The following is a 56726-nucleotide window of genomic DNA, read 5'->3' as shown; positions in this document are numbered from 1 at the left end:
GGAACGCGCCGAGCGCCATCAGGGTGGTGGTGACGGGCGCTCCGGTGAGTTCGGCGAGGACCTTCAGCTCGGCGGTGGCGTGCGCCTTGATGACGCCGCCGCCGACGTAGAGGACGGGCCGCCTGGCGGAGGTGATCAGCTTGGCCGCCTCGCGGATCTGCTTGGCGTGCGGCTTGGTCACCGGGCGGTAGCCGGGCAGGTCCATGGTGGGCGGCCAGGAGAAGGTGGTCTTCGCCTGGAGGGCGTCCTTGGAGATGTCGACCAGGACCGGGCCCGGGCGGCCGGTGGAAGCGATGTGGAACGCCTGCGCGATGATCCGCGGGATGTCCTCGGCCTTGGTGACCAGGAAGTTGTGCTTGGTGATCGGCATGGTGATGCCGACGATGTCCGCTTCCTGGAAGGCGTCGGTGCCGATCGCCTTGGAGGCGACCTGGCCGGTGATCGCGACCAGCGGGACGGAGTCCATGTGCGCATCGGCGATGGGCGTGACCAGGTTGGTGGCACCGGGACCGGACGTCGCCATGCAGACGCCGACCTTGCCGGTGGCCTGCGCGTAGCCGGTGGCAGCGTGGCCGGCGCCCTGCTCGTGGCGGACCAGCACATGACGGACCCGGGTGGAGTCCATCAGGGGGTCGTACGCCGGAAGGATCGCACCGCCGGGAATGCCGAATACCGTGTCCGCGCCGACCTCCTCGAGGGAGCGGATGAGGGACTGCGCACCCGTGACGTGCTCGACGGGGGCGGACTGCTGTCCTCCGGATCGGGGCCGCGGCTGCGGATGGGCCCCGGTGGCCTGCTCGGTCATCGGCATTCTCTTCTCGATGCTGAGGGTTTTTGCGAGGTTTGTACGGAGTTCAAGCGCTGCACGAGCGGCACTCGTGCAACAAAAAACCCCTCGTGCCGCAAGGCAAGCGAGGGGAGCGCGCCGGTGAGGTCGCTGGGCATTCCGGATCGTCCTCCGGTGGGTCCCAGCTCAGCCGACGCGCTGTCCAAGTACGAGAATTCGGGTGCGCATGGCACTGACCCTCCCCCCGGCACGTACCACGTGTCAAGTGGGTGGGACGGGCGTCTCATTATGTGAGCGACGGGCACTGCCACCTCCCAAGACGGCGGGCACACTCCCTGTGTACACCCGCCGCGCCCTTCTGCGCGGCTCGTTCACCCACGGGGCGCGCCGCTCGGTGTCGAGGCCACGACCGTGCTGAGCCCGTCGGACCTGCGCGCGGCCGCTCCCTCGGCCCCGACACGCGCCTGCGGCTCGCGCACGCCGCCCGCGAACGCCGGTTCGGCCGGTGCGTGGGGCACCGGATAGTGCCCGGATCCGAGCGCCCGGCGCAGCCGGTACTCGTCCAGCGGCCCCGCGAACGCCATGCCCTGCCCGTGCGTACAGCCCATCGCCCGGAGTGCCACGACCTGCTCCGGCAGGTCCACGCCCTCGGCCACGGACTGCAGCCCGAGATCGCCGGCGATCCGCAGCAGACCGCTGGTGATCTTGTGCAGCCGCGGGGACTCCACGACCCCCTCGACCAGACTGCGGTCGAGTTTCAGCACGTCCACCGGGAGCCTTCTGAGCGCCGTGATGGCGGCATGGCCACTGCCGAAGCCGTCCAGTGCGATCCGCACCCCGAGCCGGCTGAGCGCGGTCAGCCTGCGCTCCAGCTCGTCCAGGGAGATGCGCGGATCGGTGTCGGTCAGCTCCAGCACCAGCGCGCCGGGCGGCAGGCCGTGCCGGGTCAGCAGCCCCTCCACCGTCCCGACCGGCATCGAGCGGTCCAGCAGCCGCCGGGCGCTCATCCGGACGGCCACCGGTACGACGAGCCCGGTCGCGGCCCGCTCGGCGGCCTGCTCGACGGCCTGCTGCAGCACCCAGCGGTCCAGCTCGGCGGTCTTGTCGCCGTCCTCGGCCACCCGCAGGAACTCGGCCGGGGTGAACAGCACCCCCTGCGAGGAGCGCTAGCGCGCCTGCGTCGAGACGGCAGTGATCCGCCCGCTCTCCAGGCACACCACCGGCTGGTGCAACAGCGTGAACTCGCCGTCGTGCAACGCGGCACGCAGCCGGGTGGCCAGCTCCGCCTTCCGCACGACGTCCTGCTGCATCTGCGGCTTGTACAGCTCGACCCGGCCCTTGCCGGCCGCTTTCGCGCGGTACATCGCGAGGTCGGCGTTGCGCAGCAGCTCGCCCGCGCCGAGGCCCGGTTCGGCGAAGGCGACGCCGATGGAGGCGTTGACCCGCACGTCCTGGCCGTCGATCGCGTACGGCTGGGAGAGGGTCACCCTGAGACGGTCGGCGAGTTCCAGGATGTTCCGCTCCCGGGCGGCGCGGTCACGGGTGCCGTCGCCGACGATCAGGGCGGCGAACTCGTCGCCGCCCAGCCGGGACGCGGTGTCCCCGTGCCGGACCGCGTCCTGGAGCCGGCGGGCGGCCTGGACGAGCAGCTCGTCCCCGGCCTGGTGCCCGATCGTGTCGTTGACGGCCTTGAAGCCGTCCAGGTCGATGAAGAGCACCGCCGTGTTGCGCAGGGCGGTGCCCCGGTCGGTGGCCCGGCGGCCGGACAGGGCCTGCTGCACGCGCCGGGTGAACAGCGCGCGGTTGGGCAGGTCGGTCAGCGGGTCGTGCTCGGCGTTGTGCTGCAACTGCGCCTGCAGCCGTACTCTTTCGGTCACGTCCCGGCTGTTGAAGATCAGTCCGCCGTGGTGGCGGTTGACCGTCGACTCCACATTGAGCCAGCCGCCGTCGCCGGACCGGAAGCGGCACTCGATGCGGGTGGTGGGCTCCTCCAGCGGGCTCGCGGCGAGGAAGCGGCGCACCTCGTGCACCACGCAGCCCAGGTCCTCCGGGTGGATGAGACCGGCCAGCTCGCTGCCCACCAGTTCCTCCGCGGGCCGGCCGTAGACACCGGCGGCGGCCGGGGAGACGTACCGCAGGATGCCGTTGGGCGCGGCGATCATGATGACGTCGCTGGAGCCCTGCACCAGGGAACGGAAGTGGTTCTCCTTCTGGGCCAGCTCCTGGGTGAGGGTGATGTTGTCCAGCAGCATGATGCCCTGCCGGATGACGAGCGCGAGCACGACGGCGCCCGCGGTGATCAGCACGACGTGGTCGGGTCGGCGGCCGTTGAGGACGTTGTACAGGATGCCCAGGGTGCACACGGCGGCGGCCAGGTACGGGGTGAGGGCGGCGATGGAGCCGGTCAGCGGGCGGCCGGCCGGATACCGGCTGTGTTCACCTCCCGGGGCGGGCACGGGCACGGCGTGGTGGACCGTGCCGCGCTGTCCGGGCACGTGCTCGTGGATCACACGTGTGTGCCCGTCCGGTACGTGCGCCTCCTGCGCGCCCTTGCGGCCGGGCGCGGCCCAGGGGGCGTAGGCGAGCAGCAGCGAACCGGCGAACCAGCCGGCGTCCAGCAGCTGTCCGGAGCGGTAACTGCTGTGCAGCAGCGGCGAGGTGAACAGCGCGTCGCACATCACGGTCACCGCGAGCGCGCCGATCGCCGTGTTCACGGCGGTGCGGTTGCCCGGGGTGCGGCGGAAGTGCAGCGCGAGCACCATGCTGACGAGCGCGATGTCGAGCAGCGGGTACGCCAGTGACAGCGCGGTGTGCGCCACGCTCGGTCCGTCGAACCGGGCCGCCTGGGCGAGCGCGAGGCTCCACGACAGCGTGAGCAGCGAGCCGCCGATCAGCCAGGCGTCCAGCGCCAGACAGATCCAGCCGGCCTTGGTCACGGGCCGTTTGGCGAGCACCAGCAGGCCCACGATGGCGGGCGGCGCGAAGCACAGGAAGAACAGGTCGGCGTAGCTGGGGCTGGGCACGGGCTGCCCGAGGACGACCTCGTACCACCCCCACACCGCGTTGCCGAGGGCCGCCATGGCCGAGGAGAGCGAGAACAGCAGCCAGGCCGAACGGAAGCGGACGCGCGGACTGCGGGCGTACAGGAAGCACGAGACGGCGGCGGCGCCGGCCGCCGCGCTCAGCCCGAAGTCGCCCATGATCAGTGCGACTTCGTCCGCGCCCCAGTCGAACGCGGCCCCGACGGCGTAGGCCGCGCAGACCAGGGCCAGGACGAGCTGCTGCATCGCGCGCGTGCCCTCGCCGGCGGCCGACCGGCGCGGCGGCGCCTGCTGCGGGCGGGGGGCACGCACCGCTGCGTCCAGGGCGGTCGTCACGGAGGGCGGCGCACTCACCGGGGCCTCCCGGTCTGCGCCGCTCCCGCGTCCCGACGGTCCCGCTGCGCTGGGTGCGCATGCCTCCGGCGCCCGTTGTGCCTGCGCTGGTGATGGCTGTGGTGGCTGGTGTGGTGGCCGCGTCTGCGCGTGGCCGTGCGCCAGGGTCGCCGTCGGCGGCTCCGCCGCGTCGGATCGTTCGTCCATAGGCCGTGCATCGCCCGTCGCCCCCCTCACGAATCTGAAATGTCCATCCCCGGCGCCGAACGGTCTGCGGCGCAGCCCCTGTCGGGACGATACACCAGGATCGTCACTCAGGGACATAGCTTCTCTACGCTCCGTGACGACCAGCGAGGATGCCGGTACGCGTCGCGTCCGAGGGGTTGCGGAGGGTGCCGGGAGCGGTGCTACGACCCCGTCGTCAGGATCACGTTCCGCAGGGGCTCGTGGTTCACGAACCGGGTCAGCTGGTCGGCGAGCAGCCGCTTCGCGCGGGGCAGGAAGGCCGAGGAGGGCCCGCCCACATGCGGGCTGATGAGCACGCCGGGGGCCTGCCAGAGCGGGTGCCCGGGCGGCAGCGGCTCGGGATCGGTGACGTCCAGGGCGGCGGTGATACGGCCGCTCTCCAGTTCCGCGAGCAGCGCCTTGGTGTCGACGACGGGGCCCCGCGCGACGTTCACGAGCAGCGCCCCGTCCTTCATCTTCGCCAGGAATTCGGCGTCGACCAGCCCTCGTGTCTCCTCGGTCAAGGGCGTGGAGAGGATCACGACATCGGCGTGTGGGAGCAGTTTCGGCAATTCGGTGAGCGGGTGCACCGGACCGCGCGCCGTGGTGCGCGGGGAGCGCGCCACGCGCGCCACCCGCGCGAGCTCGAAGGGCGCGAGCCGGTCCTCGATGGCGGTGCCGATGGCGCCGTATCCGACGATGAGGACGGATTTGTCCGCGAGCGAGGGACGGAACCCGGTCTCCCAGCGCTCCTGTTGCTGGGCACGGACGAAGCCGGGGATGCCGCGCAGGGAGGCGAGGGTCAGGGTGAGCGCGAGCTCGGCGGTGCTCGCCTCGTGCACGCCGCGCGCGTTGCACAGCCGCACGCCCGGCCGGATGACCGACAACCGCGCGGTGACGTCGTCGACGCCGGCCGTCAGCGTCTGGATGACCTGCACGCCGGTCAGCAGCTCCAGCGGGCGCACCTTGACCGACCACCGCTTCATGTACGGCACCACGTACAGGATGCAGTCCGCCGGGTCGCCGGGAAAGGGCTGGTCACCGTCCTCGCCCCCGTCCCAGAACAGGTACCGGGGCCCCTCGGGAAGCCCCTCGATCTCCTCCGGCGCCATGGGAAGCCACACGTCAGCAGTCATGGCAGGAGGCTATGTCAGGTACGCGTGCGTGCAGAGGTTAGGTTGGGGGCCTGGCAGAGGGAGGTTCGCGAGCAGGTGGAGCGCAGGACGATCGGCGCGGGGGCGCTCGGGGTGGGGGCCGTCGGACTCGGGTGCATGCCGATGAGCTGGGCGTACAGCGGGTCGCGGCAGCGGGGCGACGAGTCGCTCAGAACCGTGCACCGGGCGCTGGACCTGGGCTCGAACCTCCTCGACACAGCCGACATGTACGGCCCGTTCACCAATGAGCTGCTGCTGGGCCGGGTGCTCAAGGAGCGGCGCGCGGACGCCTTCGTGTCCACGAAGGTGGGGCTCCTGGTGGGCGAGCAGCACATTGTGGCCAACGGCCGTCCCGGGTACGTGAGGCGGGCCTGCGACGCCTCGCTGCGGCGGCTGCAGACGGACGTGATCGACCTCTACCAGCTGCACCGTGCCGACCCCGAGGTCCCCGTCGAGGAGACCTGGGGGGCGATGGCGGACCTCGTGCGGGCGGGCAAGGTGAGGGCGCTGGGCCTGTGCGCGGTGGGGGCGCGCGGTGGCCGCCGCTCGGGGGCCGGGCTGTACGACGGGACGCTGCGCCAGCTGCAGCGGGTGCAGCAGGTGTTCCCGGTGGCCGCGGTGGAGGCGGAGCTGTCGGTGTGGTCGCCGGAGGCGCTGCAGGCGCTGCTGCCGTGGTGCGAAGCCCGGGGTGTGGGTTTCCTCGCGGCGATGCCGCTGGGCAACGGCTACCTGACCGGCACGCTGAGGCCGGGCGAGGGCTTCGAACCGGACGACCTGCGCGCTCGGCATCCCCGTTTCACGGCGGAGATGATGGCGGCCAACCAGCCGATCGTCGCGGGCCTGCGCCGCATCGCCCGCCGCCACGGCGAGCACGTCACCCCGGCCCAGGTCGCCCTGGCCTGGGTCCTGGCCCAGGGCCGCCATGTGATCGCCCTCCCGGGCACGAAACAGGAATGCTGGGCCACGCAGAACGCGGCGTCCGCCGACCTGCACCTGACCGAGCAGGACCTGTCGGAGATGTCCGGCCTGCCGGCGGCACGGGGGTCGTGGGACTGAGGGTCTGAGCGCCTGCGGGAAGCTGGGCGGTGTATGAGAGACAGCACCTGCTGTGGGACCACCGCCTCGAAGGGACCATGATCGTGCAACGTCGAGCTGTGCCGGCCGTGTTGGCCGTGACCGCCCTCCTGCTGACGGCCGGCTGCTCCTCCGACGGAGGGGGCTCACCGGGCGGCGCCGGACGGACGACACCGACGGGTACGGCATCGGGCACGCTCCCCTCCGGCCGAGCCACCGAGTCGGCCCCGCCGGCCAAGGGCTCGGTGAAGGTGCTGCGCACCGTGGCCGAGGGCCTGAAGACACCGTGGGGGCTGGCCCCGTTGCCCGACGGCGGTCTGCTGGTCTCCTCCCGCGACGACGGGACGCTCACCCGCATCGACGAGAAGACGGGCCGCAGGACCGAGCTGGGCAAGGTCTCCGGTGTCTCCCCGGCCGGCGAGGGCGGCCTGCTCGGCATCGCCCTGTCCCCCGACTACGCCTCGGACCACATGATCTACGCCTACTTCACCTCCGCCTCGGACAACCGCATCGTCCGCATGCTGTACGACGAGCGAAAGCCGGCCGGTGAGCAACTGGGCGCCCCGGACACGGTGTTCAAGGGCATTCCCAAGGGATTCATCCACAACGGCGGGCGGATCGCCTTCGGCCCGGACGGCATGCTGTACGCCGGCACCGGTGAGAGCGGCGAGCGGGGTCTGGCCCAGGACGAGAAGTCCCTGGGCGGCAAGATCCTGCGCCTGACCCCGGAGGGCGAACCGGCTCCGGGCAACCCCTTCCCCGACTCGCCGGTGTACTCGTACGGCCACCGCAACGTCCAGGGCCTGGCCTGGGACGACAAACAGCGCCTGTTCGCCTCGGAGTTCGGCCAGGACACCTGGGACGAGCTGAACGCGATCAAGCCGGGCGGGAACTACGGCTGGCCGAAGGCCGAGGGCAGGTCCTCCGATGCCGCCTTCCAGAACCCGATCGCCCAGTGGCACACCGACGACGCCTCCCCCAGCGGCATCGCGTATGTGAAGGGCGTGATCTGGATGGCCGCACTGAAGGGCCAGCGTCTGTGGCGCATCCCGCTGCGGGGCACGGAGGCCTCGGCGGCACCGCAGGCGTTCCTCACCGGGACGTACGGCCGGCTGCGGACGGTGGTCGCGGCGGGCGGCGACAAGGTGTGGCTGGTGACGAGCAACACGGACGGCCGCGGGCGGCCGAGGAAGGGGGACGACCGAGTGCTGGGGGTGGAGGTGGGCTAGCGCTCGGCACTCGCTGCACCGCTCACGCCTCTTCTTCAGGTCCTCCTTCCGGCCTCCCCTCCGGCTCCGCCGCGGCCGGCGGCGGTTCCGGGAGTCGTATGACGGCCTTCCCGGACGACAGGTCGATGGGTCCTCGGCCGGGATCGTTGTCGCCGACGTCCTCGCGGGTCAGCTCCAGCCGGTTCTGTTCGTCCCGGGTGTGTTTGCGGCCGGGTGCGAACAGTTCCTCGAAGGCGTTGAACACGGCTTCTCCCCCCGTTTTTCTCCCGCCACGGCTTTCTCCAGCGTAGGTCTCAGCCCGTCGGTCCGGCAGCGAGCGTCTCGGCCGGGAACAGGCCCAGCCGATGCGCCACCGCGGCCGCCTCCCCCCGGCCCGAGACGCCGAGCTTGCTCAGGATGTTGGAGACGTGGACGCTCGCGGTCTTCGGGGAGATGAACAGTTCCTCGGCGATCTGACGGTTGGTGCGGCCGGCCGAGACCAGGCGAAGGACGTCCCGCTCCCGGCTGGTGAGTCCGAGGGCCTCGGCCGGGTCGGCGGGGCCGAGGGCCTGCCGTGGGGCGCGGGTCAGGACGAGGCGGGCGCGCTGGGCGAGCCGGGTGACGGCGTCGGCGAGGGACCGGGCGTCGAGGTGGGCGGCGACCGCCCCGGCCAGCCGGAGCAGTTCGGCCGCGCGGTCGCGTTCGTCGTCGCCGCCGTCGGCCAGGAGGGCTCCGGCGAGGCGGTGGCGAACCCGGGCGAGTTCGTAGGGACGGTCCAGGCACTCGAAGGCGGTGACCACCGGGGACCAGTCGTCGGGGGTGTCGGCGCCCTGGGCGCGGCGGATTTCGGCGCGGGTCCACTGCTCGTAGGCCTGCCAGAGCGGGGCGTCGGTGGTGAGTGTGCGTACGGCCTCGCGGAGGCGGTCGAGGATCTCGGCACGGCGCGGCTGGGCGGCGGGCAGGGCGCGGGCCTCGGCCTCCACGGTGGCGGCGGCCCGCAGCAGCGGCCAGCCGTGGCGGTGGGTTCCGGGCGGGAAACCGTCGTCCAGGGCGCGGAGCAGTTCGGCTCGGGCGTCGTCGATGCGGCCCTCCTCGGCGGCGATGTCGAGGGCGACCTGGGCCAGGGGCAGGGAGTGCTGGGGTATGGAGTCGTGGGCACCGAAGTGGGCGCGGGCGGCGGCGAGGTGCCGGCCGGCCTCGGGCAAGTCGCCGCGGGCCAGGGCGAGGTGGGCCAGGCGCAGGGCGCCCGCGCCGGGGGGGTTGGCGCTGCGGCGGACCTCAGTCGCGTGGGTGGCGGCTTCGGCGGCCTCCGTCCAATGGCCGAGCGCATGGAGGGACGCGGACAGGTTGCCCTGCATATAGGCCTCGGAGTCCGACAGCCCGTGGGCGCGGGCGAAGGCGATGCCCTCGCGCAGGAGGGCGGCTGCCTCCCGGTCCCGGCCGATGCCCTGCAGCTTGGAGGGCAGGTTCACATAGGCACGGCCCGCGACGTCGTGCACGCCCTCCGCGAGGGTGTCCCGCAGTACCTGCCGCATCTCCGCCAGGCCGGCCTCGGGATCGCCCGCATCCGCCTTGAGGCCGCCGAGGGTGAGGCGGGCGTGCAGTTCGATGTCGCGGGAGCCGACCATGCGCGCGTACTCCACGGCCCGCTCGGCGGCGGCGAAGGCTTCGGGGCCGGGCCGGTGCAGCATGGACCAGTTGGCGGCGAGGGCCAGCACCTCGGCGTGCACCTCGGACGGAGGCAGGCCGCGTACCAGGTCCTGGGCGGTGGCCAGTTCCTGCCATCCGTCACCGCGGGCCTGGGACTGGACGAGCCGGGAGCGCTGCACCCAGAACCAGGCGGAGCGCAGGGGGTCCGGCTCCTCCTCCAGGAGGCGCAGCGCCCGTTTGGTGATCTTCAGGGCGCGTTCGCGTTCGCCGCCGAAGCGGCCGGCGACGGCGGCCTCGGCCATCAGGTCGAGATAGCGCAGCGGCGTGGTGGCGGGGTCGCAGCCGCACGGAGGGTAGACCTCGGTGTAGTCGACCGGGCGCAGGGCGGAGCGCACCTCCTCGGGGACGCCGTCCCACAGCTCCATCGCCCGTTCGAGGAGCCTGAGCTGCTCGGTGTAGGCGTGCCTGCGGCGGGCCACGACGGAGGCGTCCAGGACGGCGGGCAGGGCCTTGGCGGCGTCATGGGCGTGGTACCAGTAGCTGGCCAGGCGCATCACGCGCGCGTCGGCCGGAACGAGCGTGGGGTCGGCCTCCAGGGCTTCGGCGTAGCGGCGGTTGAGCCGGGAGCGTTCGCCGGGCAGCAGATCGTCGGCGACGGCCTCGCGGACCAGGGAGTGGCGGAAGCGGTAGCCGTCGCCGGCCCGCGTGACGGCGAGGATGTTGGCGCCGACGGCGGCTCGCAGCGCCTCGATGAGATCGTCCTCGCCGAGCTGGGCGACGGCGGCGATCAGCCGGTACTCCACGGTGGAGCCGCCCTCGGCGACGACCCGGGCGACCCGCTGGGCGCTGTCGGGCAGCGTCTCGACCCGGACCAGGAGCAGGTCGCGCAGGGAGTCGGTGAGCCCGGCGCGGCAGCCGTCGCAGCCGGCGACGGCGAGTTCCTCGACGAAGAAGGCGTTGCCGTCGGAGCGTTCGAAGATCTCGTCCACCTGGGCGGGGGCGGGTTCGGCGGCGAGGATGCCGGCGATCTGGCGGCCGACCTCCTCACGGGTGAAGCGGCCGAGTTCGATGCGGCGGACGGTGCGCAGCCGGTCGAGTTCGGCGAGCAGGGGGCGCAGCGGGTGGCGGCGGTGGATGTCGTCGGAGCGGTAGCTGGCGAGGACCAGGAGCCGGCCGGCGCGCAGGGTGCGGAAGAGGTAGGCGAGGAGGTGGCGGGTGGAGGCGTCGGCCCAGTGCAGGTCTTCCAGGACGAGCACGACGGTGTGCTCGGCGGCGATCCGTTCGAGCAGCCGGGCGGTGAGTTCGAACAGGCGGGCCATGCCCTGCTCGTCGTGGCGGCCGGCGCCGGCCTCGCCGAGGTCGGGCAGGAGGCGGGCCAGTTCCTCCTCCTGGCCGCGCGCTGCGGCGGTGAACTCCTCCGGCAGGGTGTCGCGCAGGGCGCGCAGCGCGGTGGAGAAGGGTGCGAACGGCAGCCCGTCGGCGCCGATCTCCACACAGCCGCCGACGGCGACGACCGCGTGCCGGCCGGCGGCCGTGGCGAACTCCTCGACGAGGCGGGTCTTTCCGACCCCGGCCTCGCCGCCGAGCAGCAGCGCCTGTGGCTCGCCGGCGCGGGCACGGGCGAGCGCGTCGTTCAGGGTGTCCAGCTCTTCGGTGCGGCCGACGAACACGGGACTGACGGACCTGGTTTCCACGGGCCCGAGCATCGCATGAGGGCCGGACGGCACGGCACCCGTTTTCCACAGTTCCGGTGCGATCGTCGTACCGGTGGCCGGGCGGGTCGTAGGAACGGACGGGAGGGTCGTACGACTGGGGTGGGCAGTCGTACGACCCTCGTCCGTACGGTCCGGGAGGCGGCCGACCCCCGTGCGGCCACCCTCCGTCCCGGCCCGGTCCGTCGGTCCGGTGTTCACGCGGTGCGCGGAATCCGGTGCCGGCGGGGCCGGTCGGTATGGGACTCGGTGGCGGCGCCGGCGTGGCCGGCCGAGCCCTCGTGGCGGGCGGCGCGGTGCAGCCGGGCGGCCTCGCGGGCCAGGCGCTCCTGCGCGGCCTCGCGGATCAGCTGGGCGGAGCGCATCCTGTGGTACTCGAACTCGATCACGGCGTGTCCTTCGAGGAGAGTCGGTGTCGTGCGTCGCGTTCTGCGATGTCTCCACCTTCGTCTCCCAGGGGGGTGCGCCACATCGGGAGAGTTCCGCATCTTCGGGCGGCGTACGGGCCCGCACGCGCGCGTAAGGGGCCTCAGGGAGTCCTAAGGTGCGGGTGGACTCCCTAAGGCCCCCTGGGACCTGCGCCTTTCTCAGCCGGTCGAGGGCAGGGCGAGCAGGGCGTCGGAGTACTTGAGGACCGCCAGCAGCAGGCCGATGACGCCGAGCGAGACACCCGCCCAGGCGACCGACCTGATCCACGGCGCCTGCGGCCGGCCGGCGGCGCCGAAGGCGGGCCGGGCGAGCACGACCACGCCGGTGAGCAGCGCGGCCAGCGCGAACAGGCCGGCCCACAGGGCGGTGCTGTGCCAGGCGTTGCCGTAGACCGCCTTGATCTGGGTGGCGACGCTCGCGGTGGAGGATGTCCGCAGCTGGCCGATGAGCTGCTCGCGGGCGCCGGCGACGGTGCCGATCCAGCCGCCGCTGAGCGAGACGAGGCCCAGCGCGGCGGAGACGACGGCTCCGGCGCCCTGGCCGACCCCGGAGGGCGCCTTGTCCCCGGCGAGCTCTTCCTCCGCTCCGGAGGCCTCTTCCTCGACGGTCCCCTCGCCGGTGTCCCCGGCGGTGTTCTCCCCGACGGCCTCCGTCCGGGCTGCCTCCTCGCCGGTGGTGCCGGCCGAAGCCCTCGTCCGCCCCGTCTCCCTCGTCTCGTCGTCGTGGTGCGCCTCGGTGCCGGCCGGGGTGCCGGCCTCGGCGCCTTCCTCTGTCTTGGTAGCCATGCCCGGCACCGTACGGACGCTGTCTGAGAGGTCCCTTAATGATCGTTGTGCGCCGTACGCGCGCGTGCCGCACGCCACTCGGGGGCCAGCACCGACCAGATCTCGGTGCTGGTGCGCACGCCCCGGTGCGGATAGTTCTCACGGAGCACGCCCTCGCGGGTCATGCCGAGCCGCCGGGCCACGTTGATGCTCGCCTCGTTGGCGGAGGACACATGCCACTCCACTCGGTGCATGCCGCGTTCCTCGACGGCCCAGTCCAGCAGCACCCGCATGCTCCGCGTGACCAGTCCGCGCCCGGCCGCCGCCGGCTCCAGCCAGCAGCCGGCCTCGCACACCCCGCTCGGGGTGTCCCACACGCGGAACAGCACACCGCCGACCAGCCTGCCGTCCAGCCAGATGCCGTGCAGGCTGCCCGCGTCGACGGCACGCTTGTCGGCGTACGACTTCACCCAGGAACGGGCGCCCTCCACGTCGGACACCACGTCCGGCAGCCCGATGTGCCGGCCGATGAACTCCCGTCCCCGGTCGACGTTGGCGAGGACCTCCTCGGCGTGCCAGACCTCCAGGGGCCGCAGCTCGGCCCCGTCGTCACCCAGGGATATCGCGTACATCGCGCTGCTCGTCCTTCCGCAGTTCCTCGACCGAGATCTTGCCGAGCCTCTCATGCGCGGCGCGGCACTCGGGCGGTTCGATGCTGAGGCGGGGCAACAGGCGCTCCAGCCAGGCGGGCAGCCACCAGTTGGCGGTGCCGAGCAGATGCATCAGCGCGGGGACGAGCAGGGTGCGCAGCACGAAGGCGTCCAGGGCGACGGCGGAGGCCAGCGCGATGCCGAACATCGCGATCACGCGGTCGCCGCTGAGCACGAAGGCGAGGAAGACCGAGATCATGATGATCGCGGCCGAGTTGATGACCCGGCTGGTCTCGGCGAGGCCCACGCGGACGGCGCGCCGGTTGTCGCCGGTCTCCAGCCACTCCTCGTACATCCGGCTGACCAGGAAGACCTGGTAGTCCATGGAGAGTCCGAAGAGAACGGAGACCATGATCACGGGGAGGAACGGCTCGATGGGCCCGGCCCGGCCGAGACCGAGCAGTTCGCTGCCCCAGCCCCACTGGAAGACCACGACGACGACACCGAACGCAGCGGCCACGGCGGCGACGTTCATCACGGCGGCCTTCAGCGGAACGCCGAGCGACCGGAACGCCACGAGCAGCAGCAGACAGCCGAGCCCGATCACCGCGCCGATGAACAGCGGCAGTTTGCCGATGATCACATCCGCGAAGTCGTCGTAGCCGGCGGTGACCCCGCCGACCTGGATGTCGAGGGAGGTGCCGGTCTCCGCTCGGGGCAGCACCCGGGTGCGCAGCCGGTCCACGAGGTCGCTGGTGTCCTGCGACTGCGGTGCGGACTCGGGGACCACGGTGAGGTAGGCGGTGGTGCCGCCGGCGGCGTAGGTGACCGGGGTGACGGAGGCGACGCCCCGGGTGGCGCGCAGGGTGGTGTCCAGGGTGTCCAGGGCCAGCTTGTCGTCGGCGCCGTCGACCCGGGTGACCAGGGTGAGCGGTCCGTTCACGCCGGGTCCGAAGCCGTCGGCGAGCAGGTCGTAGGCCTTGCGGGTGGTGGAGGTGCGGGGGTCGTTGCCCTGGTCGGAGGTGCCGAGGTGGAGGGAGAGGGTCGGCACGGCGAGCAGCGCGACGACGGCGACGGCAAGGGAACCGAGCAGCTTGGGGCGGCGTTCGACGAGCGCCGACCAGCGGGCGGCGAGTCCGGTGGGCAGCTCCGGGCGCGGCCCGCGCCGGGCGAGCCGGCCCCGCTCGCGGCGGCTGAGGGCCCGGGGGCCGATGTACGCCAGCAGGGCGGGCAGCAGGGTGACCGAGGCCGCGACGGTGAGCACCACCGTCAACGAGGCGGCCACGGCGACCCCGTTGAGGAAACTCAGCCGCAGGGTCAGCATCCCCAGCAGGGCTATGCACACCGTCGCACCCGCGAAGACGACCGCGCGCCCCGTGGTGGCCACGGCGTTCACGGCGGCCTCGGTGACGCTCAGGCCGCGTTTCAGGCCGCGCCGGTGCCGGGTCACGATGAACAGCGCGTAGTCGATCCCGACGCCGAGGCCGATCAGCATGCCGAGCATGGGAGCGAAGTCGGCGACGGTCATGGCGTGTCCGAGCAGCCCGATACCGGAGTAGGCGGTGCCGACACCGACCAGCGCGGTGGCGATGGGCAGCGCCGAGGCGGCGAGCGAACCGAAGGCGAGGAACAGCACGACGGCCGCGACGAGCACGCCGACCAGCTCGGCGGTGTGCTCGCGCGGGGACGCGGTGAGCCCGATCGCGCTGCCGCCCAGCTCCACCCGGAGTCCGTCGCCCTGGGCGGCCTTGGCGGTGCGCACCACGGCCCGCGCCTGGGACGCGCCGATGTGGTCGGCCGGCTGGGTGAAGGTGACGGTGGCGTAGGCGGTGTGGCCGTCGGCGCTGATCCGGTGCGCGCCCCGGCTGCCGTACGGGCCGGTCACCGAGGCGACCGCGGGCAGCGCGGCGATCCGGCCCAGGGTGCGGGTCATCGTCCGCTTGACGTCGGCGGCGCGGACGGTGCCGGTGGCGGTGTGCCAGACAACGGTGTCGCTGTCCCCGCCCAGGCCGGGGAAACCGTCCTGGAGCAGCTGCGCCGCGCGGCCGGACTCGGTGCCGGGGACCTCGTAGTCGTTCGAGTACGCCGAACCGGCCACGGCGGCGGCCGCGGTGACCCCGCCGAAGGCGAGGAGCCACAGCAGCACGGCGATCAGCCGGTGCCGGACACACCAACGGGCGAGGTCTGCCACGGACGTGCTCCCAGATGATGACGTGTGGATCTTTGACCGGGAACGATCGTCCATGAGGTGAACAGCCCGCAAAGAACGCATGAGAAAGCGCATGACACTCTTGCAGGCGAAAGTGATCGTTTGCCGCGATCATGGCCTTATTCACAAGAGTGCGAGGCACATCACAGGACATGCGTACGGCCCCGGAGGCCATGCCTCCGGGGCCGTACCGTGCGCGCAGCCGGGGCTCAGCCCTCGCTCACGCCCAGCTTCTGAAGGATCAGTTCCTTGACGCGGGCCGCGTCGGCCTGACCCCGGGTCGCCTTCATGACCGCGCCGACCAGGGCGCCGGCCGCGGCCACCTTGCCGCCACGGATCTTGTCCGCGACGCCCGGGTTGCCGGCGATGGCCTCCTCGACGGCGGCGGTCAGCGCGCCCTCGTCGGAGACGACCTTCAGACCGCGCTTGTCGACGACCTCGTCCGGGGTGCCCTCGCCGGCCAGGACGCCCTCGATGACCTGGCGGGCCAGCTTGTCGTTCAGGTCCCCCTTCGCGACCAGCTCGGTGACCCGGGCCACCTGCTGCGGAGTGATCGCCAGCTCGTCCAGCGCCTTGCCGGACTCGTTGGCGCTGCGCGCCAGCTCGCCCATCCACCACTTGCGGGCGGAGGCGGCGTCGGCGCCGGCGTCGATCGTGGCGACGATCAGGTCCAGCGCACCGGCGTTGAGGATCGCCTGCATGTCGGTGGCGGAGATGCCCCACTCGGCGAGCAGCCGGGTGCGACGGGCCAGCGGCAGTTCGGGCAGGGCCGCGCGGATCTCCTCGACCCACTCGCGCGAGGGCGCGACCGGCACCAGGTCGGGCTCCGGGAAGTACCGGTAGTCCTCGGCCTCTTCCTTCACCCGGCCCGAGGTCGTGGACCCCGTGTCCTCGTGGAAGTGGCGGGTCTCCTGGACGATCGTGCCGCCGCCGGAGAGGACGGCCGCGTGGCGCATCACCTCGAAGCGGACCGCACGCTCCACCGAACGCAGCGAGTTGACGTTCTTCGTCTCGCTCCGCGTGCCGAACTTGTCGGCGCCCTTGGGCATCAGCGACAGGTTGACGTCGCAGCGCATCTGGCCCATCTCCATGCGGGCCTCGGACACGCCGAGGGCACGGATGAGTTCGCGCAGCTCACGGACGTACGCCTTCGCCACCTCGGGGGCGCGCTCGCCGGCGCCGACGATCGGCTTGGTGACGATCTCGATCAGCGGGATGCCCGCGCGGTTGTAGTCCAGCAGGGAGTGGGACGCGCCGTGGATACGGCCGGTGGCGCCGCCGACGTGCGTCGACTTGCCGGTGTCCTCCTCCATGTGGGCGCGCTCGATCTCCACGCGGAAGGTTTCGCCGTCCTCCAGCTGCACGTCGAGGTAGCCGTTGAAGGCGATCGGCTCGTCGTACTGGGAGGTCTGGAAGTTCTTCGGCATGTCCGGATAGAAGTAGTTCTTCCGGGCGAAGCGGCACCACTCGGCGATCTCGCAGTTCAGTGCGAGACCGATCTTGACGGCGGACTCGACGCCGGTCGCGTTGACGACCGGGAGCGCGCCGGGCAGGCCGAGGCAGACGGGGCAGGTCTGGGTGTTCGGCTCGGCGCCGAGCGCCGTCGAACAGCCGCAGAACATCTTGGTCTTGGTGCCGAGTTCGACATGGACCTCAAGGCCCATGACGGGGTCGTACGACGCCAGCGCGTCCTCGTACGACACCAGGTCGGTCGTGGTGGTCACGGTGAAAACTTCCCTCTCAGCCCAGCAGGACGTCGTCGTCGCCCAGCCGCTTCAGCTCGCGGTAGAGGATCGCGAGGCCGGTCACGATCGCCACGGCGGAGACCGTGGCGTCGATCAGCCGCAGCGTGTCGTGCTCGGCGCGGGCCTTCTTGATCTGCTTGGCGACACCGAACGCGCCGAACGCGGTGGTGGCCATCGACAGGTACGTACCGGACTTGGACTTCTTGAAGTCCTTGGCCTTGGACAGCTTGCTCACAGCGACGGAGCCTCCTCCAGCAGCGGGTGTCCCCACTTTTCCACGAAGGCGGCCTCGACGGCGGCGCCCACCTTGTACAGGCGGTCGTCCTGCATCGCCGGGGCGATGATCTGCAGGCCCACCGGGAGGTTGTCCTCCGGGGCGAGACCGCAGGGCAGGGACATGGCCGCGTTGCCCGCCAGGTTGGTCGGGATGGTGCACAGGTCCGCGAGGTACATCGCCATCGGGTCGTCGACGCGCTCGCCGATCGCGAAGGCGGTGGTCGGCGTGGTCGGCGAGACGATGACGTCGACCTGCTCGAAGGCCTTCTCGAAGTCGCGCGTGATGAGCGTGCGGACCTTCTGCGCGGAGCCGTAGTACGCGTCGTAGTAGCCGCTCGACAGGGCGTACGTGCCGAGCATGATGCGCCGCTTGACCTCGGGGCCGAAGCCGGCCTCGCGAGTCAGGGAGGTGACCTCCTCGGCCGAGTGGCCGCCGTCGTCGCCGGTCCGCAGGCCGTAGCGCAGGCCGTCGAAGCGGGCGAGGTTGGAGGAGCACTCGGACGGCGCGATCAGGTAGTACGCCGACAGGGCGAGGTCGAAGGACGGGCAGTCCAGCTCGACGATCTCGGCGCCCAGCTCCTTCAGCAGCTCGACGGACTCGTCGAAGCGCTGGATGACACCGGCCTGGTAGCCCTCGCCGCGGAACTGCTTGACCACGCCGACGCGCATGCCCTGCACGCTGCCGTTGCGGGCGGCCTCGACGACCGGCGGGACCGGGGCGTCGATGGACGTCGAGTCCAGCGGGTCGTGCCCGGCGATGACCTCGTGCAGGAGGGCCGCGTCGAGGACCGTACGGGCGCAGGGTCCGCCCTGGTCGAGGCTGCTGCTGAACGCCACCATGCCGAAGCGGGAGACCCCGCCGTACGTCGGCTTCACGCCGACCGTGCCGGTGACGGCGGCCGGCTGGCGGATGGAACCGCCGGTGTCGGTGCCGATGGCGAGCGGGGCCTGGAAGGAGGCGAGCGCGGCGGAGGAACCGCCACCGGAGCCACCGGGGATCTTGGTGAGGTCCCAGGGGTTGCCGGTCGGCCCGTAGGCGCTGTTCTCGGTGCTGGACCCCATGGCGAACTCGTCCATGTTGGTCTTGCCGAGGATGACGACGCCGGCGGCCTTCAGCTTCTTGGTGACCGTCGCGTCGTACGGCGGGATCCAGCCCTCGAGGATCTTCGAGCCGACGGTCGTGGGCACGCCCTCGGTGGTGAAGATGTCCTTGAGCGCGAGCGGGACGCCGGCCAGCGGGCCGAGCTTCTCGCCGCGGGCCCGCTTCTCGTCCACGGCGCGGGCCTGGGCGAGGGCGCCCTCACGGTCGACGTACAGGAAGGCGTGCACCTTCTCGTCGACGGCCTCGATGCGGGCGAGGTGGGCCTCGGTGACCTCGACGGCCGTCAGCTCGCCGGAGGCGATCTTCTCGGCGGTCTGTGCGGCCGTGAGCTTGATGATGTTGCTGTCCGTCATGGTGGTCACTCCTCCCCCAGGATCTGCGGCACCTTGAAACGCTGCTGCTCCTGGGCCGGGGCGCCGGAGAGCGCCTGCTCGGGGGTGAGCGAGGGACGGACCTCGTCCGGCCGCATGACGTTCGTCAGCGGGAGCGGGTGCGAGGTCGGCGGTACGTCTTGGTCGGCGACCTCGCTGACGCGGGCGACCGCGCCGATGATGTCGTCCAGCTGTCCCGCGAAGTGGTCGAGTTCTTCGGGCTTCAGCTCCAGACGCGCCAGCCGGGCGAGGTGGGCGACCTCCTCGCGCGTGATGCCAGGCATGCAGCGATCCTCTGGGGTGAGTGTGTGTGGTTTGGAGCCAATCCTATGGGGCGGGGCCCCGTGCCCGTGAAACGGTTGACCGGGGCCCGTGCTCACTGGTGCCTTCGCTCCCAGGCCTCGCTCCTGAGGAAGTGGTTGTCGTACCGCTCCTGCACCTCCAGGATGCTCTCCGGGGCGGCCTCGCCGAGGCGGATCCGCTGGAGGTGGCGGAAGTACTCGAAGCGCTCGATGCCCGGGGCGAAGACGATCAGGATGTCGGCAGGGCTGCCGGGGTCGGCGGCGAAGGCGTGCGGCCGGTCCGGCGGGACGACGACCAGGTCGCCGCGCCGGACGGTGACCACGTCGTCGCCGGACAGCAGCTCGGCCTCGCCGTCGAGCAGGAAGAACATCTCGGCCGAGTGGTGGTGCAGGTGCGGACGGGCTCCGTCGGCGCCCTCCGTCAGGGTGACGCGCACGGTGGACAGCGCGCCCCCGCTGGCGCTGTTGTCGGCGAGCAGCTTGACGGTGACGGGCGCCTGACCGACCACCTCGGCCTCCGCGTCCCGGACCAGCACGGTCTCGTCGAACTTCGGCACGAACAGCGACATGATGCGCCTCCCCTTGTGGGATGCGGAAAGACTGACGCAGCGCTATCGACGGGTCCACGAGCGGTACGAGTGCCACACAGACCATGAACCACGCCTCGGCACGAGCACCGACGGCGGCCGGCAGGACCAGGTCCGGCAGCCGCGCCCGGCGCCGGCCCGCCCGCTACGACGCGAGGGCGGAGACGTTCTGGGCGGGGTCGCACGGATGGGTGACGCCGTTGAGGAGCGGGCGAGTGGAGAACTACTCGCCGGCCGGCAGCGCGGCACGCGGCCTCTGCCACCCCCGGGACCCCCGCGCCCGCAACCACGCCGTGGTCTCCTCGGGCGGCATCGCCGCAGCGACCAGCCACCCCTGCACGGCATCACACCCCAGATCCCGCAACCGCTCCCACGTCTCGTCGTCCTCCACACCCTCGGCCACGACCAGCAGCCCCAGAGAATGAGCGAGATCGACGGTGCACCGCACGATCTCCGCATCCTCCGCATCGACAGCCAGCCGCGCCACGAACGACCGGTCGATCTTCAGCTCGCTCACCGGCAGTCGCCGCAGATGCACCAGCGACGAATATCCCGTGCCGAAGTCGTCCAGCGACATCTTCACGCCGTGCCCGGTCAGACCCGCCAGGGTGTCCGCGGCCCGCTGCGGATCCTCCAGCAGCACATGCTCGGTTATCTCCAGCTGCAAGGCCCCCGCAGGCACCCCGTGCCGGGCCAGCCGCGCGGCGACCGACCCCGCGAACCCGGGCGTGTGGACGTCACGCGGGGAGACGTTGACGGCGACCGGGACCCGCAGCCCCTGCGCGCGCCACTTGGCGACCTGGCCGAGCGCGGTTTCGAGGACGTACTCCGTCAGATGGGGCATCAGGCCGGAGGACTCGGCGATCGCTATGAACTCGTCCGGCGGTACCTTGCCCCGCTCGGGATGCACCCAGCGGACCAGCGCCTCCAGGCCGGCGACCTGACCGTCGAAGCGGACCTTGGGCTGGTAGTGCAGCTGTACCTCGTGCGCGTCCAGCGCCCGGCGCAGATCGCCCAGCAGACCGAGCCGGTCCGGGGTGTTGGAGTCCCGCTTGGACTCGTACACCTCCACGCCCGTACGGTCCCTTTTCGCCTGGTACATCGCCACATCCGCCCGCCGCAGCAGCCCTTCGGCGTCCAGGGCGTGGTCGGGGAAGACGGCGACGCCGGCGCTGGCCTCCAGGACGAGGGTGAGCCCGTCGAGGTCCAGCGGGGAGCTGAGCGCGACGACCAGGCCGCGGGCCACGCGCGTGGCCGATGTGGTGGAGTCGGCGACGGGCAGTAACACGGCGAACTCGTCACCGCCGAGCCGCGCGGCCTCCGCTCCGCGCGGCAGGGCGAGCCGCAGCCGGTCGGCGATCTGCAGCAGCAGCCGGTCACCGGCGAGATGACCGAGGGTGTCGTTCACCGACCGGAAACGGTCGAGGTCGATCAGCATGAGAGCGGAACGGGCGCCGATGCGTTCGGCGTCGTCGAGGGCCGTCCAGATCCGCTCCAGCAGCCACTGCCGATTGGGCAGGCCGGTCAGCGGGTCGCGCAGTTGCTCCTCGGCACGCGCGCGGGCCATCCACAGGCTGGAGTCGAGGGCGATCAGGGGGATGGCGAACAGCGGCAGCAGGATCGGCTGGGACTCGGCGACGACGCACAGCAAAGGTGCGATGCCGAGCAGCGCGACGGCGACCAGACCCTGTCTGACCAGGGCGGTGCGGGCCACGGTGGGCACCTTGCCGTTGCGCGGGGCGTACAGGTACCACTGCAGGCCACGGCTGACCGCGAGGTAGGCGACCGCGACGAGCACGACCTCGGGGGCGGTGGCGATGCTCCAGGTGTCCGGCCGCCAGGGCGTCTCGACGCTCGGGACCCGGCCGAACGCGCCGAGCAGCAGTGCGCCCGCGGCGATGCCGAGGAGGTCCACCGCGCCGTGCAGCACGCCCTGCCGCCAGCGGTGACGCCGGGCGATGCCGACCAGGACGACGACGGTGAGGCTGACCATGCCGGCGGGCACCCAGCCGTAGAGCAGCAGGACGGCGAGGGTGAGGGCGGCGCCGGAGCCGGTGCCGCCCCACCAGCGGGCGCGGCCCAGCATGACGAGGTGGCCGACGATGACGCCGGTGAGCAGGGCCAGCGACCAGCCGAGCGTGCCGCACGGGAAGAGGGCGTGGTGGCCGCTGAAGGCGCGGTAGAAGCCGGCGCCGAGGACGAACGCGGCGGCGGCCACGACGGCCGCAGGCAGCGCGGGCCAGGACAGGTGCCGTTCGGTGTCGGTGTCGCTGCCTGTGCCGGTCAGGCCGGGGGCGGGCTCGATGGCCAGGGGTATCGGCGGGTGGGCGTCGGTGGCGGTGCCCGGTCCGGCCGCGCGGGCCTGACCGCCCGAACGCCCGTGCCCCCGCCCCGTCCACCGGGTCCCCCGCCAGGTGCCCACGCGACGGCGCAGGCGCAGCCGTGAGTCGGGGGCGACGCTCTCGGTCGGTTCCATTCCCGTCCCTCTCACAGCCGGCGGTGCCCACGCCACGCGGCCCGATGTCCGACACCCATCAGCAGCTCCGCGTTGAAGAAACCTTCCCCGCGCCCTGAGAGCGCACGGGGATGCCCCAACCGCAGCTGGGCACGGCAGGTGCACACCTCAACAGTAGGCCGCGGAAGGCTTCCACGGGCACCGGTCGTCGACGGTTGCCCGAATGCGCCCGGGCCACCCGTATGCAACTGATATGCGCCGAACGGGTGGCCTTCAACCGCTACTCCCCGGTCGGAAGCGCGACTTCGGCCGCCGCGTCCGGACCCTGCTCCAAGAGGACCCCGAAACCGTCCTCGTTCAGAACCGGAACCTTCAGTTGCATGGCCTTGTCGTACTTCGACCCCGGGTTGTCCCCCACGACGACGAACGAGGTCTTCTTCGACACCGATCCGGTCACCTTCGCGCCCCGGCTCTGCAACGCCTCCTTGGCACCGTCCCGGGTGAAGTTCTCCAGCGTGCCGGTGACGACGACGGTGAGCCCCTCCAGCGGGCGCGGGCCCTCGTCCTCGCCGGTCGAGGCGTCCTCCAGCGGGACTCCGGCGGCCTTCCACTTGCGGACGATCTCGCGGTGCCAGTCCTCGGCGAACCACTCCTTGAGCGCGGCGGCGATGGTCGGGCCGACGCCGTCGGTGGTCGCCAGCTCCAGCTCGGTGGCCTGTTCGATGCGGTCGATGGAGCGGAACTCGCGGGCGAGGGCCTGAGCGGCGACCGGTCCGACATGCCGGATGGACAGGCCGTTCAGGAAGCGGGCCAGCGGACGGGACTTGGCCGCCTCGATGTTCTCCAGCAGCGCCAGGGTGTTCTTCTTGGGCTCGCCCTTCTGGTTGGCGAAGACCGTGACGACCTTCTCCTCGCCCGTCCTGGGGTCCCGCTTGGGCAGACCGCTGTCGGGGTCGAGGACATAGGCCTTGATGGGCAGCAGCTTCTCCACCGTCAGGTCGAACAGGTCGCCCTCGTCCACCAGCGGCGGGTCGGCCGGCTCCAGCGGGCGGGTGAGCGCGGCGGCGGCCACCGCGCCGAAGTGCTCGATGTCCAGGCACTCGCGGCCCGCGAGATAGGAGACACGCTCGCGCAACTGGGCCGGGCAGGTACGGCCGTTGGGGCAGCGCAGGTCGACGTCGCCCTCCTTCATGGGCCTCAGCGGTGTGCCGCACTCGGGGCACTCGCTCGGCATCACGAACTCCCGCTCGCTGCCGTCCCTGAGGTCGACCACCGGGCCGAGGATCTCCGGGATGACGTCACCGGCCTTGCGCAGCACGACCGTGTCCCCGATGAGGACGCCCTTGGCCTTGACGACCTCCTGGTTGTGCAGGGTGGCGAACTCCACCTCGCTGCCGGCGACCGTGACCGGCTCGACCTGGGCGTACGGCGTGACACGGCCGGTGCGGCCGACGCCCACCTTGATGTCGACGAGCTTGGTGTTGACCTCTTCCGGCGCGTACTTGTAGGCGATCGCCCAGCGCGGCGCCCGCGCGGTGGAGCCGAGGCGGCCCTGCAGCCGGATCTCGTCCAGCTTGACGACGACACCGTCGATCTCATGCTCCACGGAGTGGCGGTTCTCGCCGTAGTGGGCGATGAACTCGCGTACGCCGTCGAGGCCGTCGACCACGCGGTTGTGCGGGGAGGTGGGCAGGCCCCAGGTCTTGAGCAGGTCGTAGGCCTGGGAGAGACGGGTCATGCCCGTGAAGCCCTCCAGGGCGCCGATGCCGTGGACGACCATATGCAGCGGGCGGGTGGCGGTGACCCGCGGGTCCTTCTGGCGCAGGGAACCGGCGGCGGCGTTGCGGGGGTTGGCGAACGGCTTGTCACCGGCCGCGACCAGGCGTTCGTTCAGTTCGAGGAACTTCTCCATCGGGAAGTAGACCTCGCCGCGGATCTCCACGAGGTCCGGGATGTCGTCGCCCTTGAGACGGTCCGGGATCTCCGCGATCGTGCGGACGTTCGGCGTGATGTCCTCGCCGGTGCGGCCGTCGCCGCGGGTCGCCGCGCGCGTGAGCCGGCCGTTCTCGTACGTCAGGTTGACCGCGAGGCCGTCCACCTTCAGCTCGCACAGGAAGTGGTAGCCCTGGTCGCCGAGTTCGCGCGCGATGCGCTCGGCCCAGGCGGCCAGCTCGTCGTCGTTGAAGGTGTTGTCGAGCGACAGCATCCGCTGGCGGTGCTCGACCGCGGTGAACTCCGTCGCGTACGACCCCGCGACCTTCTGGGTCGGCGAGTCCGGGGTGCGCAGCTCCGGGTACTCCTCCTCCAGGGCCTCCAGAGTCTTCAGGAGCTTGTCGAACTCCGCGTCGCTGATGACGGGAGCGTCCTTCACGTAGTACCGGAAGCGGTGCTCCTCGATCTGCTCAGCGAGCTGCGCGTGCTTGTCACGTGCCTCGGCGGGCACTGCCGTCTCCGCCTGCTGCTTGTCGCCGGCCACCGTGTCGTCCTCCCGTTACTCTGGGTTGTCCGCGAGGGATCTCGCCGCCCGGACGCAGTGGGCGAGCGCCTGCCGTGCGTAGGCGGGGGCGGCCCCCGCCAGACCGCACGCCGGGGTGACCGTGACGGCCTCCGCGAGCAGCCCCGGGTGCAGACCCAGCCTGCGCCACAGCGTCCTGACACCCATGACGCTACCGGCAGGGTCTGACAATGGCCCTTGAGTCCCGCTCACGACACCGGTGAACAGCCGGGTGCCGCCCTCGACGGCTTCGCCGATCGCGTCGTCGTCACGTTCGGTGAGCAGGGTGAAGTCGAAGGAGACCGCTGCGGCGCCGGCTCGCCGCAGCAGTGCGAACGGCACGTCGGGGGCGCAGGAGTGCACGACCACGGGCCCGCCGTCATGGGCCCCGACGACGTCGCGCAGGGTGGCCTCCACGACCTGCCGGTCCACGGCCCGGTGCGTGCGGTAGCCGCTGGCGGTGCGGACCTGTCCGCGCAGGACGGCGGTGAGGGAGGGTTCGTCGAGCTGGAGGACGAGGCGGGCGCCCGGTACGCGGCGTTGCACCTCGGCGAGGTGGAGGCGCAGCCCCTCGGTGAGGGAGGCGGCGAGGTCCCGGCAGGCACCGGCGTCGGAGAGGACGGCCTCGCCGTTCTTCAGTTCCAGCGCGGCGGCCAGCGTCCAGGGGCCGACCGCCTGCACCTTCAGGTCTCCCTCGTAGCCCTGGGTGAACTCCTCCAGGGCGTCCAGGTCCTCCCCCAGCCACGAGCGCGCCCGCTTGGTGTCCCGGCCCGGCCGGTCCCCGATCCGCCAGCCGCTGGGCTCCACGCGCGCGTACAGCTCGACGAGCATCCCTGCGGTACGGCCGATCATGTCGGCACCGGGTCCGCGCGCGGGCAGCTCGGGCAGGAAGGGAAAGTCCTCGAAGCTGCCGGTGACGGTCTTGGCGGCCTCGCGGGCGTCGTCACCGGGCATGGACCCGACACCGGTGGCCCCGGCGAACCTGAACTGGCTGTTTTCGCTCACCAGGGAAGCCTACGGAACCCTGCGGCCGGGGTCAGCGTCCCGGTCGCACCGTCAGGTCGTTGACCTCCGCGTCCCTCGGGAGATCCAGGGCCATGAGGATCGCCGTGGCGACCGACTCGGGGTCGATCCACCGGGAGGCGTCGTACTCCTTGCCCTCCTGCTGGTGGACCTTGGCCTGCATGGGGCTGGCCGTGCGGCCGGGGTAGACCGAGGTGACCCGTACGCCGTTCGCGTGCTCCTCCTGGCGCAGGGAGTCGGCGAGGGCCTTCAGGCCGTGCTTGGAGGCGGCGTACGCGGACCAGCCGGCGTGGGCGTTGAGTCCGGCGCCGGAGTTGACGAAGATCACATGGCCGCGGGCGGCGCGCAGCTGGGGCAGGAAGTGCCGGGTCAGCTCGGCGGGGGCGATGAGGTTGACGTTGAGCTGGTGGCGCCAGGACTTGGGGGTCAGGTCGCCGACCTCGCCCAGGTCGACGACGCCGGCGATGTGCAGCAAGGAGTCCACGCGGTCGGGGAGCGTCTGGTGGGAGAACGCCCAGGACAGCTTGTCCGGGTCCGCGAGGTCGCCGACGAGGGTGCGGGCGCCGGGGAACTCGGCCGCCAGTTCCTTCGCGCGGCCGGCGTCGCGCGCGTGCAGGACGAGTTCGTCCCCGCGCGCGTGCAGGCGGCGGGCGACGGCCGCGCCGATGCCGGACCCGGCACCGGTGATCACATGAGTAGCCATGCCCGCCATGCTCGCATCAGCCGTTGCCCAGTGACTCCTCCAGGTAGGCCAGCGCGCCGACCGGCTCCTCGGCGAAGAAGACCAGCTCGGACAGCGGGCGGGGCAGGAAACCCTCGGCCTCCATGCGGCGGAACTGCTGCTTCAGACCGTCGTAGAAGCCCTCGGTGTTCAGCAGCACGACCGGCTTCTCGGTGCGGCCGTGCTTCTTCAGCTCCAGGATCTCGGTGGCCTCGTCCAGCGTGCCGGTACCGCCCACCATGATCACCACCGCGTCGGCCTTCTCCAGCAGCAGCTTCTTCCGTTCGGCGAGGTCGGCGGCGACGATCATCTCGTCGGCGCCGGGCCGCGCCTTGTTCGCGAGGAACTCCACGGACACGCCCAGCAGCCTGCCGCCCGCCTCGTGCACCCCGTCGGCGACGACCTTCATCAGTCCGACGTCGGAGCCGCCCCACACCAGGGTGTGACCGGCCTTGCCGATCAGTTCCGCGAACTCGCGGGCGGGGCGCGTGTACCGCGCGTCGAGGTCGGCGGCGGACAGGAAGACGCAGATGTTCATGGCCCCTACCGTACGGCCCCTGCCGTACCGCCCCTGCCCCGTGGTCTCCGTCCCGCGGTTTCCGTCGTGCGCGGGAAGAAGCACGGACCCGCCGGTGCTGTCCCGGTATGAGCCAAGGACACACGATCACCATCGAACAGGGCGAGCAGCACGTGCGCGTGGTGCACGGCGACCAGGTGCTCGCGGAGACCGACCGGCCGCTGGTGCTGCGCGAGACGGGCTGTCCCGTGCGGTACTACATCCCCGCCGAGGACGTACGCGTCGATCTGCTGACCGCCTCCGACACGCACACCGTGTGCCCCTTCAAGGGCACGGCGTCCTACTGGTCGCTGCCGGACGCGCCCGATCTGGTCTGGGCGTACCCGGACCCGAAGCCGGACGTCGCCGCGATCAAGGATCACTTCTGCTTCTACGAAACCGACGTGTCGTGACCGATGAGCCGATGCCGGTGCGGCAGTCTGCACGGGCATGGACAAGAAGACGACTTCCCGCGACGGCACGTCCCTCGCGTACGAAGTGATCGGCCAGGGGCCCACGGTGATCCTGGTGAGCGGCGCCATGTCCACCGGGGGCACAGTGGCACCCCTGGCCCAGCGGCTCGCGGGCCGCTGCACGGCCGTCGTCTACGACCGCCGGGGCCGCGGCGAGAGCGGCGACACCAAGCCGTACGTCGTCGAGCGTGAAATCGAGGACCTGGCCGCACTGATCGACGCCGTGGGCGGCGAGGCGGCGCTCTTCGGGGTCTCCTCGGGCGGCGCGCTGGTGCTGGAGGCGCTGGCGAGCGGGCTGCCGGCCGCCCGGGCCGCCGTGTACGAGGTGCCGTACGCCGACTTCCTGCCGGGTGGCGCCGAGCGGGAGGCCACGTACAAGGATCAGCTGAACAAGGCGCTCGCGGAGGGCCGGCGCGGGGACGCGGTGGAGCTGTTCCTGCGGCTGACGGGCCTCGGCGAGGAGGTCATCCGGGGCGCCCGCCAGTCGCCGATGTGGGCCGGTATGGAGGCCGTCGCGCCGAGCCTCGCGTACGACGACGCGGTCATCGGCGACGGCCTGCTCCCCCGGGACCGGATCGCCGCGATCTCCGTGCCCGTGCTGGTGGTCGCGGGCGGGGCGAGCCCGGACTGGATGCGCGAGGCTGCCCGGGAGGTCTCCAGAGCGGTGCCCGAGGGTGCGTACCGCGAGCTGGAGGGCCAGACCCACATGGTGGAGCCGGATGTGCTCGGACCGGTGCTGGCCGATTTCCTGACGCAGTAGCGACGGCTACACCGCTGCGGCCGTCGCGCGCGTGGTCGTCGCGATCGTCGCCGAACCCACCACGCGCGTGCCGTCGTACAGGACGATCGCCTGGCCGGGGGCGACGCCGCGGACCGGCTCGGTGAAGGTCACGCGCAGCTCGCCGTCGACCGGTTCCGCGGTGACCTCGGTCTCGCCGCCGTGGGCGCGCAGCTGGGCGGTGTAGACGCCGGTGCCGGTGGGGGCGGTGCCGCACCAGCGGGGCTTGATCGCGGTGAGGGCGACGACGTCCAGGGCGGCGGCGGGGCCGACCGTGACGGTGTTGGTGACCGGGGAGATGTCGAGGACGTAGCGGGGCTTGCCGTCGGGGGCCGGAGTGCCGATGCGCAGGCCCTTGCGCTGGCCGATGGTGAAGCCGTACGCACCCTCGTGCGTGCCCAGCTTGGCGCCGGACTCGTCGACGATGTCGCCCTCCGCCTTGCCCAGCCGGTTCGCGAGGAAGCCCTGGGTGTCGCCGTCGGCGATGAAGCAGATGTCGTGCGAGTCGGGCTTCTTGGCCACCGCGAGGCCCCGGCGCTCGGCCTCCGCGCGGATCTCCTCCTTGGTGGTGACCGTGTCGCCGAGCGGGAACATCGCGTGGGCGAGCTGCTTCTCGTCCAGCACGCCGAGGACGTACGACTGGTCCTTCGCCATGTCGGAGGCGCGGTGCAGTTCACGGGAGCCGTCCTCGCGGACGACGACCTGGGCGTAGTGGCCGGTGCAGACCGCGTCGAAGCCGAGGGCGAGGGCCTTGTCCAGCAGCGCGGCGAACTTGATCTTCTCGTTGCAGCGCAGGCAGGGGTTGGGGGTGCGGCCGGCCTCGTACTCGGCGATGAAGTCCTCGACCACGTCCTCGCGGAAGCGGTCGGCGAGGTCCCAGACGTAGAAGGGGATGCCGATGACGTCGGCCGCGCGGCGGGCGTCCCGCGAATCCTCAATGGTGCAACAGCCCCGCGCGCCGGTCCGGAAGGACTGCGGGTTCGCGGAGAGCGCGAGGTGGACGCCGGTGACGTCATGGCCGGCTTCCGCGGCACGCGCGGCGGCTACGGCGGAGTCGACTCCACCGGACATGGCGGCGAGGACGCGGAGGGGGCGCTGCGGGGTCTCAGTCATAGCCCTTCCAGGGTACGGGGCGGCGGGAACCGGGGCCGCCGGACATCCGTTGACGATCACAGGGGGCGTACCGGGGTGCGAGCCGGGGTGTGGAACGGGTGCGGTACGGAGGCGGAAGGGGAGGGCATGAGCGACGCGGATCGGCGGCTGGGACGGCGGGCGCTGCTCGTCGGCGGTGCGGCGGCCGCCGTGGGCACGGCCGTGCTGGCCCGCGAGGAGCTGTCGCACCTGTGGTGGCGGCTGCCGGGGGTCGAGAAGCCCCGGGTGGCGGGTGCCGTGGACTTCCGGGGCGCGCGCTGGGTGCCGGCGTCCCCGGCCAACTACCGGCGGGCGGACCGGCCGGACGACTATTCCGTGGACCGGGTCGTCATCCATGTCACGCAGGGCGACTACGCGAGCGCGGTGAAGGTCTTCCAGGACCCGGCGCACGGTGCGGCGGCGCACTACATCGTGCGCAGGGACGGCCGGATCACCCAGCTGATTCGGGAGCTGGACGTGGCCTTCCACGCGGGCAACCGGGCGTACAACGAGCGCAGTATCGGCATCGAGCACGAGGGCTTCGTGGACGACGCCTCCTCCTTCACGGACGCCATGTACGCGTCCTCGGCGCGGCTGACGGCGGCGATATGCGGGCGGTACGGCATACCGGTGGACCGCGAGCACGTCATCGGGCACGTGGAGGTGCCGGGGACGGACCACACCGATCCGGGGCCGCACTGGGACTGGGAGAGATACCTGAAAAAAATCAAGACCTAGGCCCTTTTTTGTCCGGTAGGTGCGGTTCTATCCTGAATGTCAGACCTACGGGACGAGTGAGGGAGTTCAAGCGGAGTAGCCGACGTCAGCGAGAGATACATGATCTCTTCAACGAGAGGTACACCGTCTCCGCTGGTGCCGACATCGACGCTCGGGCTGAGAGGCCAGAAGGTCGCAAGGACTGGACCCGACGGCGACCCCCATCACCTGATCCGGACAATGCCGGCGAAGGGAACCCGCCTCGTAGGTCGCTTTCGCGTCCCGGGCGTTCGATCACGTGCCGGACATCCCGACGTCAGCTGAGACCGGCCGCGCGCGCCCGCTGAACCGCCGGGCCGATCGCCTTCGCGACCGCCTCGACGTCCGCCTCCGTGGAGGTGTGACCGAGGGAGAAACGCAGGGTGCCGCGGGCCAGGTCCGGGTCGGTGCCGGTGGCGAGCAGCACATGACTGGGCTGGGCGACGCCCGCGGTGCAGGCGGACCCGGTCGAGCACTCGATGCCCTGGGCGTCCAGCAGGAGCAGCAGGGAGTCGCCCTCGCAGCCGGGGAAGGTGAAGTGCGCGTTGGCCGGCAGGCGGCCCTCGGGGGCCGGGTCGCCGCCGAGGATCGCGTCCGGCACGGCCGTACGCACGGCGTCGATCAGCTGGTCCCGCAGGGCGCCGATCTCGCGGGCGAACCACGCGCGGCGCTCGGTGGCGAGCCGGCCGGCGACGGCGAAGGAGGCGACGGCGGGGACGTCGAGGGTGCCGGAGCGGACGTGCCGTTCCTGGCCGCCGCCGTGCAGGACGGGTACGGGGGTGTGGTCACGGCCGAGCAGCAGCGCGCCGATGCCGTACGGGCCGCCGATCTTGTGCCCGGAGACGGTCATCGCGGCGAGGCCGGAGGCGGCGAAGTCGACCGGGACCTGACCGAGGGCCTGCACGGCGTCGGCATGCATCGGGATGCCGAACTCGGCGGCCACTTCGGCGAGTTCACGGACCGGCAGGATGGTGCCGATCTCGTTGTTGGCCCACATCACGGTGACCAGGGCGACGTCGTGGGGGTTGCGGGCGACGGCCTCGCGCAGGGCCTCGGGGTGGACACGGCCGTAGGTGTCGACGGGGAGGTACTCGACCGTCGCACCCTCGTGTTCGCCGAGCCAGTGGACGGCGTCGAGTACGGCGTGGTGTTCGACGGGGCTGGCCAGGACGCGGGTGCGGGCCGGGTCGGCGGCGCGGCGGGACCAGTACAGGCCTTTGACGGCGAGGTTGTCCGCCTCGGTGCCGCCCGAGGTGAAGACGACCTCGCTGGGGCGGGCGCCGAGCGCTTCCGCGAGGGTTTCGCGGGACTCCTCGACCGTGCGGCGTGCCTGGCGGCCGGATGCGTGGAGGGACGAGGCGTTGCCCGTGATGCTCAACTGGGCGGTCAGGGCCTCTGCCGCCTCCGGGAGCATGGGGGTTGTCGCGGCGTGGTCGAGGTAAGCCATGGTGCCCTGATTCTACGGCCCCCTTGCCGCTCGCCTCGGCCGTGAGGCCGCCCCGGACTGGAGCGTCTTGCGTCGGCTGCACCGGGGCTTGGTGACGAGATGCCCGGCACAGTCGGCCGTGCCCACCCGTTCCGCCGTGCGGAACGACTGCCCACGGCAGGACGGCGTGGGGAGCGCGGCGGCCGGCTGCGACCCGGTGCGGGCGGCGGAACGACGCCCGTCGCCTGCGGCGGTCAGGCGTTGGCGGACGGGGTCACAGGCTCCACGAGAGCGTGTGGGACAGCTGCATCGCGATCACCAGGACCGCCAGGTCGGCTGCGCCCAGGGCGAGGCCCAGCCAGGCTCGGCCGCGGCGGGTGGTGCCGCGCCAGAGGGACACCGCGGCCAGGGCGATGGCGATCGGGCCGAGGAAGATGTTGAGGACGAGCAGGCCGAGAAGGCCGAGGATGAAGGACGCCACGGCCATGCCGTCGGCATCACGGGCGGCCGGCCGGGTGTCGTCGCGGCTCGTGACCGGTGCGGTGAGTTGCATGGTGCTCAGCTCCTGGAAGTCGTGGTGGACGGTCCGTGGAGGACGGTCAGTTGGCCGGCGTACGGCGCCGGCGGCCGACGCGCTCGCGGATCGCGAAGACGGCGAGCCAGACGGCGATGACCGCGGCGACGGCGGCGGTGACGGTCAGCGGCGCGTGGGCGACGGTGCCCAGCACGACACCGAGCAGCATGAGTGCGGCGACGAGGAACAGCATGGGATCGGATCCCCCCTCCTAGATACCTCGTACAGGGCCGGTGTGAAGTTTCGGTGAACAGTTGTAGTAACAGTTGTTCACTGACTTCTACTCTAGCGCGTTCCACGGCTTTCCAATTCCGGAGAACAGTTGTTAACTGGATGACATGAGTCACACCCTCGGCATCCGGCAGGCCCAGAAACAGAAGACCCGGCAGGCGTTCCTCGACGCGGCGCTCGCGCTGCTGGAGGAGCAGAGCCTGAGCAGCCTGGGCCTGCGCGAGGTCACCCGGGCCGTCGGCGTTGCCCCGACCGCCTTCTACCGGCACTTCCGCTCGACCGCCGACCTGGGCGTGGCGCTGGTCGACGAGGCACTGGGCAGCCTGCACCCGATGGTGCGGACGACGGTGTCCACGACGGGCGACAGCGAGGAACGCATCACGCGCGCCATCGAGTTGATCGCCCGCCATGTAGACGCGTACCCCGCACATGTCCGGTTTATCGCCCGGGAACGACATGGCGGGGTACAGCCGGTGCGGGAGGCGATCCGGGCCCAACTGGTCCGTTTCGCCGAGGAGGTGAAGGCCGAGCTGGCCAAGGACACCGAGGCCGCGGGCTGGAAGGACGACGACCTGCTGATGCTCGCGCATCTCTACGTCGACCAGATGCTCATCACCGCCTCCCTGTTCCTGGAAGCACTGGAATCCCCGGCGGAGGAGCGGGAGCGCGTCGCGCAGCTCGCCACCCGGCAGCTGCGGCTCATCAGCATCGGCCGCAGCCACTGGACGGACTGAGAGGCGGTGCATTCCTGTCCGTCGGCGGTCAATTCCGGGCCCCGCCCTCCTCGTACAGGGCCGTGACGGAACGAGCCGCCGCCAGCAGTTCGGCGCGGGCCTCGGGCGGGTCCAGCAGCTCCACCTGGTCGGAGAACCCGAGGAGTTGGCGGACCGCGCGCAGCACCGGGTAGGTCAGCCGGGCGGTGACCCACTCGCTCTCGCCGTCGTCGTCCGGCACCGCCGTCAGCTGGGCGGCGGCCACCCGCTGGAACATGTCGAGCCGCTCGCGCCGGACCCGTACGGTGACCTCGATCCCGCCCTGCCCCTCCTCCACCTGACGCCGCAACGCCTCCCAGGCGTCGGCGAGTTCGACCCCGGGCCGGCGCCGTACCGGCTCGTCCAGCGGGCGGGCGGAGCGGATCCGGTCGGCCCGGAACAGCCGCGGCTCCCCGCGCCGGTCGGCGACCAGGTACCAGACCCCGGCCTTGGCGACCAGGCCGTACGGGTCCACGGTGTACGTCCGCGGCTCCCGCGCCCCGCTGTGCCGGTAGTGCAGCTTCAGGCGCCGGTCGGAGAACACCGCGTCCTGGAGCACCTCCAGGTCGACGGACTGCTGGGGGCCGCTCATCCAGCGGGTGGCGTCGACCAGGATGCGGCGGCTGGTCACCTCGGCGGCGGGCCGGTGCGGCGCCGGGAGCGCGGCCATCACCTTGCGCAGGGCGGAGCCGAGGGCCGCGTCGAGCCCGAGCGCGGCGTGCGCGCCCTGGGCGGCCAGGATGAACAGGGCGCGGGACTCGTCGGCGGTCAGTCCGGTGACGTCGGTGCGGAAACCGGCGAGGAGTTCGATGCCGCCGTGCCGGCCGCGCTCGGCGTACACCGGGACGCCGGAGGCCGACAGGGCCTCGACGTCCCGGTAGATGGTGCGGACCGACACCTCCAGCCGGTCGGCGAGTTCGTGCGCGGGGACACGGCCCCGGGTCTGCAGGAGCAACAGGATCGACAAGAGCCGGTCGGACTTCACGGGCCCAGAATCCCGCCCGGACGGATTCCCGCGCAAATGTTGACGGCGGGTGTCAGGTTATCGCGCCATCCTCGGCGCACCGACCTACCGAGAGGCACACCATGACCACCAGCACGAGCAGCGAGTTCATCGACCCGCGCCCCTTCTACGCCCGCGCCACCGACCAGGCGGCGGCCCTGATCAGGACCGTACGGCCGGACCAGCTCGACGGTCCCACGCCGTGTACCGAGTTCGACGTACGGGCCCTGCTGAGCCACATCGTCGGCGGCACCCGGCGGATCGCCGTGGTCGGCGAGGGCGGCGACGGACTCGCCGTGCAGCCCGTCGCCGACGGTGTCGAGGACGACGGCTGGGCGGCGGCCTACGACGAGGTGCGCGTCCGGGTGCTGAAGGCCTGGGAGAGCGACGAGCGGATGACGGCCCCGGTGCGGGTGCCGTGGGGTGAGGTACCGGGCCACGCGGCGCTCTCGGGCTATGTGATGGAGATCGTGACGCACACCTGGGACCTCGCCGAGGCCCTCGGGCACCCGCACCGGCTCGACCCGGAACTGGCCCGGTTCGCGCTCACCACCGCCCGCCAGGTGCTGCCCGACTCCCGCCCCCGCGACGAGGACACCCCCTTCGACACCCGCCGCCCCACACCCGAGGGCGCCGATCTCTACGAGCAGCTGGCCGCCTGGCTCGGCCGCGCCCCGCTCAGCCGCGCCTGACGCCCGCCACCACAGCGGGCCGGACCCACAACCGCCCCGACCGCCCGCACCGCAGGCTTTTCTCCGGCCGGGCCCCACCGGGCCATTCAGCCGAGCCCTGACCGCAGCGCCCCCTCGGACCGGAGGCCACCGCTCGGCCGAACCCGGACCACAGCCGTCCCGCCGGCCGGAGGCCTCCGCTCAGCCGAGCCCGACCCGGGCCAGCTGGCGGGACTGGGCGACCAGGTTGCCCTCGCTGTCCCAGACCTCGGCGTCCTCCTCCAGGAAGCCGCCGGCCAGGTTGCGGGTGGTGATGGACACCCGCAGCGGGCCGGGGGCGGGACGGCGGCGGACGTGGACGGTGAGTTCGACCGTGGGCACCCAGCCCTTCAGGCCGAGCTCGAAGGCCGTGGGCGGCAGGGCGTCCACCGCCAGCAGCAGCGACAGCGGGTCGGCGTCACGGCCGTCGGCCAGCCCGAACCAGGCGCGCATCTCTCCCTTGCCGGAGGGCGCGCCAAGCGCCCAGCCCAGGGTCGAGGGGTCCAGCTTGAGCATCAGGCGGTCGGCGATCGACGAGCCGCCCTCGATCGGCGTCCCACCCGACGGCAGTCGGACGTCGGAGGGAGCGTCCTCCGGGCCGAAGCACTGGTCGAGGGGCGGGATCGCGGGCGGGGCGGCGGTCGTGCGGACGTCGTCGGGGAGGGTGGCGAGGTCGCCGTAGGAGGCGAGGACGCGGATGCGTTCGACCTCGTTGCCCTCGTCGTCGTACTGGAGGAGGGAGGCCTGGCCCGTGGAGAGGGTGCGGCCCGTGCGGACCGTTTGCGTGCGGACGACCGCCGGGCCGGGCCGGGAGGCGGTCAGGTAGTACGCGGAGACGGTGAAGGGGTCCGGGTGCGGAAGGGTGTCCGAGAGGGCCCGGCCGAGCACAGCCAGCAGGTAGCCGCCGTTCACGGCGTCGAAGATCGTCCAGCCGGCCGAGAGGTCGATGTCATAGACACCGGGCTCGCGTCGGGTGACCGCCGTGTCGCGGTCGAACTCGCTGTCGCCGATCACGGCCTGTGCGGCGGGGGCGGAAGCTGCTTCTGACATGGATGAACGGTACAATAGGAAACTACTAAGCGGTAGCTTTTCGAGTCACCTATCAGGGCACCCGAGGGCCCCGGATCCGTCTGCCGGGTGAGGTTCCGGCAATTTCTCGGTAAGTGTGCCGACTCGTCCACAACCTTGGAGGCCTGATTTCCATCTATGGGGGCATGAGCCTCACCGGGACTCCGTTCCTCTACACGACCATTGTGCTGGCCGTGGTTGCACTGATACTGCCGCTCGTGCTGTGGTCGCGAGTGCGCGGGCCCAAGCCCCTGCGTGCCGCCGCCCGCGTGCTGATGCTGCTGTTCGCCCAAGGCACCGCCGTCGCACTGATCTTCGTTCTGGTCAACAACCAGAACAACCTGTACGACAACTGGGCCGATCTGCTCGGCACCGGCAACCACGTCCAGCAGGCCCGGGACCTGGGCCGGGACGGCACCGGCGGCATAGCGGTGAAACGGTTGCCCAAGGTCAAGCAGACCTTCACCGCAGCCTCCGGACCCGGGATGAGTGCGGCCGGCGGGGTGCGCATCACCCAGCTCAAGGGCCGGGTCTCGGGTGTGAACGCCGAGGTCTACGTCTGGCTGCCGCCGCAGTACAACGACCCCGCCTACCGCCACAAGAAGTTCCCGGTGGTGGAGGTGCTGCCGGGCTACCCCGGTTCGGCGAAGGCCTGGTTCGGTTCCATGAGGGCGCACGAGCAGCTGCTGCCGATGATGCAGAGCGGCCAGGTGGCGCCCTTCATCATGGTCGCCCCGCGCACCAACCTGCTGGCCGGCGTGGACACCGGCTGCGCGAACATCCCCGGTCAGGTCAACGCCGACACCTGGCTCAGCATCGACGTGCCGAAGATGGTCATGGACAACTTCCGTGCCCAGCCGGCGCCGCAGGGCTGGGCCGTGGCCGGTTACTCCGCAGGCGCCCACTGCGCGGTCAAGCTGGCCGTGGCGCACCCGGACCGGTACCGGGCCGGGGTGAGCCTGTCCGGCTACAACGACCCGATCGGCGAGCGCAACTCCCTCGCGGCGCAGAACCCAACCCTGCGGGCCCAGAACAACCCCTATCTGATCCTGAAGAAGGCGGCCGTGCCGCCCCGGATCGCGCTCTACGTCTCCGGCGAGTCCCGCGACGGCTACGAGGCGGGCTTGGCGCTGGAGTCCGTCGCCAAGGCACCGACCACCGTGCACGTGGTATTCCTGCCGCGCAGCGCGGGCGGCCACAACATGGCGCTGTGGCGGCCCCAGGTCGGCGCGGTGTTCCGCTGGCTGACCCTGCAGATGGGCCAGAACCACGCCAAGGGGCAGGACCGCTCTCTCGGTGGGACCACGGGTTCTCCCACCGGGAACGCCGCCGGAACCACCGGCACTACTCCTCAGTCACCGTCGAACGGCGGTTCCACGCGCGCGGAGCTCGCCAGTGGAACCGCATCGCGAGCAGGCGCAGCACAAAAGCGGTGACGGCCGCGAGCCCACTGGTGAGGGGGGTCAGGGCGTCATAGCGCAGGCACAGCACCACCATGGTGGAGCCCACGATCGCTGGGACCGCGTACAGATCGCGGTCCCAGCGCAGTAGTGAGGGCACCTCGTTGGCGAGCACATCGCGCAGCACACCGCCGCCGACCGCGGTGGCGAGACCCAGGGTCGCCGACGCGGTCAGGTTGAGGCCGTAGCTGTACGCCTTGGTCGTCCCGCTGACGCAGAACAGGCCGAGGCCGGCCGCGTCGAAGACCAGCACCGCCGCCTGGATGCGTTCCACGTGCGGATGCAGGAAGAAGACGACCAGCGCGGCGAACAGCGGGGTGAGGAAGTACCCGAGGTCGGTGAAGGCTGCCGGGGGCACGGCGCCGATGACCAGGTCGCGGAACAGCCCTCCGCCCAGCGCGGTGACCTCGGCGAGCACGGCGATGCCGAACACGTCGAAGTTCTTCCGGACGGCCAGCAGGGCGCCGGAGATCGCGAACACGAAGATGCCGATGACATCGAGCGTGTGCTGGACGGAGGGACTGAAGAGTTGCTGGAGCTGCACCCCGGTATTCTCACCTGCCGAAGGGCGTGAACCTTACAAAGCCAGGCTCACAAGGCCGGTCTCCCTGTGGTGAACAGCCAGGTGTCGAACAGGTCGTCCAGCTTCTGCCCGCTGACGCGCTCGGCGAGGCGGATGAAGCCGGCGGTGTCCGCGTCGCCGTACCGGTGGAGCCTGGTCCAGGCGGGCAGCAGCCTGAAGAAGGCCTTGTCGCCGATGCGTTCGCGCAGTGCCTGGAGCGTCATCGCGCCGCGCTGGTAGACGGCGGAGGAGAACATCGTGTCGCGCTGCGGGTCGGCGACCTCGATCTGCCAGAAGCCGGAGTCCGCCGGACGGGCGTTGTAGGCGGCGAGGAAGGAGTCGTGGGCCGAGCGCGTGCCCTGGTGCTCCGCCCACAGCCACTGGGCGTAGCTGGCGAAGCCCTCGTTGAGCCAGATGTCCTTCCACCGGGCCACGCTCACCGAGTCGCCGAACCACTGGTGGGCCAACTCGTGCACGATGGTCGTCTCGCTGCGCACGGCCGAGTAGGCGGGCTTGCTCTGCACCTCCAGCGAGAACCCGGCCTCGGGCATGTCGTCGACGATCGCACCGGTCTCCTCGAACGGGTACGGCCCGAAGACGTGCGACCAGTAGTCGGTCGCGGCGGCGGTCACGGCGTACACGTCGACGCTGCTGCTGTTCTTCAGGACGGGATCGATCGCGACGTAGACCGGGATGCCGCCCGGGGTGCGGCCGGTGCGCACGTCGAACCTGCCGATGGTGGCGGTGGCGAGGTAGGTCGCCATCGGCTTCGACTCGCGCCAGTGGGTGTACGTCGAGCCGCCCTTGTCGTACGTCGACACGAGCCGGCCGTTGGAGACGCCGGTCAGGCCCTTCGGCGCCTTGATCCGGATGTCGTAGGTGGCTTTGTCGGAGGGGTGGTCGCTGGACGGGAACCAGGTGGAGGCGGCGTTGGGCTCACAGGCGACGAAGACACCGTCGGCGGTCTTCATCCAGCCGTACTTGGAGCCGAACACGATGGGCCCGCTGAGGGGCTGGGGTGTGCCGCCGTAGGTGACGGTGACCGTGAAGGTACGCCCGCGCGCCAGGCTTCGGCGGGGTGTGACCGTCACCTCGTCGCCGTCCCGCGTGAACTCGGCCCGTCTGCCGTTCACTTCGACCCTGGTGATCTGCAACTGCTGCAGGTCCAGGTCGAACGACGACAGGTTCTGCGTGGCGCGGGCGGTGAGGGTGGTACGGCCGTCAAGGCGGCCGGTGTCCGGGGCGTAGGCGATGTCGAGGCCGTAGTGCAGGGCGTCGAATCCGCCGTTGCCGAGGCGGGGGAAGTAGGGGTCACCGATGCCGGGGGCGCCCGGAGTGGGGGCGGGGGAAGCGCCGATGACGAGGAAGGAGGCCGCCGCGGTCGCGACGGCCCCCAGGCGTGCCGAACGGGAGAGTGCCATGGTCGTCCCTTTCGAGCGTGTACCGATCAGTGGTCGGACACGGACGACTCTGCACTCTCCCGTTCAGGCATGTGCATGACTTTGCCGGACTGTCATGCGCTACTTGTCGGTTGACTCCTGGGACTCGGTCCCGGAACCCGCGGCCGGCTCCTCGGAAGCCTCTGCAGAGGCCTCTTCGGCATCTGCCTCCTCGGCACCGGCCTCGGCGGACTCCTCGCCGCTTCCCTCGGCCAGCTCCGCCGCCACTGCCGCCGACGTCTCCGCCGACTCCGCGAGGACCTCGTCGGCGACCAGTTCCGCCGCCTCCTTCGCGGCGGTCAGCAGCACCGTGTCCTGCGGGGCCTGGTCCTCGAAGTTCTCCGGGTGGTGGCAGGCCACCCGCTGACCGGGCTGCAGCTCCAGCAGCGCCGGCTCGGTGGTCCGGCAGATCTCCGTCGCCTTCCAGCACCGGGTGTGGAACCGGCAGCCCGAGGGCGGCGCGATCGGCGAGGGCACGTCACCCTTGAGCAGGATGCGCTCGCTCTTCGCGTTCTTGCGCGCCGGGTCCGGGATCGGCACCGCCGACATCAGCGCCTTGGTGTACGGGTGCATCGGCGCCTTGTACAGCGAGTCCCGGTCGGCCAGTTCGACGATCTTGCCGAGGTACATCACCGCGATGCGGTCCGAGACGTGCCGGACGACCGAGAGGTCGTGCGCGATGATCACGTACGTCAGGCCGAGTTCCTCCTGGAGGTCGTCCATGAGGTTCACGACCTGCGCCTGGATCGACACGTCCAGCGCGGAGACCGGCTCGTCCGCGACGACGAGCTTCGGCTTCAGGGCGAGCGCGCGGGCGATGCCGATGCGCTGGCGCTGACCGCCGGAGAACTCGTGCGGATAGCGGTTGTAGTGCTCGGGGTTGAGACCGACCACCGACAGCAGCCGCTGCACTTCCTTCTTGATGCCGCCCTCGGGCTCGACGCCCTGGAGCCGGAAGGGGGCCCCGACGATCGTGCCGATGGTGTGGCGCGGGTTCAGCGACGAGTACGGGTCCTGGAAGATCATCTGCACGTCGCGGCGCAAGGGACGCATCCCGGTCACGCCGAGGTGCGTGATGTCCTTGCCCTCGAACTCGATGGTGCCGGCGGTCGGTTCGAGCAGCCGGGTGATCAGCCGGCCCATCGTCGACTTGCCGCAGCCCGACTCGCCCACGACACCGAGGGTCTCGCCGGAGCGCACCTCGAAGTCGATCCCGTCGACCGCGCGCACGGCGCCGACCTGCCGCTGGAGCAGGCCCTTCTTGATGGGGAAGTGCTTCTGCAGCCCGGTCACCTTGAGCAGGATCTCGCCGGGAGCGGCGTCCTTCGTGAGCGTGGCCGTACCGGCGGACTTCTCTTCCGCGCCGTCGCCCTGTGCGGGGATGCCCCCTGCTTTGTCCTCTGCGTTCTCACTCACAGCTTCGGCGCAATCTCTTCGGTCCAGATCCGTTCCCGCTGCTCCTGCGACATGTGGCAGGCGGCCCAGTGCTTGTCGCCGACCTCGGTCAGCTCGGGGCGGACCGTGCGGGTCAGGTTGTCCTTCGGGAGGTCCGCGTACGGGCAGCGCGGGTTGAAGGCGCAGCCGGACGGGATGTTGATCAGCGAGGGCGGGGAGCCCTTGACCGGGATCAGGCGCTCCTGCTGGTCGCGGTCCAGGCGCGGCATCGAGCCGAGCAGACCCCAGGTGTAGGGGTGGCGGGGCTCGTAGAACACCTTCTCGGCGGGACCGCGCTCGACGCAGCGGCCGCCGTACATCACCAGGATGTCGTCGGCGAGTTCGGCGACGACGCCCAGGTCGTGGGTGATGATGATGACCGCGGAGCCGAACTCCTTCTGCAGGTCGCGGATCAGGTCCAGGATCTGCGCCTGGACCGTCACGTCGAGCGCGGTGGTCGGCTCGTCCGCGATGAGCAGCTCGGGGTTGTTCACCAGGGACATGGCGATCATGGCGCGCTGGCGCATACCACCGGAGAACTCGTGCGGGTAGTTGTCCACCCGCTTGTCCGGCTGCGGGATGCCCACGCGGTCGAGCATCTCGACCGCACGACGCTTGGCGGTCTTCTTGTCGACGTCGTGGTGGATCCGGTAGGCCTCCACGATCTGCGCGCCGATCGTGTAGTACGGGTGCAGCGCCGACAGCGGATCCTGGAAGATCATCGCCATCTCGCGGCCACGCATCTTGCGCACGTGGTCGGGGTCGGCGGACAGCAGCTCGGTGCCGTTCAGCCAGATCTCGCCGGAGATCTGCGCCTTGCGCTTGCCGTACTGGCCGGCGGTGTGCAGGCCCATGATGCCGAGCGAGGTCACGGACTTGCCGGAACCCGACTCGCCCACGATGCCGAGGGTCTTGCCCTTCTCCAGCTTGAAGCTGAGCCCGTCGACGGACTTCACGAGGCCGTCGTCGGTCGGGAAGTGCACCTTCAGGTCGCGCACTTCGAGGAAGGAACTCGGCGCGGGCGAGGAGCTGGTGGGCTCGCCCACGGCCGCTCCGGTCTTGCTGAGTTCGGTCATGCGAGCCTCACTCGGGGGTCGATCACGGCGTACAGGATGTCCACCGCGAGGTTGGCGATGAGCACCGCGAGGGAGGTGATCAGGGTCACGCCCAGGATGATGGGCAGGTCCTGGTTCTTGATGGCGGTCAGCACCGCCTGGCCGAGGCCGGGGATGCTGAACGTGGTCTCGGTGAGGATCGCGCCGCCGATGAGGGCGCCGAGGTCCATGCCGAGCATGGTCAGGATCGGGGTCATCGTGGACCGCATGGCGTGCTTGCCGATGACGACCGGCTCCGTGAGGCCCTTGGCGCGGGCGGTACGGATGTAGTCCTCGCCGAGGATCTCCAGCATGGTGGCGCGGGTGATACGGGCGTACATCGCCGCGTACAGGAAGGCGAGGGTGACCCAGGGCAGGATCATGCTTCCGAAGTAGCCCGAGACGCTGTCGCCGAGCGGGATGTACTTGGGGCCGAACCAGTTCAGTCCGAAGACGAAGATCGCCGAGGCGAGCATGCCCGTGAAGTAGATCGGCAGGGACACGCCGCTGAGGGCGACGACCATCGCGCCGCGGTCCCAGATGCTGCCCCGCTTGAGGGCGGAGAGCACACCCGCCGCGACACCGAAGACCAGCCACAGCACGGCGGCACCGAGCGCGAGCCCCAGGGTCACCGGGAAGCGGTCGGTCAGCACCGGCCAGACGGCCTGCTCGCTGCGGAAGGAGTAGCCGAAGCACGGCGCGGCGCAGTGGGTGACGTCACCGCCGGCCGAGAAGGTGCGGCCGACGAAGATGCCCTTGAAGAAGTGCCAGACCTGGACGTAGATCGGGTCGCCCAGACCCAGCTTCTCGCGCACCGCCTCGACGGCGTGCGGGTCTGCCTGCTTGCCCACGAAGCTCGTGGCGATGTCCACGCCCGCCCACTTGGGGACGAGGAAGAAGATGCTGAAGACCACCAGGATGATGACCACCAGCATCACTGCGGCGGCGAACAGCCGCCTGATGAGGTAAGCGAGCACAGCTAACGGCCCGCCGCGGACCGCGGGCCCCCGGAGATCTTCCGGTGGGCCCGCGGCTCGCCGCGCCGGCCTTCACCTGCCTTTCGTGCCGTACGGCGGGTGTGCCGGGTTTACTTCGTGGACTTCAGGCCGAGGTTGACGAAGTCGTAGTAACCGCTGTACGCGTTCGTCGTGTACACGTTGGCCAGACGCGAGGAGCGGATGTTGAGCAGCCGCTCGAAGGTGAAGGGCAGGTAGTACGCGCCCTCCGAGACCTTGTGGTTGATCTCCGTGGCGAGCTGGGTCTTCTTCGAGTTGTCCAGCGTGGTGGTGTACTGGTCGAAGAGACCGTCGATCGTCTTGTCCTTGATCAGGGCGTAGTTGTTGTTACCGCTCTGCAGGATGTACTTGCTGCTCCACAGCGGGATGCCGTAGCCCTGGACGGTCGGGAAGTCCGGACCCCAGCCCATGATGATGATGCCGAGCTTCTTCTTCGCCACGTTCGAGGGCGAGCCGATGATGCCCGGGGACTGCGAGCCGTCGTACTGGTAGATGTCGGCGTTGATGCCGACCTTCTTCAGCGCGGCCTGCAGGGACTCGGCGGTGGCCACTTCCTGCGACTTGTTGTTGCGGACCGCGATGGTGGTGGAGAAGCCGTCCGCCTTGCCGCAGGCCTTCAGCTCCTGCTTGGCCAGGTCGGCGTTGCCGTTCTTGTTCTTGGTCGCGATCTGGTACGGGTCGTACTTCTGGCCCTCGCCACCGGCGACCGACGGCGGGAGCATGTTGGTGCCGATGTCACCACCGGCGATGGGGCCACCGCGGGCGGTCTGCAGCGACACGTGGTCGGCGGCGTAGATCACGGCCTTGCGGCAGTGGATGTTGTCGAACGGCTTGACGCTCTGCGGGAAGACCGCGTAGCGGATGAAGCCGGAGACCGGGTTGTCCAGGTTGTCCTTGTGCTGCTTCAGGGCGATCTGACGGCCCTGCGGGCCCAGGCCGGTCTGGCTGGCGTCCACGTCGTAGTCGCCGTTGAGCAGCTGCTGGTCGGAGTTGACCTGGTTGGTGGAGATGTCCAGGGTGATCTTGTCCGGGTACGCCTTGCGGACCGGGTCGGAGGACGCCTGCCACTTGTCGTTGCGGACCAGGACCAGGTTCTTGCCCGGGGCGTACGACTCGAACTTGTACGGACCCGAGGAGAACGGGTGCAGGCCGTACTTGGACTTGGTGTCCTTGTCCTGGCGGACCGGGGAGCCCGTGGTCATCGCCAGCGTCTGGAGGAAGTCCGAGTTGGGCGCAGGCAGGTGGAAGACGATCGTCTTCGCGTCCGGCGTCGAGATCGCCTTCAGGCCCAGGTGGTCCTTGGCGCTGTCCTTGTACGGACCCTTGTAGGTGTTCTTCGGGTCCAGCATCTGCTGGAGGTAGATCGGACCGCCGGACAGGACGTCCTGCGCCCAGACGCGCTCGATGCCGTACTTGACGTCCTGGGAGGTGATCGGCTTGCCGTCCTCCCAGGTGACGCCGTCACGCAGCGTGAAGGTGTAGGTCTTGCCGCCGTCCGAGACCTTGCCCATGTCGGTGGCGAGGTCCGGGGTGAGCGTGGCGCCCTCGGCACCGGGCGCGGTCTTGTAGGTGACCAGCTGACGGCTGTAGTAGCGCGAGAAGTCCCACATGAACCCGTAGTAGCCGCGCGTGGTGTCCCACGAGTCGGCGTCCTGCGTGCTCACGAACTTCAGCGTGCCGCCCTTCTTGACCTGGTCGGCCTGGGCAACCTTGTTGACCGCCGCGTTGAAGCCGGCCGCGCCGTCCTTCGAGCCGCCGCCGTTGCCTCCGCCGCACGCCGCCGTGGTCAGCAGCCCGGCGACCACTGCGGCAGCGGCAAGGGCCTGCTTGCGCCGCCCTGAGGTGCGTTGGGTGTTCACGATCTCGGATCCTCCGGATTTGATGAGAGACCCCGTGGGAGAGCTCACGGGACGCTTGGGGTACGGCACTTCAGCGGGAGGCCTTCGGGTCGAGCGCGTCCCGCACGCCGTCGCCGAAGAGGTTGAAGGCCAGAACCGTGATGAAGATCGCCACGCCCGGGATCACCATGTACATGGGGTCCGAGTCGTAGTAGTCGATCGCGCTCGAGAGCATCTGTCCCCAGGAGGAGGTGGGCGGCTTGACGCCCACACCCAGGAAGCTGAGCGCCGCTTCGGTCAGGATGTTCGTGGGGATCATCATCGTCGTGTACACGATGATGGGCGCGACGAGGTTGGGCAGCAGCTCCTTGAAGAGGATGTAGAGCTGCCCGGCGCCGAGCGAGCGGGCCGCCTCGACGTACTCGCGTTCGCGCAGCGAGAGCGTCTGGCCGCGCACCACGCGGCCGATGTACGGCCAGCCGAAGAAGCCGATGACCAGGATCATCACGAACACACGCACGCCCGTGCCGGTGAGCCCCAGCATCTGGTTGGGCATGACGGAGACCAGCGCGATGATGAACAGCAGCTGCGGGAAGGCGAGGAGGCCGTCCATGACCCGGCTGATGACCGAGTCCACCCAGCCGCCGAAGAAGCCCGCCAGGATGCCGAGGATGGTGCCCAGGATGACGGCGACCACGGCGGACAGGAAGCCGACGAGCAGCGAGATCCGGGCGCCGTAGAGGATGCGGGCGAAGATGTCGCGGCCGTTGACCGGTTCGACACCGAGCAGGTGGTCGCCGCTGATGCCGCCCATCGAGCCCTTGGGGGTGCTGAACAGCGGGTCGATCAGGCCCTGGTGGTAGAGGTCCGGGTCCTGACCGACGAGACTCGTGATCACCGGTGCGAGCAGTGCGACCACGATGAGGAGGAGCACGACTACGCCGCCCGTGAGGGCCAGTTTGTCCCGCTTGAGGCGTTCCCAGGCGATCCGGCCCAGGGACCGGCCCTGAACGGCCTTCGCGTCGGTGGCCGCGACCGCCGCTTCCTCTGCCGCACCCGGGGCCGCTTCCGCGGTCGGCTCGTGCAATGGTGCCGTCATCAGGCTGGGACCCCTCTCAACCGGCGGTAGCCGGCCCGCACTTGCCGCTGGTAGCGGCATCAAACAGTCCGTCGTACACAGGGGCGAACCCCTTGAAGGGGGAGTCTTCAACGCTTGCGCGATCAGCCGCCAGCCTTGACGAGGAATGGATGCGCAACCGTGATGCAAGCAGGCGTTTCCTGTTATGCGGACAGGAAGTTACGGCGACCGGACGAGAGCCGGCCGGACAACTGCGTGGGCAAAACGGGACATACGGGCGATGAGCCCAGGTCAGTAGCTGCCGTGCACCGGTGGATAGCCGTATCCGGCGACGGGCGCCTGCTGCTGGGGAGAGGCCTGGAGCTGGGGCTGTGGCGCGGCGTGGGCGTCACGGTCGTAGAACGGGCGGGCATTGGCCCGCATCCACATCACGACCGGGTCGTACTCGTCGGTCATCGCGACCGTCGACACCGGCAGGCCCTCCGGGACCGCGCCGACGGACTGCTGCATCATCGCGCGCACCGAGTCGACCGCGGCCGGCGAGGTGTCGTACACGTCCAGGCCGATGGCGAGATACGGGGCGCCGAGCGCGGGCTGCACCCAGGCGCGGCGCAGCGAGCGCAGGGCCGGTGTGCGATGGGCGTTCTGCGCGAGCAGGGCGTAGAACTGCGGAATCTCGATGCCGGGTTCGGTCAGCCGGAGAGGGCCGGCGGGCTGGCGGTCCAGGCCCGTGGCGATGCGGCGCAGGTCCAGCCAGGGGATGCCGACGCCGCCGCCCGGGGCGTGCGGGTTGAGCCAGAGACCGTAGTGGTCCGGGTAGAGGGTGCGGGCCACGTCGAGCCCCTCGACGACCTCGTAGGACCGGTTCCAGCCGCTGGCCGAGAGTTCCTGGGCGGAGGTGACGCAGGGGGCGTACTGGAAGCCGTCGACCTCCATGTTTCCGTACTGGGCGTCCGGGGAGCCGGCCTGGCCGTGCCACAGGAGCATCCAGATCTGGCCGGCGGACGGGGTGGCGAGGGCACGCAGCAGGGCCTCGTAGGCGTCGTAGCGTCCGGGCGTGACCTGGCGCAGCATGTGCTCGACGCTGCCGCTGTGGCTCGCGCTCACCTGTCGTGCCCTTCTCTTTTTCGTGCCCCGCGTTTGGAGACAGCTTAAGCGCCCAGTGGCTCCGGGCCTTCTGTGCGTGCGCGGGTGCGGGTGTGTGGGGGGCTCGTCGCGCGGTTCCCCGCGCCCCTGGGCCGGCTGCCCCCGCGTCGTACCCGGTGGCCGTACTTCTAGTGACCGTATTGATAGAAGGGGCGGACGTTCGCCTTGAGCCATGCGGCCACCGGGTCGTCCGTCACGTCGAGGAGGACCAGGTTCATCGGCCACTTGACCGGGACTTTGCCCAGGGCGCGGCCCAGGGCCTGCATGGGGAGCGTGCGCAGGTCGCCCTCCCACTGGGAGAGTTCCACGCCGACGAACATCACCGGGTCGTCGGTCTCTATGGCGGCCAGGCAGCGGCGGGCGGTGAGGACCACGCCGGTCTCGGCGAACTCGGCGGACGCGGCGGAGAGGAAGTCGACCGGGTCGTCCTGCCAGTCGGGTTCGAAGAGGCGGACCCGGCCGCCGGTGCCGGGGCCGTCGAGCGGGGTGCGGCCGGCCCGGCACAGCTCGGCCACCGCCTCGGGCGGAAGCGGGATGCCGACCAGAGCGTCGGGGTTCACGGCGATGCCGACCTGCGGGGGCAGACCGCGGGCGAACTCCACGGCGGGAGCGATGGTGTACGCCATGTGGGAGCCGGCCGCCTGGCGCAGCTGTTCCTCGGAGCTGAACACCGGGACGTACGCCTGGCCGGCGATGTCCAGCGTGGGCAGGTCCAGAGCGCCGCTGTCGGGGCCGCCCCCGCTCGGCAGCGGGATCCACAGCAGACTGCGGCCCAGGACCTCGATGATCCGGCCGGCCGCGGCGGGTATGCCGAGGGAGGCCGAGAGCACCTCCTCCAGCTCGTTGCCGGGCCAGCCGCCGTGCGGCTGGGGGTGCGCCTGTGCCGGGAAGTCCGCGGGAATGTCCGCCGGGAAGTCCATCTGCCTACCGCCTGCTGGAAATCTCTGCTGTGACCAAGAAGGCTAGCGGGTGGCTGTGACAGTCCCTGCCCCTGCGCATATCGTCCCCCTCACCCTGGTGCTCATCGCCCCCCTCAGCCCTGTGCCCCCCTCAGCCCTGGGCCCCCTCATCCGGTGAATGCGATCCGCCGCAGGGTGTCCGCCGCCGCGCGGTCCAGCAGCACGGCGGAGCCGCAGCCCGCGGGCGGCTCGCCCCGCCCGACCGCGGCGAGCAGCCGGGCGGTCGTACGGCGGTGGCGGCGGAAGGCGTAGCGGGAGACGGCCCGGCCGCGGGTTCGCTGGCCCTCGCGGGCCGTGTCCGGCGTGACGTCGAGCAGGAGCAGATGGAGGGTGCCGCCGCGGCGGCGGGCCGCGCGGGCGAGCCAGGCGCGCACCCAGGACTGGGTGCCGCAGTCGTGGACGACGACGCCCTCGCCGGTGCGCAGGGCGCGGCGCAGGACGGCGTAGTGGGCGAGGCGGACCAGCGGGCGGTAGAGGGCGTACGGGAGCGCGCGGGGCAGGCGGGCCGCGAAGCGGTCGCGCATGTCCTGGGAGTCGATGCGGCGCCCGGCGACCGCGCGCCGCATCAGGGTGGACTTGCCGCTGCCGGGCAGGCCGGCGATCACCACCAGGTCCTCGGGGCCGAAGAGCAGGGCGTGCGGGCTGCGGCCGGCGCGGTCGCGCAGGTCGCGGACGACGGGGGAAGGGGCGGTGCGCTGCCCGGGCACGGCGATGCCGGTGGTGACGGTGGCGTACACCGGGGTGCTGTTCATCGTGATCTTCCTCCCCTGTCGGCCCGGTAATCTTCCTGCCCGCTACGCGTAAAGAGAAGGTAATGAACGAGGGTGGCGAAGGGGTCCGCGTCCTGCCACAGGTCGGTTACAAAAGCCGGCCCGCCGTGCAATGATGTGGCCGCCAACTGCATACCGGCCGCTTGAATCCGCGCGGGAGAGTTCCTGGCAGCACTGCTGCCGGGACGCCGAAGGAGCAAGTCCCTCCCTTGAATCTCTCAGGCCCCGTTACCGCGCGGGCGAGGCACATCTGAAAAGCGGGCCGCTGCGACAGTGGCTCCACCCAAGGTGCAAGCCGTGATCGTCCCTGTGGCGGTCCTGGCGAACCTCTCAGGTTCCGATGACAGATGGGGAGGAACGTTCCTCGCCTGTCCTGCTTTCCTGGGAGACGACCGTCCGATGAGCAGTACCGAACCCCTTGAGCTGCGCCATACCGCGCTGGACGCGCTGCATCGCTCGCTCGATGCGACGATGACCGACTTCGCCGGCTGGGACATGCCCCTGCGCTACGGCTCCGAACGCGACGAGCACATCGCCGTGCGTACGAAGGCGGGTCTGTTCGACCTCTCCCACATGGGCGAGATCACCGTCACCGGCCCGCAGGCCGCCGCCCTCCTCAACTACGCCCTGGTCGGCAACATCGCCTCCGTCGGCGTCGGCCGCGCCCGCTACACCATGATCTGCCAGGCCGACGGCGGCATCCTGGACGACCTGATCGTCTACCGGCTCGCCGAGACCGAGTACATGGTCGTCGCCAACGCCTCCAACGCCCAGGTGGTGCTGGACGCGCTGACCGAGCGCGCCGCCGGCTTCGACGCCGAGGTCCGTGACGACCGGGACGCGTACGCGCTGATCGCCGTGCAGGGGCCGGAGTCCCCCGGCATCCTGAGGTCGCTCACGGACGCCGACCTCGACGGCCTCAAGTACTACGCCGGCCTGCCCGGCACCGTCGCCGGCGTCCCGGCGCTGATCGCCCGCACCGGCTACACCGGCGAGGACGGCTTCGAGCTGTTCGTGAAGCCGGAGCACGCCGTGGAGCTGTGGCAGGCGCTGACCAAGGCCGGCGAGGGCGTCGGCCTGGTCCCCTGCGGCCTGTCCTGCCGGGACACCCTGCGCCTGGAGGCGGGCATGCCGCTGTACGGGCACGAGCTGACCACCGCGCTCACCCCCTTCGACGCCGGGCTCGGCCGGGTGGTGAAGTTCGAGAAGGAGGGCGACTTCGTCGGGCGCGAGGCGCTCACCGAGGCCGCCGCCCGGGCTCAGGAGAACCCGCCGCGGGTCCTCGTCGGGCTGATCGCCGAGGGCCGGCGTGTGCCGCGTGCCGGGTACGCCGTCGTCGCGGGCGGCCAGGTGATCGGCGAGGTCACCTCCGGCGCCCCCTCCCCCACCCTGGGCAAGCCGATCGCCATGGCCTACGTCGACGCGGCACACGCGGCGCCCGGCACCGCGGGCGTCGGCGTGGACATCCGGGGCAGCCACGAGCCGTACGAGGTCGTGGCGCTGCCGTTCTACAAGCGCCAGAAGTAGACACTGGGCGCGGTCATTGTGTGACCCCGCGCACGTTTCCGCTGCTCACCAGCGGTTTCCACCGTCCCCCTTCATCAGCACTCCCGCGCGTACAGGAGAATTCAGGCCATGAGCAACCCCCAGCAGCTGCGCTACAGCAAGGAGCACGAGTGGCTGTCGGCCGCCGAGGACGGCGTCTCGACGGTCGGCATCACCGAGTTCGCGGCCAACGCGCTCGGCGATGTGGTCTACGCCCAGCTCCCCGAGGTCGGCTCCACGGTGACCGCGGGCGAGACCTGCGGCGAGCTGGAGTCGACCAAGTCCGTCTCGGACCTGTACTCGCCGGTCACCGGTGAGGTCACCGAGGTCAACGAGGACGTCGTCAACGACCCGTCGCTGGTGAACTCGGCCCCCTTCGAGGGCGGCTGGCTGTTCAAGGTGCGCGTCACGGAGGAGCCGGCCGACCTGCTCTCCGCCGACGAGTACACCGCCCAGAACGCCGGCTGAGGAGTCGTAGCCGTATGACCTCCCTGAACACGCCCCTGCACGAGCTTGACCCGGAGATCGCCGCCGCGGTCGACGCCGAGCTCGGCCGCCAGCAGTCCACGCTGGAGATGATCGCCTCCGAGAACTTCGCGCCGCTCGCGGTGATGGAGGCGCAGGGCTCGGTGCTGACCAACAAGTACGCCGAGGGCTACCCGGGCCGCCGCTACTACGGCGGCTGCGAGCACGTCGACGTCGCCGAGCAGATCGCCATCGACCGGATCAAGGAGCTGTTCGGCGCCGAGTACGCCAACGTCCAGCCCCACTCCGGCGCCTCCGCGAACCAGGCGGCCCTGTTCGCGCTGGCCCAGCCCGGGGACACCATCCTCGGCCTGGACCTCGCCCACGGCGGCCACCTGACCCACGGCATGCGCCTGAACTTCTCCGGCAAGCAGTTCAACGTGGTCGCCTACCACGTGGACGCCGCCACCGGCCTGGTCGACATGGCCGAGGTCGAGCGGCTGGCCAAGGAGCACCGCCCGAAGGTGATCATCGCGGGCTGGTCGGCATACCCCCGTGAGCTGGACTTCGCCGAGTTCCGCCGGATCGCCGACGAGGCCGGCGCCCACCTGTGGGTCGACATGGCGCACTTCGCCGGACTGGTCGCTGCGGGGCTGCACGCGAACCCGGTGCCGTACGCCGACGTGGTCACCTCCACCACGCACAAGACGCTGGGCGGTCCGCGCGGCGGCATCATCCTCGCCCGCAGCAAGGACTTCGCGAAGAAGCTGAACTCGTCCGTCTTCCCGGGCTTCCAGGGCGGTCCCCTGGAGCACGTGATCGCGGCGAAGGCCGTCTCCTTCAAGGTCGCGGCCTCGGAGGAGTTCAAGGAGCGCCAGCGTCGTACCGTGGAGGGTGCCCGGATCCTCGCCGAGCGCCTGACGGCGGCGGACGCCCGTGAGGCCGGGGTGAACGTCCTGTCCGGCGGCACGGACGTGCACCTGATCCTCGTCGACCTGCGCGAGTCGGAGCTGGACGGGCAGCAGGCCGAGGACCGACTCCACGAGGTCGGTATCACGGTCAACCGCAACGCGGTCCCGAACGACCCGCGGCCCCCGATGGTGACGTCGGGCCTGCGGATCGGTACGCCGGCCCTGGCGACCCGCGGCTTCACGGCCGAGGACTTCGCCGAGGTCGCGGACGTGATCGCCGAGGCGCTGAAGCCGTCGTACGACGCCGAGGCCCTCAAGGCGCGCGTGAAGGCGCTCGCCGACAAGCACCCGCTGTACCCGGGCCTGAACAAGTAGGCCCGGACCAGGCAAGTCCCCGGTGGGGCACTCGCAGGAGAGTGTCCGAGGGTGCCCCACCACCCCTGTTCTGCTTTTTTGAGGAGTGACCGTGGCCATCTCGGTCTTCGACCTGTTCTCGATCGGCATCGGCCCGTCCAGCTCCCACACGGTCGGCCCGATGCGCGCGGCGCGCATGTTCGCCCGTCGCCTGCGCAACGAAGGCCTGCTGGACCCGGTGGCCTCCCTGCGGTGCGAGCTGTACGGATCCCTCGGCGCCACCGGCCACGGTCACGGCACCCCGAAGGCGGTCCTGCTCGGCCTGGAGGGCGCCTCGCCCCGCACGGTGGACGTGGAGACGGCGGACGAGCGGGTCGAGCGCATCAGGACCGGGGGCCGTATCTCGCTCCTCGGCGAGCACGAGATCCCCTTCTCGTTCGACGACGACCTGATCCTGCACCGCCGCAAGGCCCTGCCGTACCACGCCAACGGCATGACGATATGGGCGTACGACGCCTCGGGCGCGGAGCTGCTCTCCAAGACGTACTACTCGGTCGGCGGCGGCTTCGTCGTGGACGAGGACGCGGTCGGAGCGGACCGCATCGTGCTGGACGACACGGTCCTGAAGTACCCGTTCCGCACCGGCGACGAACTGCTGCGCCTGACCAAGGACACGGGCCTGTCGATCTCCTCCCTGATGCTGGAGAACGAGCGCGCCTGGCGCACCGAGGAGGAGATCCGGGCGGGCCTGCTGGAGATCTGGCGGGTGATGCGCGAGTGCGTGCAGCGCGGCATGTCCCGTGAGGGCATCCTGCCCGGCGGTCTGAAGGTCCGCCGCCGCGCCGCCGTCTCGGCCCGCCAACTGCGTGCCGAGGGCGACGCGTTGGCGCACGCGATGGAGTGGATCACGCTCTACGCGATGGCGGTGAACGAGGAGAACGCGGCGGGCGGCCGCGTGGTGACGGCCCCCACGAACGGCGCGGCCGGCATCATTCCGGCGGTCCTGCACTACTACATCAACTTCGTCCCCGGCGCGGACGAGGACGGCGTCGTCCGCTTCCTTCTGGCCGCCGGCGCGATCGGCATGCTCTTCAAGGAGAACGCCTCCATCTCCGGCGCCGAGGTCGGCTGCCAGGGCGAGGTCGGCTCCGCCTGCTCCATGGCGGCGGGCGCCCTCGCCGAGGTCCTCGGCGGCTCCCCCGAGCAGGTGGAGAACGCCGCCGAGATCGGCATGGAGCACAACCTCGGCCTGACCTGCGACCCGGTCGGCGGCCTGGTCCAGATCCCGTGCATCGAGCGCAACGGCATGGCCGCGGTGAAGGCGGTCACCGCCGCCAAGATGGCCATGCGCGGCGACGGCTCCCACAAGGTGTCCCTGGACAAGGTCATCAAGACCATGAAGGACACCGGCGCGGACATGTCCGTGAAGTACAAGGAGACGGCCCGGGGCGGGCTGGCGGTGAACATCATCGAGTGCTAGGCGACGGGCCGGCGGTGCCGGGGGGACGGTGCGGTTGCGCCTGCAGCCGGCCAGACCCCCGGCGAGACGGACCCGCTGTGCCGAGCGTCATGCAATGGGGGGGTCCGTCAGGTCCGGGCCAGCAGCAGGTCCTCCCCGGTCGACGGGCGCAGGCCGTCGGTGCGGTCGGCGAAGTAGCGCTCGGCGTGCGAGGCGCCGGAGACGTGCCGGACGTCCGTGAAGCCGGCCTCCCGGGCCAGGTCCAGCATCTCGCGCGGGGTGTAGAAGCTGAGGAACGGGGTGCCGGACGCCCGGGCGCCCGCCTCGCTCGCCCTGAGGCCGGCGCGGTCGCGCTCGTCCACGAGCTCTTCCGGCAGCAGGAAGGTCATGGCGAGGGTCGTACCGGGTGCCAGCCCGGCGATCCGGCGCAGGGTGGCGGCGGTGGCCTCCTTGGTGAGGTACATGGTGACGCCGGTGGAGGCGATGACCGACGGGCGACCCGGGTCGAAGCCCGCCGCGGTGAGGTGCGCCGTCCAGGAGCCGCCGCTCGCCTCGAAGTCCACCGGCACCAGGTGCAGGCGGTCCGGGACGGCGAGACCCAGTTCGGCCAGACGGCGGCGCTTCCAGGCCTGCGGGCCCGGCTGGTCGATCTCGAAGACGCGCAGGCGGGAGGCGGCCTCCGGGGCGCGCTGGGCGAAGGTGTCCAGGCCGGCGCCCAGGATGACGTACTGGTCGACGCCGCGGCCGGCCTGCTCGGCGACCAGGTCCTCGATGAAACGGGCGCGGGCCACCATGGCCGCGCGGAACGCCCTGGTGGCGCTCGGGTCCATGTCCGGGCGGCTGCGCCAGTTCGGGCCGGGGTCGGCGAGGCGCAGGCCGATCTCGTCCTCGAACACGTGCGGCGGCGGGTCGGTCCGGACGTGCATCGCCCGCCACAGGGCGCACCGCACCGCGGTGTTGTCCGGCGCCTCGGTCCGCCCGCCGCTCACGGCTGGTCCTTCCGGGGGGCCTGGAGACTCCACAGCCGGCCGTCGGGGTCGCGGACCGTCATCATCCGCGTCCCGAAGTGGGTGTCCTCGAACGGTGTGACCACCTCGACGTCGGGGTCGGCGCGGAACGCGTCCGCGTCCGGCACCTTCAGCACGATCTGCGTCTGCGGCTCCCGGTCCTCGGGGATCTCGGCGATGAAGACGGAGGGGCCTTCGCCGTTGCGGAACTGGCCGGAGTTGTGGTCGGTCTCGAACTCCAGGTCGTAGCCCAGGGCTTGGAAGAACCTGGCCGCCCTGCCCCAGTTGTGGGTCTCCAGGAACACGGCTTCGATGCCTTCGGTCGCCATCTCAGGTCTCCTTCTCGGTCGGGGGCTGTTCCTGCCGTCGGGCGTCGTCGAGGTAGGCGCGCAGCGCGTCTGCGACCAGCGCCGACAAGGACATGCCCGACTCGATGGCGCGGTACTTGACCTGCTTGATCAGTCCGATCGGCAGGTACACGTTGAACTGCTTGACTTCCTCATCACCCACGATCCCGAGGCTAGCATGCTAGCAATCTAGCCGCCAGGGTGACGCATCGCTCCCTGCCCGGAAGCGGCTGATGTTCCTTCAGGGGCTACCGCGCAGTAATCACTCACTCATACGCTGCCGCCAACTCGACAAACGCGAAGGGGAGTTGGCAATGGGCGCAGTGAGACGGGTCGCGGCACTCGCGGGGGCGGCGGCGCTGCTGGTGGTGGGACCGGGCAACGCCCGCGCGGCGGCGCCGAAGTTCTCCGAGACGACGGCCATCGGCACGCACAACGCCTACGACAAGGCCAAGTACACCTACTTCGCCCAGGCCTTGGACTCCGGCGCCTCGCTGCTGGAGCTGGACGTGTACGTGGACACCCTCAGCCACCGCTGGCGGGTCAGCCACAGCAACCCGCTCGGCAACAACAACAACTGCGAGGCCGCCAAGGCCCCCGGCGAGCTCTACAGCAAGAGCCGCAACCAGGACCTGGGCAGCTGCCTGGACAACATGGCCGCCTGGAACCAGCTCCACCCCGACCACCCGCCGATCGTCATCAAGGTCGAGATGAAGGTCGGCTTCAACAACAACGCCGGCATGGGACCGGACGAGTTCGACACGCTCGTCTCCCAGAAGCTCGGCAGCAGCGTCTACAAGCCGGCCGACCTGCTCGGCGGGACGTACCCCTCCCTCGACGCGGCCGCCAAGGCGAACGCCTGGCCCTCCCGCGACTCACTCAAGGGCAAGTTCCTCTTCGAACTGATCCCGGGCACGGTGGAGCAGTCCAACCCGTTCGACCACTACTGGACGGACCAGGAGTACGGCGACCATCTGCACGAGCTGTACGCGGCCGGGCAGATCGGCCGGGCGCAGGCGTTCCCCGCGGTGCTGGGCGCCGAGAACGGGGACCCGCGCGTCAGCCGCTACGACGCCTCGATCCGGCCCTGGTTCGTGTTCTTCGACGGTGACGCGGCCACGTACGTCAACAAGGGCTACAGCACCTCGTTCTACTCCACGAACCACTACGTCTCGATCATGACCGACGCCGCCGGCGTCTCACCGGCCATCTCCTCCACCAACCCGACGGACGCCGAAGTCGCCGCCCGGCTGGCCCTGTTGGCCAAGAACCACGCGAGCCTCATCACCTCCGACTGGTCGGCGAAGCCGGCGTTGGTGCTGAGTTCGACGACGCCCAGGAGCTGACGGCAGGCCGACGACGGCCGGAGCCGACGACGACTCGGAGCTGAGGATTCCGCCGACGCCGGGGCGGGCACAACTCCTCCATGCTCCACGGCATCGACGTCAGCGCGTTCCAGTCCTCCGCGTACGACACGGACGGTCTCTCCTTCGTCTTCATCAAGGCGACGGAGGGCCGTTCGTACGTCAATCCCCGGCTCGCCGCCCAGACCAAGAGGGCCCGCGACGCCGGACTGGTCGTCGGCTTCTACCACTTCCTCTGGCCCGGCAGTCTCACGGCCCAGGCCGAGTACTTCGTCCGGCACGCCCCCGACCGCGCCGGCGACATCCTCGCGGTCGACTGGGAGACCACGGGCGAGGGCACGCATGCGAGCAACGCGGAGAAGGACCACTTCATCCGCACACTGAAGGGATTACGGCCGCACAACCGGGTCGTGCTCTACTGCAATCGCGACTTCTGGCTGAACATCGACACCACCTCCTACGCGGGCGACGGCCTCTGGATCGCCGACTACGTCACCGCCGGCCATCCCCGCATCAAGGCGAAGTGGCGGTTCCACCAGTACACCAGCGAGCCGCACGACAAGGACGTGGCCGGCTTCGCCAGCAAGGCCGCACTGAAGGAGTGGGCCACGCCCTAGGTGTATTGATCACGAGCGTTGTTAACGCTGGCCGGTCTTGATCGTGGCGAAGGCCCCCGTGTGTGGTGGAGGTGTCGAATCTTCACCGCAC

Annotated in this window: 51 protein-coding genes, 1 pseudogene and 1 riboswitch (1 of these 53 running past the window's edge); of the genes and pseudogenes, 14 read left to right on the top strand and 38 right to left on the bottom strand. The window is 70.9% G+C overall.

All coding sequences use genetic code 11. From position 1 onward, the window contains the following. From ACIGXP_RS21935 to ACIGXP_RS21925, 3 genes and pseudogenes are all read right to left on the bottom strand, one after another. Positions 1-805, bottom strand: partial view of an acetolactate synthase large subunit gene (locus tag ACIGXP_RS21935; protein WP_399770635.1) — the 5' end (the start) only. Its footprint begins 1043 nt before the window's first position; 805 of the gene's 1848 nt are visible here — the first part of the coding sequence; the start codon lies at positions 803-805; its stop codon lies off the left edge, out of view. A 243-nt stretch (positions 806-1048) separates the two neighbouring features. Further along, positions 1049-4182 (bottom strand): annotated as a pseudogene (locus tag ACIGXP_RS21930) (putative bifunctional diguanylate cyclase/phosphodiesterase). A gap of 386 nt (positions 4183-4568) precedes the next feature. After that, complete coding sequence (locus ACIGXP_RS21925; RefSeq protein WP_399770632.1) at positions 4569-5522, bottom strand: 2-hydroxyacid dehydrogenase; 954 nt, start codon at positions 5520-5522, stop codon at positions 4569-4571. 75 nt (positions 5523-5597) lie between these two features. Here ACIGXP_RS21925 and ACIGXP_RS21920 point away from each other — a divergent pair, with 75 nt between their 5' ends. Beyond that, the gene (locus tag ACIGXP_RS21920) at positions 5598-6596 is read left to right on the top strand and encodes an aldo/keto reductase (protein WP_399770629.1); all 999 of its coding nucleotides are present in this window, start codon (positions 5598-5600) and stop codon (positions 6594-6596) included. A gap of 98 nt (positions 6597-6694) precedes the next feature. Next, positions 6695-7843 carry a PQQ-dependent sugar dehydrogenase gene (locus ACIGXP_RS21915; protein WP_399770627.1) on the top strand — a complete coding sequence of 383 codons (1149 nt, stop codon included), beginning with the start codon at positions 6695-6697 and terminating at the stop codon, positions 7841-7843. Between the two features lie 22 nt (positions 7844-7865). Here ACIGXP_RS21915 and ACIGXP_RS21910 read toward each other — a convergent pair whose 3' ends face one another. The 16 genes from ACIGXP_RS21910 to ACIGXP_RS21835 all read right to left on the bottom strand — a co-directional run bounded on the left by ACIGXP_RS21910 (position 7866) and on the right by ACIGXP_RS21835 (position 26850). After that, the gene (locus ACIGXP_RS21910; RefSeq protein WP_399770624.1) at positions 7866-8087 is read right to left on the bottom strand and encodes a DUF6191 domain-containing protein; all 222 of its coding nucleotides are present in this window, start codon (positions 8085-8087) and stop codon (positions 7866-7868) included. A 49-nt stretch (positions 8088-8136) separates the two neighbouring features. Then, complete coding sequence (locus ACIGXP_RS21905; RefSeq protein WP_399771070.1) at positions 8137-11178, bottom strand: AAA family ATPase; 3042 nt, start codon at positions 11176-11178, stop codon at positions 8137-8139. Positions 11179-11381: 203 nt separating this feature from the next. Further along, positions 11382-11573, bottom strand: a complete 192-nt coding sequence (locus tag ACIGXP_RS21900) for a hypothetical protein (protein ID WP_399770621.1) — start codon at positions 11571-11573, stop codon at positions 11382-11384. A 198-nt stretch (positions 11574-11771) separates the two neighbouring features. Further along, positions 11772-12398 (bottom strand): hypothetical protein, encoded by a 627-nt coding sequence (locus ACIGXP_RS21895; protein WP_399770618.1) that lies wholly within the window; start codon positions 12396-12398, stop codon positions 11772-11774. 35 nt (positions 12399-12433) lie between these two features. Continuing rightward, a complete protein-coding gene (locus ACIGXP_RS21890) occupies positions 12434-13009 on the bottom strand; it encodes a GNAT family N-acetyltransferase (RefSeq protein WP_399770615.1) in 576 nt (191 codons plus the stop codon). After that, entirely contained in the window at positions 12987-15218 is a 2232-nt protein-coding gene (locus ACIGXP_RS21885) for an MMPL family transporter (RefSeq protein WP_363214595.1), read from the bottom strand. The genes ACIGXP_RS21890 and ACIGXP_RS21885 overlap by 23 nt, the downstream gene beginning before the upstream one ends. Positions 15219-15445: 227 nt before the next feature. Beyond that, positions 15446-16960, bottom strand: a complete 1515-nt coding sequence (gatB, locus tag ACIGXP_RS21880; protein ID WP_399770612.1) for an Asp-tRNA(Asn)/Glu-tRNA(Gln) amidotransferase subunit GatB — start codon at positions 16958-16960, stop codon at positions 15446-15448. 16 nt (positions 16961-16976) lie between these two features. Next, positions 16977-17216, bottom strand: coding sequence for a hypothetical protein (locus ACIGXP_RS21875; RefSeq protein WP_351240077.1), 240 nt, complete (start codon positions 17214-17216; stop codon positions 16977-16979). After that, positions 17213-18712 carry an Asp-tRNA(Asn)/Glu-tRNA(Gln) amidotransferase subunit GatA gene (gatA, locus tag ACIGXP_RS21870; RefSeq protein ID WP_363214597.1) on the bottom strand — a complete coding sequence of 500 codons (1500 nt, stop codon included), beginning with the start codon at positions 18710-18712 and terminating at the stop codon, positions 17213-17215. Before gatA ends, ACIGXP_RS21875 begins: the two co-directional genes overlap by 4 nt. Before the next feature lie 5 nt (positions 18713-18717). Next, complete coding sequence (gene gatC / locus ACIGXP_RS21865) at positions 18718-19014, bottom strand: Asp-tRNA(Asn)/Glu-tRNA(Gln) amidotransferase subunit GatC (RefSeq protein ID WP_004925108.1); 297 nt, start codon at positions 19012-19014, stop codon at positions 18718-18720. 92 nt (positions 19015-19106) lie between these two features. Further along, positions 19107-19601 (bottom strand): cupin domain-containing protein, encoded by a 495-nt coding sequence (locus tag ACIGXP_RS21860; RefSeq protein ID WP_399770608.1) that lies wholly within the window; start codon positions 19599-19601, stop codon positions 19107-19109. A gap of 241 nt (positions 19602-19842) precedes the next feature. Next, entirely contained in the window at positions 19843-22095 is a 2253-nt protein-coding gene (locus tag ACIGXP_RS21855) for a putative bifunctional diguanylate cyclase/phosphodiesterase (protein ID WP_399770605.1), read from the bottom strand. Positions 22096-22354: 259 nt separating this feature from the next. Beyond that, complete coding sequence (gene ligA / locus ACIGXP_RS21850) at positions 22355-24550, bottom strand: NAD-dependent DNA ligase LigA (RefSeq protein ID WP_399770602.1); 2196 nt, start codon at positions 24548-24550, stop codon at positions 22355-22357. 15 nt (positions 24551-24565) lie between these two features. Beyond that, complete coding sequence (locus tag ACIGXP_RS21845) at positions 24566-25573, bottom strand: methionine synthase (RefSeq protein WP_399770599.1); 1008 nt, start codon at positions 25571-25573, stop codon at positions 24566-24568. Positions 25574-25604: 31 nt separating this feature from the next. Next, on the bottom strand, positions 25605-26303 hold the full coding sequence (locus ACIGXP_RS21840) for an SDR family oxidoreductase (protein WP_363214602.1): 699 nt from the start codon (positions 26301-26303) through the stop codon (positions 25605-25607). 7 nt (positions 26304-26310) lie between these two features. Beyond that, complete coding sequence (locus tag ACIGXP_RS21835; RefSeq protein WP_399770596.1) at positions 26311-26850, bottom strand: TIGR00730 family Rossman fold protein; 540 nt, start codon at positions 26848-26850, stop codon at positions 26311-26313. Positions 26851-26957: 107 nt separating this feature from the next. On the opposite strand from ACIGXP_RS21835, the gene ACIGXP_RS21830 reads away from it, so the two are divergent. Continuing rightward, positions 26958-27281 carry a DUF427 domain-containing protein gene (locus tag ACIGXP_RS21830; protein ID WP_363214605.1) on the top strand — a complete coding sequence of 108 codons (324 nt, stop codon included), beginning with the start codon at positions 26958-26960 and terminating at the stop codon, positions 27279-27281. 37 nt (positions 27282-27318) lie between these two features. Then, a complete protein-coding gene (locus ACIGXP_RS21825) occupies positions 27319-28101 on the top strand; it encodes an alpha/beta fold hydrolase (protein WP_399770593.1) in 783 nt (260 codons plus the stop codon). A gap of 6 nt (positions 28102-28107) precedes the next feature. Here the strand turns inward: ACIGXP_RS21825 and mnmA are convergent, their stop codons facing one another. Next, positions 28108-29232, bottom strand: a complete 1125-nt coding sequence (gene mnmA / locus ACIGXP_RS21820; RefSeq protein WP_363214607.1) for a tRNA 2-thiouridine(34) synthase MnmA — start codon at positions 29230-29232, stop codon at positions 28108-28110. A 126-nt stretch (positions 29233-29358) separates the two neighbouring features. Here mnmA and ACIGXP_RS21815 point away from each other — a divergent pair, with 126 nt between their 5' ends. After that, positions 29359-29988 (top strand): N-acetylmuramoyl-L-alanine amidase, encoded by a 630-nt coding sequence (locus ACIGXP_RS21815; RefSeq protein WP_399770590.1) that lies wholly within the window; start codon positions 29359-29361, stop codon positions 29986-29988. A gap of 295 nt (positions 29989-30283) precedes the next feature. On the opposite strand, the gene ACIGXP_RS21810 is transcribed toward ACIGXP_RS21815, so the two are convergent. The 3 genes from ACIGXP_RS21810 to ACIGXP_RS21800 form a co-directional block, all read right to left on the bottom strand. Then, positions 30284-31453 (bottom strand): cysteine desulfurase family protein, encoded by a 1170-nt coding sequence (locus ACIGXP_RS21810; RefSeq protein WP_399770587.1) that lies wholly within the window; start codon positions 31451-31453, stop codon positions 30284-30286. A 253-nt stretch (positions 31454-31706) separates the two neighbouring features. Continuing rightward, positions 31707-31985, bottom strand: a complete 279-nt coding sequence (locus ACIGXP_RS21805) for a DUF4190 domain-containing protein (protein WP_399770585.1) — start codon at positions 31983-31985, stop codon at positions 31707-31709. 46 nt (positions 31986-32031) lie between these two features. Next, on the bottom strand, positions 32032-32199 hold the full coding sequence (locus ACIGXP_RS21800) for a hypothetical protein (protein WP_363214611.1): 168 nt from the start codon (positions 32197-32199) through the stop codon (positions 32032-32034). A gap of 145 nt (positions 32200-32344) precedes the next feature. Between ACIGXP_RS21800 and ACIGXP_RS21795 the strand changes: the two genes are divergently transcribed. Further along, positions 32345-32971 carry a TetR family transcriptional regulator gene (locus ACIGXP_RS21795; protein WP_363214612.1) on the top strand — a complete coding sequence of 209 codons (627 nt, stop codon included), beginning with the start codon at positions 32345-32347 and terminating at the stop codon, positions 32969-32971. A 28-nt stretch (positions 32972-32999) separates the two neighbouring features. On the opposite strand, the gene ACIGXP_RS21790 is transcribed toward ACIGXP_RS21795, so the two are convergent. Next, the gene (locus ACIGXP_RS21790) at positions 33000-33974 is read right to left on the bottom strand and encodes a helix-turn-helix transcriptional regulator (protein ID WP_399770581.1); all 975 of its coding nucleotides are present in this window, start codon (positions 33972-33974) and stop codon (positions 33000-33002) included. A gap of 101 nt (positions 33975-34075) precedes the next feature. On the opposite strand from ACIGXP_RS21790, the gene ACIGXP_RS21785 reads away from it, so the two are divergent. Then, complete coding sequence (locus tag ACIGXP_RS21785; protein ID WP_399770578.1) at positions 34076-34684, top strand: TIGR03086 family metal-binding protein; 609 nt, start codon at positions 34076-34078, stop codon at positions 34682-34684. 180 nt (positions 34685-34864) lie between these two features. Here ACIGXP_RS21785 and ACIGXP_RS21780 read toward each other — a convergent pair whose 3' ends face one another. Continuing rightward, on the bottom strand, positions 34865-35752 hold the full coding sequence (locus ACIGXP_RS21780) for a thioesterase family protein (RefSeq protein ID WP_399770575.1): 888 nt from the start codon (positions 35750-35752) through the stop codon (positions 34865-34867). A gap of 164 nt (positions 35753-35916) precedes the next feature. On the opposite strand from ACIGXP_RS21780, the gene ACIGXP_RS21775 reads away from it, so the two are divergent. Beyond that, positions 35917-37206 (top strand): alpha/beta hydrolase-fold protein, encoded by a 1290-nt coding sequence (locus ACIGXP_RS21775; protein WP_363214616.1) that lies wholly within the window; start codon positions 35917-35919, stop codon positions 37204-37206. On the opposite strand, the gene ACIGXP_RS21770 is transcribed toward ACIGXP_RS21775, so the two are convergent. The 10 genes from ACIGXP_RS21770 to ACIGXP_RS21725 all read right to left on the bottom strand — a co-directional run bounded on the left by ACIGXP_RS21770 (position 37115) and on the right by ACIGXP_RS21725 (position 48548). Next, positions 37115-37774, bottom strand: a complete 660-nt coding sequence (locus tag ACIGXP_RS21770; RefSeq protein WP_363214617.1) for a trimeric intracellular cation channel family protein — start codon at positions 37772-37774, stop codon at positions 37115-37117. The genes ACIGXP_RS21775 and ACIGXP_RS21770 overlap by 92 nt on opposite strands. A gap of 47 nt (positions 37775-37821) precedes the next feature. Then, complete coding sequence (locus ACIGXP_RS21765) at positions 37822-39213, bottom strand: M1 family metallopeptidase (RefSeq protein WP_399770570.1); 1392 nt, start codon at positions 39211-39213, stop codon at positions 37822-37824. Between the two features lie 99 nt (positions 39214-39312). Beyond that, positions 39313-40647: an ABC transporter ATP-binding protein gene (locus ACIGXP_RS21760; protein WP_399770567.1), complete on the bottom strand. Its 1335-nt coding sequence runs from the start codon at positions 40645-40647 to the stop codon at positions 39313-39315. Next, positions 40644-41741, bottom strand: a complete 1098-nt coding sequence (locus ACIGXP_RS21755; RefSeq protein ID WP_363214619.1) for an ABC transporter ATP-binding protein — start codon at positions 41739-41741, stop codon at positions 40644-40646. Before ACIGXP_RS21755 ends, ACIGXP_RS21760 begins: the two co-directional genes overlap by 4 nt. Further along, positions 41738-42736, bottom strand: coding sequence for an ABC transporter permease (locus ACIGXP_RS21750; RefSeq protein ID WP_363214620.1), 999 nt, complete (start codon positions 42734-42736; stop codon positions 41738-41740). The genes ACIGXP_RS21755 and ACIGXP_RS21750 overlap by 4 nt, the downstream gene beginning before the upstream one ends. Positions 42737-42846: 110 nt before the next feature. Then, positions 42847-44634, bottom strand: coding sequence for an ABC transporter substrate-binding protein (locus ACIGXP_RS21745; RefSeq protein ID WP_399770563.1), 1788 nt, complete (start codon positions 44632-44634; stop codon positions 42847-42849). A gap of 70 nt (positions 44635-44704) precedes the next feature. Beyond that, positions 44705-45712 (bottom strand): ABC transporter permease, encoded by a 1008-nt coding sequence (locus tag ACIGXP_RS21740; protein ID WP_363214622.1) that lies wholly within the window; start codon positions 45710-45712, stop codon positions 44705-44707. A 270-nt stretch (positions 45713-45982) separates the two neighbouring features. After that, the gene (locus ACIGXP_RS21735; protein WP_399771067.1) at positions 45983-46765 is read right to left on the bottom strand and encodes an enhanced serine sensitivity protein SseB C-terminal domain-containing protein; all 783 of its coding nucleotides are present in this window, start codon (positions 46763-46765) and stop codon (positions 45983-45985) included. A gap of 200 nt (positions 46766-46965) precedes the next feature. After that, complete coding sequence (locus tag ACIGXP_RS21730) at positions 46966-47757, bottom strand: enhanced serine sensitivity protein SseB (RefSeq protein ID WP_363214624.1); 792 nt, start codon at positions 47755-47757, stop codon at positions 46966-46968. A gap of 146 nt (positions 47758-47903) precedes the next feature. Further along, complete coding sequence (locus tag ACIGXP_RS21725) at positions 47904-48548, bottom strand: AAA family ATPase (protein WP_363214625.1); 645 nt, start codon at positions 48546-48548, stop codon at positions 47904-47906. 162 nt (positions 48549-48710) lie between these two features. Continuing rightward, a riboswitch (glycine riboswitch) is annotated at positions 48711-48810 on the top strand. Positions 48811-48965: 155 nt separating this feature from the next. Here ACIGXP_RS21725 and gcvT point away from each other — a divergent pair. The 4 genes from gcvT (at position 48966) to ACIGXP_RS21705 (ending at position 53321) form a co-directional block, all read left to right on the top strand. Further along, complete coding sequence (gcvT, locus tag ACIGXP_RS21720; protein ID WP_399770559.1) at positions 48966-50093, top strand: glycine cleavage system aminomethyltransferase GcvT; 1128 nt, start codon at positions 48966-48968, stop codon at positions 50091-50093. A 108-nt stretch (positions 50094-50201) separates the two neighbouring features. Continuing rightward, the gene (gcvH, locus tag ACIGXP_RS21715) at positions 50202-50579 is read left to right on the top strand and encodes a glycine cleavage system protein GcvH (protein WP_399770556.1); all 378 of its coding nucleotides are present in this window, start codon (positions 50202-50204) and stop codon (positions 50577-50579) included. A gap of 14 nt (positions 50580-50593) precedes the next feature. Further along, the gene (glyA, locus tag ACIGXP_RS21710) at positions 50594-51862 is read left to right on the top strand and encodes a serine hydroxymethyltransferase (protein WP_399770553.1); all 1269 of its coding nucleotides are present in this window, start codon (positions 50594-50596) and stop codon (positions 51860-51862) included. 91 nt (positions 51863-51953) lie between these two features. After that, a complete protein-coding gene (locus tag ACIGXP_RS21705; protein WP_363214629.1) occupies positions 51954-53321 on the top strand; it encodes an L-serine ammonia-lyase in 1368 nt (455 codons plus the stop codon). Positions 53322-53428: 107 nt separating this feature from the next. Here ACIGXP_RS21705 and ACIGXP_RS21700 read toward each other — a convergent pair whose 3' ends face one another. From ACIGXP_RS21700 to ACIGXP_RS21690, 3 genes are read right to left on the bottom strand one after another with little or no spacing between them, the layout of a single operon-like run. Next, positions 53429-54289 (bottom strand): class I SAM-dependent methyltransferase, encoded by an 861-nt coding sequence (locus tag ACIGXP_RS21700; protein WP_399770550.1) that lies wholly within the window; start codon positions 54287-54289, stop codon positions 53429-53431. Beyond that, complete coding sequence (locus ACIGXP_RS21695; protein ID WP_399770548.1) at positions 54286-54636, bottom strand: VOC family protein; 351 nt, start codon at positions 54634-54636, stop codon at positions 54286-54288. Before ACIGXP_RS21695 ends, ACIGXP_RS21700 begins: the two co-directional genes overlap by 4 nt. Position 54637: 1 nt before the next feature. Next, on the bottom strand, positions 54638-54817 hold the full coding sequence (locus tag ACIGXP_RS21690; RefSeq protein WP_363214632.1) for a CopG family transcriptional regulator: 180 nt from the start codon (positions 54815-54817) through the stop codon (positions 54638-54640). A 151-nt stretch (positions 54818-54968) separates the two neighbouring features. Between ACIGXP_RS21690 and ACIGXP_RS21685 the strand changes: the two genes are divergently transcribed. Beyond that, positions 54969-56000: a phosphatidylinositol-specific phospholipase C domain-containing protein gene (locus tag ACIGXP_RS21685; protein WP_399770545.1), complete on the top strand. Its 1032-nt coding sequence runs from the start codon at positions 54969-54971 to the stop codon at positions 55998-56000. An 80-nt stretch (positions 56001-56080) separates the two neighbouring features. After that, a complete protein-coding gene (locus tag ACIGXP_RS21680) occupies positions 56081-56635 on the top strand; it encodes a glycoside hydrolase family 25 protein (protein WP_363214634.1) in 555 nt (184 codons plus the stop codon). Positions 56636-56726: the final 91 nt, after the last annotated feature.

It is taken from the genome of Streptomyces sp. NPDC053069, from assembly GCF_044546895.1.
Lineage (GTDB): Bacteria > Actinomycetota > Actinomycetes > Streptomycetales > Streptomycetaceae > Streptomyces.
The sequence above is the reverse complement of the archived record's forward strand: the minus strand, read 5'-3'. Positions and strand labels throughout refer to the sequence as shown.

Coding starts and splice junctions, on each gene's coding strand:
- gatA (WP_363214597.1), bottom strand. CDS start 18,712: ATGACGGACAGCAACATCATCAAGCTCACGGCCGCACAGACCGCCGAG.
- gatC (WP_004925108.1), bottom strand. CDS start 19,014: ATGCCTGGCATCACGCGCGAGGAGGTCGCCCACCTCGCCCGGCTGGCG.
- ACIGXP_RS21805 (WP_399770585.1), bottom strand. CDS start 31,985: ATGCAACTCACCGCACCGGTCACGAGCCGCGACGACACCCGGCCGGCC.
- ACIGXP_RS21755 (WP_363214619.1), bottom strand. CDS start 41,741: ATGACCGAACTCAGCAAGACCGGAGCGGCCGTGGGCGAGCCCACCAGC.
- ACIGXP_RS21815 (WP_399770590.1), top strand. CDS start 29,359: ATGAGCGACGCGGATCGGCGGCTGGGACGGCGGGCGCTGCTCGTCGGC.
- gcvT (WP_399770559.1), top strand. CDS start 48,966: ATGAGCAGTACCGAACCCCTTGAGCTGCGCCATACCGCGCTGGACGCG.
- ACIGXP_RS21740 (WP_363214622.1), bottom strand. CDS start 45,712: ATGACGGCACCATTGCACGAGCCGACCGCGGAAGCGGCCCCGGGTGCG.
- ACIGXP_RS21680 (WP_363214634.1), top strand. CDS start 56,081: ATGCTCCACGGCATCGACGTCAGCGCGTTCCAGTCCTCCGCGTACGAC.
- ACIGXP_RS21785 (WP_399770578.1), top strand. CDS start 34,076: ATGACCACCAGCACGAGCAGCGAGTTCATCGACCCGCGCCCCTTCTAC.
- ACIGXP_RS21725 (WP_363214625.1), bottom strand. CDS start 48,548: ATGAACAGCACCCCGGTGTACGCCACCGTCACCACCGGCATCGCCGTG.
- gcvH (WP_399770556.1), top strand. CDS start 50,202: ATGAGCAACCCCCAGCAGCTGCGCTACAGCAAGGAGCACGAGTGGCTG.
- ACIGXP_RS21925 (WP_399770632.1), bottom strand. CDS start 5,522: ATGACTGCTGACGTGTGGCTTCCCATGGCGCCGGAGGAGATCGAGGGG.
- ACIGXP_RS21765 (WP_399770570.1), bottom strand. CDS start 39,213: ATGGCACTCTCCCGTTCGGCACGCCTGGGGGCCGTCGCGACCGCGGCG.
- ACIGXP_RS21830 (WP_363214605.1), top strand. CDS start 26,958: ATGAGCCAAGGACACACGATCACCATCGAACAGGGCGAGCAGCACGTG.
- ACIGXP_RS21800 (WP_363214611.1), bottom strand. CDS start 32,199: ATGCTGTTCCTCGTCGCCGCACTCATGCTGCTCGGTGTCGTGCTGGGC.
- ACIGXP_RS21835 (WP_399770596.1), bottom strand. CDS start 26,850: ATGAACATCTGCGTCTTCCTGTCCGCCGCCGACCTCGACGCGCGGTAC.
- ACIGXP_RS21810 (WP_399770587.1), bottom strand. CDS start 31,453: ATGGCTTACCTCGACCACGCCGCGACAACCCCCATGCTCCCGGAGGCG.
- glyA (WP_399770553.1), top strand. CDS start 50,594: ATGACCTCCCTGAACACGCCCCTGCACGAGCTTGACCCGGAGATCGCC.
- ACIGXP_RS21905 (WP_399771070.1), bottom strand. CDS start 11,178: ATGCTCGGGCCCGTGGAAACCAGGTCCGTCAGTCCCGTGTTCGTCGGC.
- ACIGXP_RS21825 (WP_399770593.1), top strand. CDS start 27,319: ATGGACAAGAAGACGACTTCCCGCGACGGCACGTCCCTCGCGTACGAA.
- ACIGXP_RS21855 (WP_399770605.1), bottom strand. CDS start 22,095: ATGGAACCGACCGAGAGCGTCGCCCCCGACTCACGGCTGCGCCTGCGC.
- ACIGXP_RS21795 (WP_363214612.1), top strand. CDS start 32,345: ATGAGTCACACCCTCGGCATCCGGCAGGCCCAGAAACAGAAGACCCGG.
- mnmA (WP_363214607.1), bottom strand. CDS start 29,232: ATGACTGAGACCCCGCAGCGCCCCCTCCGCGTCCTCGCCGCCATGTCC.
- ACIGXP_RS21780 (WP_399770575.1), bottom strand. CDS start 35,752: ATGTCAGAAGCAGCTTCCGCCCCCGCCGCACAGGCCGTGATCGGCGAC.
- ACIGXP_RS21840 (WP_363214602.1), bottom strand. CDS start 26,303: ATGGCGGGCATGGCTACTCATGTGATCACCGGTGCCGGGTCCGGCATC.
- ACIGXP_RS21890 (WP_399770615.1), bottom strand. CDS start 13,009: ATGTACGCGATATCCCTGGGTGACGACGGGGCCGAGCTGCGGCCCCTG.
- ACIGXP_RS21735 (WP_399771067.1), bottom strand. CDS start 46,765: ATGCTGCGCCAGGTCACGCCCGGACGCTACGACGCCTACGAGGCCCTG.
- ACIGXP_RS21685 (WP_399770545.1), top strand. CDS start 54,969: ATGGGCGCAGTGAGACGGGTCGCGGCACTCGCGGGGGCGGCGGCGCTG.
- ACIGXP_RS21695 (WP_399770548.1), bottom strand. CDS start 54,636: ATGGCGACCGAAGGCATCGAAGCCGTGTTCCTGGAGACCCACAACTGG.
- ACIGXP_RS21895 (WP_399770618.1), bottom strand. CDS start 12,398: ATGGCTACCAAGACAGAGGAAGGCGCCGAGGCCGGCACCCCGGCCGGC.
- ACIGXP_RS21730 (WP_363214624.1), bottom strand. CDS start 47,757: ATGGACTTCCCGGCGGACATTCCCGCGGACTTCCCGGCACAGGCGCAC.
- ACIGXP_RS21775 (WP_363214616.1), top strand. CDS start 35,917: ATGAGCCTCACCGGGACTCCGTTCCTCTACACGACCATTGTGCTGGCC.
- ACIGXP_RS21860 (WP_399770608.1), bottom strand. CDS start 19,601: ATGTCGCTGTTCGTGCCGAAGTTCGACGAGACCGTGCTGGTCCGGGAC.